At 62.5% G+C, this 42,393-nt stretch carries 38 protein-coding genes (2 of these 38 running past the window's edge); 23 read left to right on the forward strand and 15 right to left on the reverse strand.

Features of this window, described 5'->3' with window-relative positions:
- A protein-coding gene (locus ACIOVF_RS03790; protein WP_401287669.1) for an efflux RND transporter permease subunit crosses the window boundary here: on the forward strand, positions 1 to 25 show its 3' end. Its footprint begins 3,044 nt before the window's first position; only the last 25 of its 3,069 coding nucleotides appear in the window; the start codon falls outside the window, past its left edge; it ends in the stop codon at positions 23 to 25.
- Between the two features lie 76 nt (positions 26 to 101).
- On the opposite strand, the gene ACIOVF_RS03795 is transcribed toward ACIOVF_RS03790, so the two are convergent.
- The 3 genes from ACIOVF_RS03795 to plsB form a co-directional block, all read right to left on the reverse strand.
- On the reverse strand, positions 102 to 791 hold the full coding sequence (locus ACIOVF_RS03795; protein ID WP_195885816.1) for a DUF4197 domain-containing protein: 690 nt from the start codon (positions 789 to 791) through the stop codon (positions 102 to 104).
- A gap of 33 nt (positions 792 to 824) precedes the next feature.
- Positions 825 to 1,223, reverse strand: coding sequence for a YbaY family lipoprotein (locus tag ACIOVF_RS03800; RefSeq protein ID WP_038996762.1), 399 nt, complete (start codon positions 1,221 to 1,223; stop codon positions 825 to 827).
- A gap of 84 nt (positions 1,224 to 1,307) precedes the next feature.
- The gene (plsB, locus tag ACIOVF_RS03805; protein ID WP_045193647.1) at positions 1,308 to 3,794 is read right to left on the reverse strand and encodes a glycerol-3-phosphate 1-O-acyltransferase PlsB; all 2,487 of its coding nucleotides are present in this window, start codon (positions 3,792 to 3,794) and stop codon (positions 1,308 to 1,310) included.
- A 222-nt stretch (positions 3,795 to 4,016) separates the two neighbouring features.
- Here plsB and ACIOVF_RS03810 point away from each other — a divergent pair, with 222 nt between their 5' ends.
- Positions 4,017 to 4,226 carry a cold-shock protein gene (locus ACIOVF_RS03810; protein WP_038996759.1) on the forward strand — a complete coding sequence of 70 codons (210 nt, stop codon included), beginning with the start codon at positions 4,017 to 4,019 and terminating at the stop codon, positions 4,224 to 4,226.
- 87 nt (positions 4,227 to 4,313) lie between these two features.
- On the opposite strand, the gene ACIOVF_RS03815 is transcribed toward ACIOVF_RS03810, so the two are convergent.
- The 4 genes from ACIOVF_RS03815 to ACIOVF_RS03830 all read right to left on the reverse strand — a co-directional run bounded on the left by ACIOVF_RS03815 (position 4,314) and on the right by ACIOVF_RS03830 (position 9,372).
- Positions 4,314 to 4,691, reverse strand: coding sequence for a hypothetical protein (locus ACIOVF_RS03815; protein WP_045193646.1), 378 nt, complete (start codon positions 4,689 to 4,691; stop codon positions 4,314 to 4,316).
- A 17-nt stretch (positions 4,692 to 4,708) separates the two neighbouring features.
- Positions 4,709 to 5,521, reverse strand: a complete 813-nt coding sequence (locus ACIOVF_RS03820; protein ID WP_401287675.1) for a putative RNA methyltransferase — start codon at positions 5,519 to 5,521, stop codon at positions 4,709 to 4,711.
- Entirely contained in the window at positions 5,521 to 6,672 is a 1,152-nt protein-coding gene (dapE, locus tag ACIOVF_RS03825; RefSeq protein ID WP_010224867.1) for a succinyl-diaminopimelate desuccinylase, read from the reverse strand. Before dapE ends, ACIOVF_RS03820 begins: the two co-directional genes overlap by 1 nt.
- Before the next feature lie 108 nt (positions 6,673 to 6,780).
- Positions 6,781 to 9,372: a glycosyltransferase gene (locus ACIOVF_RS03830; RefSeq protein ID WP_401287678.1), complete on the reverse strand. Its 2,592-nt coding sequence runs from the start codon at positions 9,370 to 9,372 to the stop codon at positions 6,781 to 6,783.
- 289 nt (positions 9,373 to 9,661) lie between these two features.
- Here ACIOVF_RS03830 and tcdA point away from each other — a divergent pair, with 289 nt between their 5' ends.
- Positions 9,662 to 10,483, forward strand: coding sequence for a tRNA cyclic N6-threonylcarbamoyladenosine(37) synthase TcdA (tcdA, locus tag ACIOVF_RS03835; RefSeq protein WP_045193641.1), 822 nt, complete (start codon positions 9,662 to 9,664; stop codon positions 10,481 to 10,483).
- On the opposite strand, the gene ACIOVF_RS03840 is transcribed toward tcdA, so the two are convergent.
- Genes ACIOVF_RS03840 through ACIOVF_RS03855 form a run of 4 tightly spaced genes read right to left on the reverse strand, consistent with a single transcriptional unit; the run spans position 10,462 to position 13,568 of the window.
- Positions 10,462 to 10,872, reverse strand: a complete 411-nt coding sequence (locus tag ACIOVF_RS03840) for a SufE family protein (RefSeq protein WP_195885819.1) — start codon at positions 10,870 to 10,872, stop codon at positions 10,462 to 10,464. The genes tcdA and ACIOVF_RS03840 overlap by 22 nt on opposite strands.
- Positions 10,869 to 12,074 (reverse strand): aminotransferase class V-fold PLP-dependent enzyme, encoded by a 1,206-nt coding sequence (locus tag ACIOVF_RS03845; protein ID WP_401287683.1) that lies wholly within the window; start codon positions 12,072 to 12,074, stop codon positions 10,869 to 10,871. Before ACIOVF_RS03845 ends, ACIOVF_RS03840 begins: the two co-directional genes overlap by 4 nt.
- Before the next feature lie 54 nt (positions 12,075 to 12,128).
- Positions 12,129 to 13,163 (reverse strand): 2,3,4,5-tetrahydropyridine-2,6-dicarboxylate N-succinyltransferase, encoded by a 1,035-nt coding sequence (gene dapD, locus ACIOVF_RS03850; protein ID WP_045193637.1) that lies wholly within the window; start codon positions 13,161 to 13,163, stop codon positions 12,129 to 12,131.
- A 42-nt stretch (positions 13,164 to 13,205) separates the two neighbouring features.
- Positions 13,206 to 13,568: an ArsC family reductase gene (locus ACIOVF_RS03855; RefSeq protein WP_401287687.1), complete on the reverse strand. Its 363-nt coding sequence runs from the start codon at positions 13,566 to 13,568 to the stop codon at positions 13,206 to 13,208.
- Between the two features lie 230 nt (positions 13,569 to 13,798).
- On the opposite strand from ACIOVF_RS03855, the gene ACIOVF_RS03860 reads away from it, so the two are divergent.
- Complete coding sequence (locus tag ACIOVF_RS03860) at positions 13,799 to 15,445, forward strand: Na+/H+ antiporter (protein ID WP_045193634.1); 1,647 nt, start codon at positions 13,799 to 13,801, stop codon at positions 15,443 to 15,445.
- Here ACIOVF_RS03860 and ACIOVF_RS03865 read toward each other — a convergent pair.
- The 4 genes from ACIOVF_RS03865 to map all read right to left on the reverse strand — a co-directional run bounded on the left by ACIOVF_RS03865 (position 15,438) and on the right by map (position 21,038).
- Entirely contained in the window at positions 15,438 to 16,190 is a 753-nt protein-coding gene (locus ACIOVF_RS03865; RefSeq protein WP_045193633.1) for a M12 family metallopeptidase, read from the reverse strand. The genes ACIOVF_RS03860 and ACIOVF_RS03865 overlap by 8 nt on opposite strands.
- Positions 16,191 to 16,317: 127 nt before the next feature.
- The gene (gene dapC, locus ACIOVF_RS03870; RefSeq protein WP_093386680.1) at positions 16,318 to 17,511 is read right to left on the reverse strand and encodes a succinyldiaminopimelate transaminase; all 1,194 of its coding nucleotides are present in this window, start codon (positions 17,509 to 17,511) and stop codon (positions 16,318 to 16,320) included.
- Between the two features lie 23 nt (positions 17,512 to 17,534).
- A complete protein-coding gene (locus tag ACIOVF_RS03875; protein ID WP_401287691.1) occupies positions 17,535 to 20,234 on the reverse strand; it encodes a [protein-PII] uridylyltransferase in 2,700 nt (899 codons plus the stop codon).
- 21 nt (positions 20,235 to 20,255) lie between these two features.
- Positions 20,256 to 21,038, reverse strand: coding sequence for a type I methionyl aminopeptidase (gene map, locus ACIOVF_RS03880; protein ID WP_093386675.1), 783 nt, complete (start codon positions 21,036 to 21,038; stop codon positions 20,256 to 20,258).
- Positions 21,039 to 21,382: 344 nt separating this feature from the next.
- Here map and rpsB point away from each other — a divergent pair, with 344 nt between their 5' ends.
- From rpsB to ACIOVF_RS03975, 19 genes are all read left to right on the forward strand, one after another.
- Positions 21,383 to 22,123 (forward strand): 30S ribosomal protein S2, encoded by a 741-nt coding sequence (gene rpsB / locus ACIOVF_RS03885; protein ID WP_045193628.1) that lies wholly within the window; start codon positions 21,383 to 21,385, stop codon positions 22,121 to 22,123.
- A gap of 192 nt (positions 22,124 to 22,315) precedes the next feature.
- Positions 22,316 to 23,179: a translation elongation factor Ts gene (tsf, locus tag ACIOVF_RS03890; RefSeq protein WP_045193627.1), complete on the forward strand. Its 864-nt coding sequence runs from the start codon at positions 22,316 to 22,318 to the stop codon at positions 23,177 to 23,179.
- A 182-nt stretch (positions 23,180 to 23,361) separates the two neighbouring features.
- Positions 23,362 to 24,105 (forward strand): UMP kinase, encoded by a 744-nt coding sequence (gene pyrH, locus ACIOVF_RS03895; protein WP_010224848.1) that lies wholly within the window; start codon positions 23,362 to 23,364, stop codon positions 24,103 to 24,105.
- The gene (frr, locus tag ACIOVF_RS03900; RefSeq protein ID WP_045193626.1) at positions 24,102 to 24,659 is read left to right on the forward strand and encodes a ribosome recycling factor; all 558 of its coding nucleotides are present in this window, start codon (positions 24,102 to 24,104) and stop codon (positions 24,657 to 24,659) included. Before pyrH ends, frr begins: the two co-directional genes overlap by 4 nt.
- Before the next feature lie 18 nt (positions 24,660 to 24,677).
- A complete protein-coding gene (gene uppS, locus ACIOVF_RS03905) occupies positions 24,678 to 25,433 on the forward strand; it encodes a polyprenyl diphosphate synthase (RefSeq protein ID WP_010224846.1) in 756 nt (251 codons plus the stop codon).
- On the forward strand, positions 25,433 to 26,248 hold the full coding sequence (locus ACIOVF_RS03910; RefSeq protein WP_045193625.1) for a phosphatidate cytidylyltransferase: 816 nt from the start codon (positions 25,433 to 25,435) through the stop codon (positions 26,246 to 26,248). The genes uppS and ACIOVF_RS03910 overlap by 1 nt, the downstream gene beginning before the upstream one ends.
- A complete protein-coding gene (gene ispC, locus ACIOVF_RS03915) occupies positions 26,245 to 27,435 on the forward strand; it encodes a 1-deoxy-D-xylulose-5-phosphate reductoisomerase (RefSeq protein WP_093386673.1) in 1,191 nt (396 codons plus the stop codon). The genes ACIOVF_RS03910 and ispC overlap by 4 nt, the downstream gene beginning before the upstream one ends.
- Positions 27,436 to 27,492: 57 nt before the next feature.
- A complete protein-coding gene (gene rseP, locus ACIOVF_RS03920) occupies positions 27,493 to 28,845 on the forward strand; it encodes an RIP metalloprotease RseP (protein ID WP_195885827.1) in 1,353 nt (450 codons plus the stop codon).
- 74 nt (positions 28,846 to 28,919) lie between these two features.
- A complete protein-coding gene (bamA, locus tag ACIOVF_RS03925) occupies positions 28,920 to 31,280 on the forward strand; it encodes an outer membrane protein assembly factor BamA (RefSeq protein WP_045193621.1) in 2,361 nt (786 codons plus the stop codon).
- Positions 31,281 to 31,324: 44 nt separating this feature from the next.
- Positions 31,325 to 31,828: an OmpH family outer membrane protein gene (locus ACIOVF_RS03930; RefSeq protein ID WP_038996736.1), complete on the forward strand. Its 504-nt coding sequence runs from the start codon at positions 31,325 to 31,327 to the stop codon at positions 31,826 to 31,828.
- Between the two features lie 2 nt (positions 31,829 to 31,830).
- On the forward strand, positions 31,831 to 32,886 hold the full coding sequence (gene lpxD / locus ACIOVF_RS03935; RefSeq protein WP_401287702.1) for a UDP-3-O-(3-hydroxymyristoyl)glucosamine N-acyltransferase: 1,056 nt from the start codon (positions 31,831 to 31,833) through the stop codon (positions 32,884 to 32,886).
- Between the two features lie 110 nt (positions 32,887 to 32,996).
- Positions 32,997 to 33,437: a 3-hydroxyacyl-ACP dehydratase FabZ gene (gene fabZ, locus ACIOVF_RS03940; RefSeq protein WP_010224833.1), complete on the forward strand. Its 441-nt coding sequence runs from the start codon at positions 32,997 to 32,999 to the stop codon at positions 33,435 to 33,437.
- Positions 33,434 to 34,210, forward strand: coding sequence for an acyl-ACP--UDP-N-acetylglucosamine O-acyltransferase (lpxA, locus tag ACIOVF_RS03945; RefSeq protein ID WP_401287705.1), 777 nt, complete (start codon positions 33,434 to 33,436; stop codon positions 34,208 to 34,210). Before fabZ ends, lpxA begins: the two co-directional genes overlap by 4 nt.
- A gap of 1 nt (position 34,211) precedes the next feature.
- Positions 34,212 to 35,339 (forward strand): lipid-A-disaccharide synthase, encoded by a 1,128-nt coding sequence (lpxB, locus tag ACIOVF_RS03950; RefSeq protein ID WP_093386671.1) that lies wholly within the window; start codon positions 34,212 to 34,214, stop codon positions 35,337 to 35,339.
- The gene (rnhB, locus tag ACIOVF_RS03955) at positions 35,340 to 35,969 is read left to right on the forward strand and encodes a ribonuclease HII (RefSeq protein ID WP_401287708.1); all 630 of its coding nucleotides are present in this window, start codon (positions 35,340 to 35,342) and stop codon (positions 35,967 to 35,969) included.
- A 108-nt stretch (positions 35,970 to 36,077) separates the two neighbouring features.
- Positions 36,078 to 39,599 carry a DNA polymerase III subunit alpha gene (dnaE, locus tag ACIOVF_RS03960; RefSeq protein ID WP_045193616.1) on the forward strand — a complete coding sequence of 1,174 codons (3,522 nt, stop codon included), beginning with the start codon at positions 36,078 to 36,080 and terminating at the stop codon, positions 39,597 to 39,599.
- Positions 39,600 to 39,697: 98 nt separating this feature from the next.
- Positions 39,698 to 40,645, forward strand: coding sequence for an acetyl-CoA carboxylase carboxyltransferase subunit alpha (locus tag ACIOVF_RS03965; protein WP_045193615.1), 948 nt, complete (start codon positions 39,698 to 39,700; stop codon positions 40,643 to 40,645).
- A 106-nt stretch (positions 40,646 to 40,751) separates the two neighbouring features.
- Entirely contained in the window at positions 40,752 to 42,047 is a 1,296-nt protein-coding gene (gene tilS, locus ACIOVF_RS03970) for a tRNA lysidine(34) synthetase TilS (RefSeq protein WP_401287713.1), read from the forward strand.
- Positions 42,048 to 42,318: 271 nt separating this feature from the next.
- Positions 42,319 to 42,393, forward strand: partial view of a CTP synthase gene (locus ACIOVF_RS03975; protein WP_401287716.1) — the start only. 1,509 nt of this gene lie beyond the right edge of the window; 75 of the gene's 1,584 nt are visible here — the first part of the coding sequence; the start codon lies at positions 42,319 to 42,321; its stop codon lies beyond the right edge, outside the window.

The raw sequence follows: 42,393 nt of genomic DNA on the forward strand, positions 1-42,393 counted from the left end.
GTTCAGGGTCAGAAAGAGCAGTTGAGAGCTACAAGCGGCAAGCTGCAAGAGGTGCTGTTCACACTGCTTGTGGCTTGCCGCTTGAAGTTTGTAGCTGGCGCTTACAGCGCGCCAAACACCTTCTTGGCAATGCTGGTAGCTGCCGCCGCCGGGTTCTGGCGGATGGTTTCTTCCTGCTTGGCAATCATCTCGAACAGGCCGTTGAGCGCCTGCTCGGTCACGTAGCCTTCGACGTTGGCGTTCTTGGCATCGAGCACGCCCAGGGTCGCTGCTTGCCCGGCGAAGTTGTTGTACTGCTGGGCCAGGCCGACCTGGTCGGTGGCTTTCTTGACGATCGGCAGGAACTTGGCGCGGATCTGCTCGCGGCTGGTTTTGCTCAGGTATTGGGTAGCCGAGTCGTTGCCGCCGCTGAGGATGCCCTTGGCATCGTCCACGGTCATCTTCTTCACGGCATCCACCAGCAGCGCCTGGGCCTGCGGTACGGCGGCCTCGGCGGCCTTGTTCATGCTGGTTTCCAGTTGGTCGACCTGGGCGCCCATGCCGAAGGCTTTCATCTTCTTGGCGACTTTGCCCAGGTTGCCGGGCAGTTCGATGCGCACATCCGGGTTATTGCTGAAGCCACCCGGGGTACCCAGTTGTTTCACCGCTACCTGGGCACCCTGGGTCAGGGCGTCTTTGAGGCCGGTGGAGGCATCTTTTTGCGAGAGGTCGCCGAGCGACAGCGCCAGGGCGCTGGCCGACAGCAACAGGCCGGCGCACAGGCCGGTGAAGGTTAGAGCGGGGCGGAACATGGCAGCATCCTTATACGAAGGAAAAACAATCAATCAACGAACGGCATCGACCTTGATGCGTACCGGCTGCGGGTCGTTGCCATCAAGTTGCACGCCATGGTGCTCGGTGTTGATGAACAGCAGCTTGCCGTCCAGTTCGATCCGCGCGCTTACCGCATAGCGGTGGCCGGGCTTGACCTGGGCCGGGTCGTAGCTCAGGTGGAAGGGCAGCGGCACATTGCCTTTGACCGGGCCGCTCTGGCTGGCCAGGGTAACGGCGGGGGCGTCCATCAGCGACACGTCCTGCAGGGCCACGCTCAGGGTGGCGGCGGGCGGCAGGGCGATGCGTTGCAGGTAGAAGACCTCGCCGTCGAGGCTGGCCTTGGGGGCTTCAGGGGTGCTGCTGCACGCGGCCAGCAGGCTGCCAAGAAGGATCAGGGACAGTTTTTTCATCAGTAGCTCCTTAGCGCCGGCGCCGCGGTTGCGGTCGCCAGGCGGTTCGATTCGTGTTGCTCCAAAGGCACTGGCCAGTATGGCCTATACCGCAGTTTCGGTGGCTTCTTCGCTGCGCTGCAGGGCGACCTGGCGAATCGACAGGCGCACCTCAGCCGACAGCACGCGCTTGGCCGCGCCCTCGGCCAGTTCGCTGAGTTTTTCGTGGTAGCCAAGTTTGCCGTTGCTGTCCGGGCGCAATACGCCTTGTTCGATCTGGGTCTGGATGAAGTGGCGGAACAGGGTTTTGTCGAAGAACTCCGGGGCGTTCAGGCCATGCAGAATCGACAGGCGCTGGGCCATGATCACGCACAGGTCTTCCAGCTCTTCGGCGCTCAGGGTGTGCTGGCCGCTGTTGAGCAGCAACGCGGTAGCCATGTAGAAGCGCTGCAGGGTCTGGGTGATGGCCCGGGCCAGCAAGGTCAGCAGCACGAACTGCCGCGAACTCGGTGCCGGGCGCAGGTACACGCCGTTCTCGAAGCGCAGCAGGCCCTGTTCGACGAAGGCCTCCAGCCACTGGTCGACCACCGCGTCCAGCTCATCGAGCTCCCAGCGAATGAACAGCTCCGATTGCAGGTACGGGTACAAGGCCCGGGTGTACTGCAGGATCAGTTCGCGGCTCATCCGCGAGCTGCTCTGGAAGAAGCTCGCCAGCAAGGCTGGCAGGGCGAAGATGTGCAGCACGTTGTTGCGGTAGTAAGTCATCAGGACGGCGTTCTGCTCGTCCAGGTAGAGGATTTTGCCCAGCGCATCGCTTTGCTCGGCCAGCAGGTCCATGCCCTTGACGTGGCTGATCAGCGCCAGGCCATCGCCTTCAGGCAGGGTGGTGTGCGGCGAGTAGGGCACCTTGCGCAGCAGCGCCAGGTACAGGTCCAGCACCCGCGCCAGGGCGCGCTCGTCCAGGGCCAGGCGGCTGGTGGAGAGCAGCGCCAGGGCCACCAGGTTGACCGGGTTGATCGCCGCCGCCTCGTTCAGGTGCTGGGCGACTTTCTCGCCCAGGCGCGAGGTGGTTTCGTTGAGCCAGGCCGGGCGGAACTGCGGGCCGTGCTCCTGTTCGCGCCAGCCGGGTTGCTGCTGGTCGAGGAAGGCGCCGAGGCGGATCGGCTCGCCGAAGTTGACCGCCACCTGGCCGAAGCGCTGCTTGAGCGCGCCGATGACCTTGAAGATGTCGAAGATCGATTCTTTCTTCTTGCTCGCCCCGCGCAGCTCGCCCAGGTAGGTGCGGCCTTCGAGCACCCGTTCATAACCGATGTACACCGGGACGAAGACGATTGGCGTGCGCGAGGAGCGCAGGTAGCTGCGCAGGGTAATGGCGAGCATGCCGGTTTTCGGCTGGAGCATGCGCCCGGTGCGCGAGCGGCCGCCTTCGACGAAGTACTCGACCGGGAAGCCCTTGGTGAACAAGGTGTGCAGGTATTCGTTGAACACCGCGGTGTACAGCGGGTTGCCCTTGAACGTGCGGCGCATGAAGAACGCCCCGCCACGGCGCAGCAGGCCGCCGATCACCGGCATGTTGAGGTTGATGCCGGCGGCGATGTGCGGCGGGGTCAGGCCGTTGCGAAACAGCAGGTAGGACAGCAGCAGGTAGTCGATATGGCTGCGGTGGCACGGCACATAGATGACTTCGTGGCCCGGGGCGATGCCCTGCACCTGCTCGATGTGGTTGACCTTGATGCCGTCGTAGATCTTGTTCCAGAACCAGCTCAGCACCACTTCGAGGAAGCGGATGGCGGTGTAGGTGTAGTCCGAGGCGATCTCGTTGCCGTAGCGCAGGGCCTGGGCTTCGGCTTTGGCCAGCGGGATCTTCTCGCGTTCGGCTTCATCGGCGATGGCCTGGCGCACCAGCGGGTCGTGGACCAGGCCCTTGACCAGGTTGCGGCGGTGGGAGATGTCCGGGCCGATGACGGCGGTCTTGAGGTTGCGAAAGTGTACCCGCAGCAGGCGTTGGGCCATGCGCACGGTGCGCTCGTGGCCCTTGTTGTGCTGCACCAGCTCGCGCAGGTGGATCGGCGCCGAAAACTGCACGCGGGTCTTGCGCCCCAGGATCAGCACGGTGAGCAAGCGCCGCAGGCGCCCGGTAACCGCCCAGCTGTCGGCAAACAGCAGCTTCCACGGGCTGGATTCGCTGGCCGGCGACTGGCCCCAGAACACGCTGACCGGGATGATCTGCGCGTCTTCTTCGGCATGCTGGCTGATGGCGTTGACCAGTCGTGCCAGGGTCGGCGGGGCGCCGCGCTTGTCCTGGCGGCCGAGCCAGTCGGGCTCCGGGGTCAGGTAGAAGAACGCTGCCGGCTCGTGCAGGGTGCCGACGGCGACCGGCAGCACCGGGCGTGGCAGCCCGGCTTTGGTGCATTCGCGGTCGAGCACCGCAAGGTCGGTGAGCGACGGCGACTGCAGGGCGTAGAACACCGGCCGGCTGCGATCCAGGTTCAGGGTAAAGGATGACTGGTTGATGGTCTCGGAGCGAACCCACAGGTACAACAGGCGACGCAGGGCGCCGAAGATCAGGCGGCGCAAGGGGGAACGGGTCATACGGTGTGTGCTCTGGATGAGATTTTTGAGTATTTGCTCAGTCGACTAGTGTGCCGTATCTGCGCAAGTTCAGCAAAAAGCGCCCCGGTCATGAAAATTAATTTAAGTGTGTCATATACTCGGTCCGCCGCTTGCAAGAGATTTGTGCAAGCTGCGTCGGCAGGGGGCCGTGACCCCTCTGCATGCAAGGCGATTCCAAAATAAAAATCCGGAGTAGTGCAGATGTCGTCTCGTGAGACTGGAAGTGTAAAGTGGTTCAATGACGCAAAAGGTTACGGTTTCATTCAGCGTGAAGGTGGCGCGGACGTGTTCGTTCACTACCGTGCCATCCGCGGGGAGGGGCATCGCACCCTGCTCGAGGGGCAGCAGGTCGAATACAATCTGACTCAGGGCCAGAAAGGCTTGCAGGCAGAAGACGTAGTCGGTCTGTAAGCGCCGGGCCACAAGCCTCGAGCCTGGGCCCACCAGCGAAAAGGCCCGCCGCCGGACGACCGGGGCGGGCCTTTTCGAAGACAGTTTTCAGCTGGTCCGCCAGGTGATTTCCTCTTCACCGTCGGCACTGATGCGGATCCAGCGATCGGCATCTTCTTCACCTTCTTCCTCGACCCAACTGCCCGGTGCACAGCGCACTTCGACGTTCAGCGCGGCAAAGGCTGCGCGTGCGCAGGCAATGTCATCATCCCACGGGGTCTGGTCGCTCTCCAGGTAAAGACTGTTCCATTTGCCCACAGCCTTCGGTAACCAGGTAACTGGAATGTTACCGGCCCTGCACTTGTAGGTCTGGCCTTTCTGCTGCCAGTCGCTGCACGGGCCAAGCGCTTCGCCGAGCCAGGCAGCGATCTGCTTGTGGTCGACCTCGGCGTCTTTCAGGTAAATCTCGATATCGGGTTGGCGCATAGGGGCTCCGGGTGCGCTCAGTCTTGGCGCACAAAATAATCGTAACGCATCGATACCGTGACCTCGAAAGGCTCGGCCTGGTCGATGACGCGCGCGCGTTTCTCGGCGCTGGCACGCCAGCCATGAGGGGTCATGGCCAGCAGGTCGGCGCGGGCCTTGCCGTCGGCAAGGCTGAGGCGGAATTTCAGGGTTTCGCTATGGGCGTGGTGCATGCCCTCGGGGACCAGCGCCAGGTGCTTGTCGTCGCTGTAGTCGCGCACTTCATCGTAGAGCTTGTGGCGCAGTTCGATCAGGTGCTCGTTGGTCGGGCCGACGCGCATCAGGCCGCCGCCGGGGCTCAGCAGGCGCAGGGCCTCTTGCCAGTCCAGCGGGCTGAAGACACTGGCGAGGAACTGGCAACTGCCATCGGCCAGCGGTACCCGGGCCATGCTCGCCACCAGCCAGGTCAGCGCCGGGTTGCGTTTGCAGGCGCGCTTGACCGCCTCGCGGGAGATGTCCAGGGCATAACCGTCCGCCTCGGGTAACGCCTGGGCGATTTGCGCGGTGTAGTAACCCTCGCCACAGCCGATGTCCAGCCAGCGCGCGGGTGCGCGTTCGGCGGCAAGCTCAGCCAGGCGGCGGGCCACCGGGGCGTAATGGCCGGCGTTGAGAAAGTCGCGGCGGGCCTCGACCATGGCCTGGTTGTCGCCCGGGTCACGGCTGTTCTTGTGCTGCACCGGCAACAGGTTCAGGTAACCCTGGCGGGCACGGTCGAAACGGTGGCCGGCCGGGCAGGCCACGCCATTGTCGAGGGTGCTCAGCGCGGCGCTGCAGATCGGGCAGGTGAGCATCAGGCAAGCAACCGGGTCAGGGTCTGGTAGTAGATTTCGGTCAGCACATCGAGGTCGCTGGCCAGGATCCGCTCGTTAACCTGGTGAATGGTGGCGTTGACCGGGCCCAGCTCGACCACCTGGGTGCCGAGGGTGGCGATGAAGCGCCCGTCGGAGGTGCCGCCGCTGGTCGATGCCTTGGTCTCACGGCCGGTGACCGCCTTGATGCTGGCCGACACTGCGTCGAGCAAATCGCCCGGCTCGGTCAGGAACGGCAGGCCCGACAGCGCCCAGTCCACGTGCCAGTCGAGCTGGTGCTTGTCGAGGATGGCGGCAACCCGCTGCTGCAGGCCTTCGACCGTCGACTCGGTAGAGAAGCGGAAGTTGAACAGCGCGGTCAGCTCGCCCGGTACCACGTTGGTGGCGCCGGTGCCGGAATTGAGGTTGGAGATCTGGAAGCTGGTCGGCGGGAAGAACGCATTGCCTTCGTCCCAGTGTTCGGCAGCCAGCTCTGCAAGTGCCGGAGCGGCCAGGTGGATCGGGTTCTTGGCCAGGTGCGGATAGGCCACGTGGCCCTGTACGCCGCGCACCGTGAGCTTGGCGCCGAGCGAGCCGCGACGGCCGTTCTTGACCACGTCACCGACCAGGCTGGTGCTCGACGGCTCGCCGACGATGCACCAGTCCAGGCGCTCGTTGCGCGCGGCCAGGCGCTCGACCACGGCCTTGGTGCCGTGGTGGGCCGGGCCTTCTTCATCACTGGTGATCAGGAAGGCGACCTTGCCGCGATGGTTGGGGTAGTCGGCGACGAAGCGCTCGGTGGCCACTACCATGGCGGCCAGGCTGCCTTTCATGTCAGCCGCGCCACGCCCGCAGAGCATGCCGTCGGCATCGATCAGGGCATCGAACGGATCGTTCTGCCAGGCCTGCACCGGGCCGGTCGGGACCACATCGGTATGGCCGGCAAAGCACAGCACCGGGCCTTCCTGGGTGCCATGGGTGGCCCAGAAATTGTCGACGTCTTCGATGCGCATCGGCTCAAGCATGAAACCAGCATCGCCCAGGCGTTGCATCATCTGTTTCTGGCAGTCGAAGTCCAGCGGGGTAACCGACGGACGGCGAATCAGGTCGCAGGCCAGTTCAAGGGTAGGCGAGAGGTCGGCTGGGGCCGTCATGGGGAGCTCCGGGGCAAGGCAGGGCACGAATTCGAGGGGGGTTATCTTATAGCAATTCAGAGCCCTGTAGGAGCGCCGCACCGCCGCTCCTACAGGTTATCTCAAGGCTCAGGAAGCCTGGGCCGGCTGCGCGGCATCCACAGGCTTTGGCAGTGACGACAGCATGGCCATGATCAGCGCCGCCAGGTAGGGCAGCGACTGCACCAGCAGCATGGTCACCCAGAAGCGCATGTCGTTGCTCGGCAGGCCCTGGACCAGGTAGATCCCGGCCGCTGCGCCCCACAGCAGCAACATGATGAACAGCTCTTCACGGGCCTCTGACAGCGCCACCAGCAAGCCATGGCTGTCGGCGTTCTTCGGCGTGCGGAAGAACGGGATGCTGCTGGTGAAGAAGCCGTACAGCACCGCCTTGGCGATGGTGTGCGACAGCGCAAGGCCGGCCAGGGCCGCGGCGAAGGCGTCCTTGAGGTTCACGCCCACCGCGCGGCGGTAGAGGAACACGATCTTGCCGACCTTGAACACGAACAACGCCAGTGGCGGAATCGCGAAGATCAGCAGCGGCGGGTCGACCCGCTGCGGCACGATGATCATCGCCGCCGACCACAGCAGGGCGCCGACGGTGAAGAAGATGTTCATGCCATCGGCGATCCACGGCAGCCAGCCGGCGAGGAAGTGGTAGCGCTGGCCACGGGTCAGTTCCGAGTCCTTGCCGCGCAACAGGCTTGCGGCATGGCGCTTGATGATCTGGATGGCGCCATAGGCCCAGCGAAAGCGCTGCTTCTTGAAGTCGATGAAGGTGTCGGGCATCAGGCCTTTGCCATAGCTCTCGTGGGAATACGCCGCCGAGTAGCCTTTCTCGAACACCCGCAGGCCCAGTTCGGCGTCTTCGCAAATGCACCAGTCGGCCCAGCCCAGCTCTTCGAGCACCGAACGGCGGGTCATGGTCATGGTGCCGTGCTGGATGATCGCGTCACGGTCGTTGCGGGTGACCATGCCGATATGGAAGAAGCCTTTGTATTCGCTGTAGCAGAGCTTCTTGAAGGTGCTTTCGTTCTGGTCGCGGTAGTCCTGGGGCGATTGCACCACGGCGATCTTCGGATCGGCGAAGTGCGGCACCATGTGCTTGAGCCAGTTGCGGTCGACACAGTAGTCCGAGTCGATCACCGCGATCACTTCGGCGTCCTTGGCGGTATGCGGAATCAGGTAGTTCAGCGCGCCGCCCTTGAAGCCCGCCAGGGGCGCGACGTGGAAGAACTTGAAGCGCTCGCCGAGCATCTCGCAGTGCGCCTTGATCGGCTCCCAGACCGCCGGGTCCTTGGTGTTGTTGTCGATGATCAGGACTTCGTAGTCCGGGTAGTCCAGCGCGGCCAGGGCGTTGAGGGTTTGTTTGACCATCTCTGGCGGCTCGTTGTAGCACGGCACATGCACCGAGACTTTCGGTCGGTACGCGGCGTCGGCCTGCACCGGCAGGAACTCCCGGCGGCGCTTGTGAATCCACACCGCTTCGGCCAGTTCATGGGCCTCGGTGAGCAGCACGATAAACACGCCAAGGGCGCCGAGGGCGAGCAAAAAGCCCACGGTGAGGCTGAACCAGGTGCTGTATTGCTGGCTGTAGTCGTAGCCGATCCACACCAGCACCGAACCGCAGAGGAAGGCGATGAAGGTCAGGAAGGTGCGCCCGCGCTGGCGCAGGGCCGAGCCGTCGATCAGCAGCAGGGTCAGCGAAAGCATCGCCAATACCACCGAGCCGACCGCCAGCACACGCCATTGCGGAATGGCCACCACCGGGCCTTCGAAGCTGAATTTCTGCTGGCGGGCAGCGTTGAACACGCCCCAGTAGGCACCCACCGAGCCTTCGTCGCTAGCCTTCCACGGCTGGTCGTAGGCTTCGATGACAAAGTAGTTGTAGCCCTGGCGGTTGAGTTTGTTGACCAGGGTGCGCAGGTAGATGGCCTGGTCAGCCGGGGTGGCATCGGCACCGCCGCGCATGCGGCCGTTGCTCGGCCAACCGACTTCAGACAACAGCAGCGGTTTGCGTGGGAATTGCTGCTTCAGATCGCGGGCACGATCCAGTACGAACTGGCCGGCATCCTTCATCGGGATGAACTCCCAGTACGGCAGGATGTGCGCAGCTACCAGGTCGGCATGCTTGGCCAGCTCCGGGTGTTCTTTCCAGATGTGCCACTGTTCACTGGTGGTCACCGGGACTTTTACTGCCGCGCGCACGCGGTCCATGTACTGGATCAGTGCTTCGGGGGTGATTTCCTTGCGAAACAGCGCTTCGTTGCCGACCATCACCCGCACCACGCTGCGCGAGCTGTTGGCCAGTTCGATGGCTTTGTCGATTTCCCGTTCGTTGCGCTCAAGGTCCGGGCTGATCCACACCCCCAGGGTCACGCGCAGGCCGAACTCTTCGGCCAGGCGCGGAATCTCGGCCTGGGTACCTTCCACCGTATAGATGCGGATGCTGTCGGTCAGCTTGCTGAGCTGTTCGAGGTCCTGGCGCAGTTCGTCCTCGCTGGGGTACTGGCCCTTTTGCGGGCTTTCGCCCTGGCGGAACGGCGAATAGGAGAAACCGGAAATCTGCTCCGGCCAGTTGGGGGCGGAAACCGGGCGGTTGATCAGCGCCCAGAACCCGGTGAATAGCGCGGCGATAGCCATGACTATTACCAGGTTGATACCAAATTTACGCGATGACATAGATAGTTCGGGTTCCGAAAGGTGGAACGGGCGGGCGCCATGAGGCGCGAATCCTGCGTGCTTCCTGCTCAGCTTGTGTAAGAACAGGTCGGTGGCAGAAGATTGGATTGGCTTCAGGAGCTGAAGTTCTTAGCCCGTACTTTTGTCGTCCAAGTCTTTGGATTGCATAGGACATTAAAGCAGGATTACAACTGCCTTGACCAATGCATGACTCGGGTGGCGGCCACGGCAGGGTGTCATCGCACCCCAAGAGGCCTATAATACGCGCCGGTTTTTTCGGGGTTGGGCCATGAGTACAGAAGATCCACGCTTTGCCGGTGTCGCCCGGTTATACGGTGACAACGGCCTGCAGCGCCTGCGCGAGGCCCATGTGGCTATCGTCGGTATCGGCGGGGTCGGCTCCTGGGCGGCCGAAGCCATGGCCCGCAGCGGCGTGGGCGAAATATCGCTGTTCGACCTCGATGATGTCTGCGTCAGTAATACCAACCGCCAGCTGCATGCCCAGGAAGGCAATATCGGCCGGGCCAAGGCCGAGGTCATGGCCGAGCGCCTGCGGGCCATCAACCCGGCGTGCAAGGTGCATGCGGTGGTGGACTTCGTCACCAAGGAAACCCTGCCCGAGTACATCGGCGAACACATCGACTGTGTGATTGACTGCATCGACAGCGTCATGGCCAAGGCCGCGCTGATCGGCTGGTGCAAGCGCCACAAAGTCACCATCATCAGCACCGGGGGCGCCGGCGGGCAGATCGATCCAACCCAGATCCGCGTCGCCGACCTGAACAAGACCTTCAACGATCCGCTGGCCTCGCGGGTGCGTTCGACCTTGCGCCGCGACTACGGCTTTTCCCGCACGGTAACCCGCAACTACAGCGTGCCCTGTGTGTTTTCCACCGAACAGCTGCGCTACCCCAAGGGTGACGGCAGCGTCTGTCTGCAGAAGAGTTTTGTTGGCGAAGGGGTTAAGCTGGACTGCTCAGGCGGCTTCGGCGCGGTGATGATGGTCACCGCGACCTTCGGCATGGTCGCCGCCAGCAAAGCGGTGGAAAAGCTTGTGGCCGGCGCTCGGCGCCCGTCCGAGCGCCAGGCTCAGACACCTGCGGCAAGCTGAGCCATGCGTTGCAGCACGGCGTTCAGGCCGTTGCTGCGCGAGGGTGAGAGCTGGCGGCCCAGGCCTAGCTGGTTGAACCAGGCGGGCAGGTCCAGTTGCGCAAGCTCAGCGCTGGACAGGCCCTCGACCCGCACCAGCAGCAGCGCCAGCAAACCGCGGATGATCCGTGCATCGCTGGCGCCTTTGAAGCGCCACTGACCATCTTGCTGTGCCGCCACCAGCCAGACCTGGCTTTCGCAGCCATGGACTCGGTTGGCTTCGGACTTTTCTTCTTCGCTCAAGGGCACCAGGTGCTCGCCCCATTGCATCAGCAGGCGCGCGCGTTGTTCCCAGCCGGCTGCTTGTTCGAACGAATCAAGGGCTTGCTGCGCAGCGACAGGCAGGCTCATCGCAGCAGCTCCAGGGCCTGATCCAGGGCGTCGAAGAAGCGCTGCAGGTCGTCGGAGTCGTTGTACAAGCCCAGCGATACGCGGATGGCACCGTCCAGGCCGAGGCTTTTCAGCAACGGCATGGCGCAGTGATGGCCGGCGCGTACGGCGATGCCCTGCTCGGTGAGCATATGGGCCAGGTCAGCGTTGTGCACGCCCTCGACCACGAAACTGGCCAGGGCCACTTGCGGCTGACCGAGCAGGCGGATGCCTTCGCGGTCGTTGAGGCCACGCAGCAGGTGGCGGTGCAGGCCGGCTTCATGCTCGGCAACAGCATTGGCATCCAGGCCGGCCAGGTAATCGAGGCTGGCCCCGAGGCCGATGACGCTGGCAATCGGCGGCGTACCGGCTTCAAAACCCAGGGGCGCCGGGCGAAAGCTGGCGCTGTGGTAGTCGGCGACCTGGACCATCTCGCCGCCGAACTGCCAGTGTCGCAGGCGCGCCAGGGCTTCACTGCGGCCGTAGAGCACACCGACACCGTCCGGGCCATAGAGCTTGTGGCTGGAGAACACGTAGAAATCGCAGCCCAGTTGGCGAACGTCGTGACGGCCGTGGACCACGCCCTGGGCACCGTCGACCACGGTTAGTGCACCTTGGGCCTGGGCATGGGCCAGCAGGGGCTCCAGCGGCTGCCAGGCGCCGAGGACATTGGACAGCTGGCTGACCGCCAGCACCCGGGTACGCGGGCCAATCAGTTGCAGGGCAATGTTCAGATCGATCAGGCCGCGGCTGTCCAGTGGCAGCACCACCAGCTTGAGCCCACGACGCTGGGCCAGCTGTTGCCAGGGCAGCAGGTTGGCATGGTGTTCGAGGGCGCTGATGGCAATTTCGTCACCGGCCTCGAACAGCGGCTCAAGCCCGTAGGCGAGCAGGTTCAGGGCCGAGGTGGCGCCGTGGGTGAAGACAATCTGCTGGCTGTCGGCGGCGTTCAGCCAGCCGGCGACCTTGTCGCGGCTGCGTTCGAAGGCCTGGGTAGCCAGGGCGCCGGGCAGGTGTTGGGCACGGTGCACATTGGCAGCACCATGGCCGTAATAGTGGCTCAGGGCATCGAGCAGGAGTTGCGGTTTTTGCGTGGTAGCGGCGCTGTCCAGGTAGGTCTGGTGCTGGCGTTGCAGGGCGTCGATGGCTGGGAAGTCAGCGCGCCAGGGGGAGGGCTGGAACATGATGGTCGGACCTGAAAATCGGGCCTGGCGTTAGGCCAGACCCGATGGTACCACTTAGTTGTGGGCGTGCAGCGCTTCGTTCAGCTCGATGGCCGACTTGTGGGTCTTGCACTCCACCGCGCCGTTGAGCGAGTTGCGGCGGAACAGCAGGTCGGTCTGCCCTGCCAGGTCGCGGGCTTTGACCACCTTGACCAGCTGGTTGTTCTCGTCCAGCAGGTTCACCTTGGTGCCGGCGGTGATGTACAGGCCGGCTTCGACAGTGTTGCGGTCGCCCAGCGGGATGCCGATACCGGCGTTGGCGCCGATCAGGCAGCCTTCGCCAACCTTGATGACAATGTTGCCGCCGCCGGACAGGGTGCCCATGGTCGAGCAGCCGCCGCCCAGGTCCGAACCCTTGCCGACGAAGACGCCCGCGGAAACACGGCCTTCGATCATGCCCGGGCCTTCGGTGCCGGCGTTAAAGTTGACGAAGCCTTCGTGCATGATGGTGGTGCCTTCGCCGATGTAGGCGCCCAGGCGCACACGGGCGCTGTCGGCGATACGCACACCGGCAGGGACGACGTAGTCGGTCATTTTCGGGAACTTGTCTACCGAGAATACTTCCAGCAGCTCGCCCTTCAGGCGCGCTTCCAGTTGCTGCTCGGCAAGCTCGGCCAGGTCGACGGCGCCCTGGCTGGTCCAGGCAACGTTTGGCAGCAGCGGGAAGATCCCGGCCAGGTTCAGGCCATGTGGCTTGACCAGGCGGTGCGAGAGCAGGTGCAGCTTCAGGTAGGCTTCCGGGGTGGAAGTCAATGCGGCGTCTTCGGCCAGCAGGGTGACCACCAGCGGCTTGTTGCTTTCGGCCAGGCGGGTCAGCAGTGCGGCCTGGGCAGCATCGACACCCTTGAGGGCTTCGGCCAGTTGCGCGGCCTGGCTGGTGCTGAAGGCGATCGCCTGGTTGCCGCCTTCATAGCCCAGGACCGGGGCGATGGCCGCGACCAGCTCGGCAGCCGGGTTGATCAGCGGTTGGGCGTAGAAGACTTCCAGCCAGGCGCCTTGACGGTTCTGGGTGCCGACACCGAAGGCCAGGCTGAACAGGGTAGTGGACATGCAGTTACCTCTTGCGAAATTGAATGAAAGCTCGGCGCCGGGTTACTGAAGGGCGGCCGCGTACAAATCAGGCTTGAAGCCGACCAGGGTCCGCTTGCCGAGGTCGAGCACAGGGCGCTTGATCATCGACGGCTGGGCCAGCATCAGTTCGATGGCCTTGGCCTGGTCGAGATCGGTCTTCTGGGCGTCGTCGAGCTTGCGGAAGGTGGTGCCGGCGCGGTTGAGTACCGTTTGCCAGCCATGTTCATCGCACCAGCGCTCAAGGCTTGCACGGTCGATGCCCTGGGCCTTGTAGTCGTGGAAATCGTAGCCCAGGCCCTGCTCTTCGAGCCAGGTGCGGGCTTTCTTCATGGTGTCACAGGCCTTGATTCCATAAAGGTGCAATGGCGTGTCGCGTTTGGTCATGTCTTGCCCCCCTAGGAAAAAATGGTGAAGGATTATGCCATGGTCGGCGGCGTTGGGTTGGCGTTGCCATGGCTCTTTGTAGCATTGTGTTACAGGTTCTGGGCAGTTCTGCGACTTTTGTGCAGCGGTGCGCCGGCAGCCTAAGCGGCTAATATGTCGTTTCAATGGCAAAACCGTGCCCAGGCCCGCATAAGTTATTGAATGCGTTTGAATTGAACAGGACTCGCCGAATGCAATCAGCCTACACCGTTCTCATCCTGCTGATGCTGGTGAGTGTTTCCAAACTGGTCGGGCGGGTTATCCCGCTGCCGTTGCCACTGGTGCAGATCGGCGCTGGCGCCTTGCTGGCGTGGCCTACCCTGGGCCTGCACGTGGCCTTGGACCCAGAATTGTTTCTGTTCTTGTTTTTGCCGCCGCTGCTGTTTTCCGATGGCTGGCGGATGCCCAAGCGCGATCTGTGGAAGTTGCGCGGGCCGATCCTGACCCTGGCCGTTGGCCTGGTGCTGTTTACCGTGGTGGGTGCCGGTTATTTCATTCACTGGATTTTGCCGAGCATTCCCTTGCCGGTGGCCTTCGCCCTGGCTGCGGTTCTGTCGCCCACCGACGCCGTGGCGGTGTCGGCCATTTCCCAGGACCGGCTGCCGACGCCGTTGATGCACATGCTCCAGGGCGAGGCGCTGATGAACGACGCCTCGGGCCTGGTGACCTTCAAATTCGCCCTGGCCGCGGCAATCACCGGCGTGTTCTCGCTGGCCGAGGCCAGCCTGACCTTCGTGCTGGTGGCTGTCGGCGGCCTGGCCATCGGTGTCGCCCTGAGCTGGCTGGTCGGGCGCCTGCGTGCCTGGATGATCGCCCGTGGCTGGGATGACCCGGCCACCCACGTGGTGTTCATGTTGCTGCTGCCGTTTGCCGCCTACGTGCTGGCCGAGCGCCTGGGCGCCTCCGGCATTCTCTCGGCGGTAGCGGCTGGGATGATGCAAAGCTGGCTTGACCTGCTGCCCCGGCAGACCAGCACGCGCCTGCTCAACCGCAGCGTCTGGTCGCTGCTGGAGTTCGCCTTCAATGGTTTGATCTTCCTGTTGTTGGGCCTGCAGTTGCCCGACATCATCAAGGCGGTGACCAGCCACGAAGCCTCGCTGTGGCCGACCTTGCTGTGGCGCTGCCTGGATGTGGTGGCGATCTTCGCGGTACTGCTGGCCTTGCGCTTTATCTGGGTGCAGAGCATCTGGCGCCTGATCGGGGTGATCCGCCGCTGGCGTGGTAAAGAGGACCTGGTGCTGATGCCCAACGCGCGTTCCTGCTGGCTGTTGACGGTCGGCGGTGTGCGCGGGGCGGTGACCCTGGCCGGTGTCATGTCGGTGCCGCTGCTGATCAGCGCCGGCAAGGACTTCCCGGAGCGCGACTTGCTGATTTTCATCGCCGCCGGGGTGATTCTGCTGTCGCTGGTGTCGGCCTGTATTGCCCTGCCGCTGTTGTTGCGCGGGGTGACCAAGAGCCCGGATGACGCCCTGCGTCAGGAAGCCCAGGAGGCCTGGCGCCGCACGGCCGAAGCGGCGATTCATGCCCTTGAGGCAGAGGACCTGAGTGAGGCCGGCACCCCGCTGGACGCTTCGCAGGCGGCGCTGGCGGCCGAGCTCAAGGCGCGCTTGATGGCTGAATACCGGCATCAGCTTGATACCTTCAACGACAGCGCCGAAGCCCAGGCCCTGGCCGAACAGATGGACCAGCTGGAGCGGCGCTTGCGATTGCGGGCGCTGCGGGCCCAGCGCCTGGAGCTGTACAACCTGCACCGCCAGCACCAGATAGGTGATGATGTGGTGCGTCAGGTGCTGGGGGAGCTGGATATGAGTGAGGCGAATCTGGGGCAGGTCAGGTAGGTGTGTTGGCTAGGGGGTAGGCTCGGCGCATGAATGCCAGATCATATTCGCTCAACGTCTTGTTTGCCCCCACTTCCCAGTCACCCAGGGTCATCCACTGCGCAATTGGATAATGCATGATCGACTCGCGGTCGTAGGTTGTGAACAAGGTATTTGCTTCAGTTTGCTTCTCCAGAAACTGGCTGCGTACATCGGCCTCGCTCCATCCCCGCTGCTGGGTCATGACCTTCATGAGCTCGTCTTCATTCCAGGGAATGTCAGCTAACGGGTTTTGATGTTCGTGGGTGGCGCCAAAGACATGGCCGAACTCATGCAGGACGGTCGGCTCGAAGTATTCGCTGTCCGGCAGGACGTTCAGGGTCATTGTTTCGTTTGTTTTGATCAGCAGTGCATCAGTTCCCAGGGCAGACTCATTGTGCAGGGCCTTGGGGTCGAGCTTGATCCTGATATCGGCCTGCAGGTAGTTGTCGTGGTACAGGGCTATGCCGAGGTTGGCGCCTGACTGCGACACCCATTGGCTCCCTGTATTGAGAATTTTCAACTTCAGTTCGGTGCTGGGTGAGCCCAGAAACGAAAATTTCAGGGTGCGCCCTGGCTGCCAGAGACGGGTGGAACCATAAATCGCGCGTTTTTTGCGCGACCCTGAATGGCTGGGAGCATTGGCAGGGTTTTCCGCGATGGCTGCTTCGTAGGAAAGCTGCGGGTCGACGTTGTGGCGGTAACGGCAAAAGATCAAATCGCTCATGAGGGAGTCCTTCTCGTTCGTGAGCGTGAAGTGTCTCCAGTCAGGCGCCGGATCAAGTGGTAGATAAAGCTTTAGTTGTGGCTTTTTCAGGGCAGGCGGCACCGGCTGTTCCGATGCCGCCGATCCATCAGCGGGTGAGGAAGTCTCGAATCCGCCCGGCCGCCTCGACGCACTCGGCCAATGGCGCTACCAGCGCCATGCGCACGCGCCCGGCACCTGGGTTGACGCCATCCACTTCGCGCGACAGGTACGAACCCGGCACTACGGTCACGTGCTGGGCTTCGAACAGGTCACGGGTGAACGCTGCGTCGTCGCCTGGCACCTTGGCCCACAGGTAGAAGCCGCCGTCCGGGCGCTGCACATCCAGCACCGGGGCGAGGATTTCGAGCACTGCGTCGAACTTCTCGCGGTACAGGTCGCGGTTGGCCAGTACGTGTTGTTCGTCGTTCCAGGCGGCGATGCTCGCCAGTTGGGTTTGCACCGGCATGGCGCAGCCGTGGTAGGTGCGGTAGAGCAGGAACGGCTTGATGATCTCGGCATCACCTGCGACGAAGCCCGAACGCAGGCCCGGCAGGTTGGAGCGCTTGGACAGGCTGTGGAACACCACGCAACGCTTGAAGTCGCTGCGGTCAAGCTCGACGCAGGCGCTGAGCAGGCCTGGCGGCGGGCTTTGTTCGTCGAAGTACAGCTCGCTGTAGCACTCGTCGGCGGCAATCACGAAATCGTACTGGTCGGCCAGGGCGATCAGTTTTTTCAGGGTGTCCATCGGCACCAGGGCGCCGGTGGGGTTGCCCGGGGAGCAGAGGAAGAGGATCTGGCAGCGCTGCCAGGTCTCGGCCGACACCGCATCGAAGTCCGGGTTGAAACCGTTGCTGTCCAGGCATGGCAGGTAGTGCGGGGTGGCGCCGGCCAGCAAGGCTGCGCCTTCGTAGATCTGGTAGAACGGGTTGGGGCTGATCACCAGGCCGTCATCGGCGCGATTGACCACCGCCTGGGTGAAGGCGAACAGCGCTTCCCGGGTGCCATTGACCGGCAATACGTGTTTGTCGGCATCCAGCCAGCCGGCCGGTACGCCAAAGCGCTGTTCGCACCAGCGCACGATGGCCTGGCGCAGGGCGGGCAGGCCGGCGGTGGTGGGGTACACGGCCATTTGCTTGAGGCTGTCGGCCAGGGCCTGGGCGACGAACGCCGGCGACTCATGCTTCGGTTCACCGATCGACAGGGCAATGGCGCGTTTGTCCGCCGCAGGCGTCACGCTGCCGAGCAGCGCACGGAGTTTCTCGAACGGGTAGGGCTGAAGCTGGTTCAAAGCGTTGTTCATCGGCGCAAGGTCTCGTCAAACGGTCAAATGGTCAGGCGGGTCAAAGGCACCCCGGTCGCCTGGTCGACGCGCAGTTGCTCGACGATCGCATCCTGCAGGCGGCTGCACAGTTGCGGGTCGGACAGGGGCTGGTTGTCGGCGTCGGTAATGAAGAACACGTCTTCGACCCGTTCGCCGAGGGTGGCAATCTTGGCATTTTGCAGCGACAGGTCGAACTCCAGGAAGATCTTGCCGATCCGCGCCAGCAGGCCGGGGCGGTCGGGGGCGCTGAGTTCGAGGATGGTCACCGGGCGCTGGGCATCGTTGTGGATGGTCACCTGCGGGGCAAAGGTGAAGTGCTTGAGCTGGCGCGGTACCCGGCGCTGGATGATGGTCGGGTAGTCGTCGGGGTTACGCAGGGCGTCGGTCAGACCGTCGCGAATCTGTTTGACGCGCGCGGGATTGTCGCCGATCGAGCCGCCATCGTTGTCGAGCACGATGTAGGTGTCGAGGGTGAACTGGCTGCTCGAGGTAATGATGCGGGCGTCATGGATGTTCAGGTTGAGCTGGTCCATGGCCGCCACGGTCACGGCGAAAAAGTCGTGCTGGTCGGGGGCATAGATGAAGATCTGGGTACCGCCCTCGAACTCGCGCTGGGTGGTTTCCTTGATCAGCACCAGCGGCCCGCCGTCGGCCGGCTGCTGGAGGATGGCATCGCTGTGCCAGGCGACGTCAGCGGCGGTATGGCGCAGGAAGTAGTCATCGCCCAGTTGCGACCACAGTTGCTCGACGTCGTCCGGGTCGGTGCCTTCGCGAATGAGGATGTCCAGCGCCGCGCTCTGGGTCTGGCGGATCTGCTCTTCGCGGTCCAGCGGGTTCTCCAGGCCGCGGCGCAGGGCGCGCTTGGTCTCGGTGTAGAGCTGGCGCAGCAGGCTGGCGCGCCAGGAGTTCCACAGGCTGGGGTTGGTGGCGTTGATGTCGGCCACGGTCAGCACGTAGAGGTAGTCCAGGCGGGTTTCATCGCCCACCAGCAGGGCAAAATCGTAGATCACCTGCGGGTCGGAGAGGTCCTTGCGCTGGGCGGTGGTGGACATCACCAGGTGATGCTGTACCAGCCAGACGATCAGGCGGCTGTCCCAGCTTGGCAGCTGATGACGCGCGCAGAAGGCCTGGGCGTCTACCGCGCCGAGCTCGGAATGATCGCCCTGGCGGCCCTTGCCGATGTCGTGATAGAGCCCGGCGAGGTAAATCAGCTCCGGCTTGGGCAGGCGGCCCATGAGCTTGCTGGCCAGCGGGAATTTCTCCGAAACCGGGGTGTACTGCAGTTTGCGCAGGTGCTTGATCAGGTTCAGGGTGTGCGCATCGACCGTGTAGATGTGGAACAGGTCGTGCTGCATCTGCCCGACGATCAGACCGAACTCCGGCAAGTAACGGCCGAGAATGCCGTAGCGGTTCATCCGCCGCAGGTTGCGGTGGATGCCGATCTCGCACTTGAACAGCTCGATGAACAGGCTGGTATTGCGGATATCGTTACGAAACTCGTCGTCGATCAGGTGTCGGTGTTCGCGCAGCAGGCGGATGGTGTCGGCGCGCACGCCCTTGATTTCCGGGTGCTGGGCCATCAGCACGAAGATTTCCAGCATGGCGAACGGCGTGCGTTTGAATACGTTTGTGCGCACGGCCTCGATATAGCCGTCATGCAGCTGGAAGCGGGCATTGAGTGGCTGGGCGTTGCCACTGTCGTCGTCGAGGATGACCTCTTCGAAGTGCTGGATGATCAGGTCGCTGAGCTCGGCGATGCTCATCACCACCCGGTAATACTGCTGCATGAACTGCTCGATGGCACGCTTGGGGTTCTCGTCGCCAAACCCCAGCAGCGCGGCGATGCTGCGCTGGTGGTCGAACAGCAGGCGGTCTTCAGCGCGCCCGGCCAGCATGTGCAGGGCGTAACGCACTTTCCAGAGAAACTCCTGGGACGAGGCCAGCAGGTTGTTCTCGCTTTCCAGCAGGAAACCTTCGCCGGCCAGGGCGTGCAGGTTGAGGGTGCCGTACTGGCGGCGGGCGATCCACAGCACCGTCTGGATGTCGCGCAGCCCGCCCGGCGAGCCCTTGACGTTGGGCTCAAGGTTGTACTCGGTGTCGTTGTACTTGTGGTGCCGGGCCTTTTGCTCGGCCCGCTTGGCCAGGAAGAATTCCTTGCTTGGCCACATGTGCGCGGTGCTGGTCACTTCGAGCATGCGCTGGCGCAGGTGCTCGGGCCCAGCAATGGTGCGGCTTTCCATGAGGTTGGTGACAACCGTCAGGTCGGCACGGGCCTGTTCTGCGCATTCATCGACCGAGCGCACGCTCTGGCCCACTTCCAGGCCGATGTCCCACAGCAGGGTCAGAAAGCGTTCGATCGAGTCGCGAAAGACTTCATGATCGGCGCTGTCGAGCAGAATCAACAGGTCGATGTCGGAATAGGGGTGCAGCTCGCCGCGCCCATAACCGCCGGTGGCGATCAGGGCGATATCGGCATCTTCGCTCCAGGTAAACTGGTTCCACGCCTGTTGCAGGATATTGTCGACGAACCAGGCGCGGTCCTCGATCAGCCGGCGGATCTCGCGACCGCTGCGAAAACGGTTGTCGAGCACCTCGCCGGCCTGGCGGATGGCTTTCTTGAAGGCAGCGATGGGGCTTGCCTTGAGGGCCAGTTCCGCCTGGAACTGGCCGCGATCGAACAGCTCGGGATCCACCTGGGGCATCGAGAGGCTTTCCTGTAAGAATCAGGCCGATGTGCGAGGAATGGTGTCGTCTTTGCGCAGGGTGAAGATCTCGTAACCGGTCGCGGTCACCACCAGGGTGTGTTCCCATTGGGCCGAGAGCTTGCGGTCCTTGGTGATGGCGGTCCAGCCGTCGCCCAGCACCTTGGTGTCGGCCTTGCCCTGGTTGATCATCGGCTCGATGGTGAAAGTCATGCCTTCTTTCAGTTCCATGCCGGTGCCGGCGCGGCCATAGTGCAGGATCTGCGGCTCTTCGTGGAACACCTTGCCGATGCCGTGGCCGCAGAATTCGCGGACCACCGAGAAACCGTTCTTTTCAGCGTGCTTCTGGATTACTTCGCCGATGTCGCCCAGGCGGCAGCCCGGCTTGACCAGCTCGATGGCCTTGTACATGCATTCCTGGGTGATCTGCGAGAGGCGTTCGGCCCAGACGGGCACGTTGCCGACGTGGAACATGCGGCTGGTGTCGCCGTGGTAGCCGTCCTTGATCACCGTGACGTCGATGTTCAGGGTGTCGCCATCCTTGAGCGGCTTGTCACCGGGGATGCCGTGGCAGACCACGTGGTTGACCGAGGTGCAGATCGACTTGGGGAAGCCTTTGTAGTTGAGCGGCGCCGGGATAGCCTGCTGGACGTTGACGATGTAGTCGTGGCACAGGCGGTCGAGCTCCTCGGTGGTGACACCGGGCTTGACGTGCTCTTCGATCATCTCCAGGACTTCGGCGGCCAGGCGGCCGGCGATGCGCATCTTTTCGATGTCTTCGGCGGTTTTGATGGTAACGGTCATTACAGGCTCTCTACGGCGCAGCAAGGCGCGAATAATCTGGGGAAAGGCCGGATTCTAACAGAGCGAAGCCCGATTCAGGCGGCTATGGCGCTGATACAGCCTTTATATAGGGGCCATTCTGGCGCTAATGGGCGGTGTGTGCAAAAGCCGGTGACGTTCTATGGTAATTCGGGTTTCGCTCGGCGAGCTTGTGTGGTATAAAATGCGCCGCTTTCCGGGGATAGCTCCGGAAGCACTAAACCCACACACGTGTCGACACGATGACCTGGGTGCCTTTGATCTGCGGATCACGGGTTGGTCATTGGGATACGTGGAGGCCCAACCCGACTTATCAAGGAACTATCATGTCCCAAGTCAACATGCGCGATATGCTGAAGGCCGGTGTGCACTTCGGTCACCAAACCCGTTACTGGAACCCGAAAATGGGCAAGTACATTTTCGGCGCGCGCAACAAGATCCACATCATCAACCTTGAAAAAACCCTGCCAATGTTCAACGACGCACTGACTTTCGTCGAGCGTCTGGCCCAGGGCAAAAACAAGATTCTGTTCGTTGGCACCAAGCGTTCCGCTGGCAAGATCGTTGCTGAAGAAGCAGCACGTTGCGGTTCGCCGTACGTCGATCACCGCTGGTTGGGCGGCATGCTGACCAACTACAAGACCATCCGCGCTTCGATCAAGCGTCTGCGCGACCTGGAAACCCAGGCCGAAGACGGCACTTTCGCCAAGCTGACCAAGAAAGAAGCCCTGATGCGCTCCCGTGATCTGGAAAAACTGGATCGCAGCCTGGGCGGTATCAAGGACATGGGCGGCCTGCCTGATGCCCTGTTCGTGATCGACGTTGACCACGAGCGCATCGCTATCACCGAAGCCAACAAGCTGGGCATCCCGGTCATCGGCGTTGTCGATACCAACTCCAGCCCAGAAGGCGTTGACTACATCATCCCAGGTAACGATGACGCCATCCGCGCTATCCAGCTGTACATGGGTTCGATGGCTGACGCCGTGATCCGTGGCCGCAACAACGTTGCTGGCGGTACCGAAGTGTACGCCGAAGAAGCAGCAGCACCGGCTGCCGAAGCCTGAGTAACTGACGCTTAGCGTCTACTCGGCACGCGAAAAGGGGGCTTTGCCCCCTTTTTGCCACCTTGAAATCCTCCTGTCAGCATCGCCGTTGCAACCTTGTTACTGCATGAGTGCTGGCAAGTGGATTTACAGAATTGAACGCCCGTCAGTATCGGGTGGAATGGTTGAAAACCTATCCAAGAGGATTTTGAAATGGCAGAGATTACTGCAGCGCTGGTCAAAGAACTGCGCGAGCGTACCGGCGAAGGCATGATGGACTGCAAGAAGGCCCTGACCAAGGCCGGCGGCGACATCGAAAAAGCCATCGACGACATGCGTGCTTCGGGCGCCATCAAGGCCGCCAAAAAGGCTGGCAACGTTGCTGCTGAAGGCGCTATCGCCATCAAGGCCGACGACAAGTCCGCCGTCCTGCTGGAAGTGAACTCGCAGACCGACTTCCTGGCCCTGCAAGACGACTTCAAAAACTTCGTCGCTGAAAGCGTTGAACAGGCTTTCGCTGAAAAACTGACCGACGCCGCTCCGCTGATCGCTTCGCGTGAAGCTGCTCGTGAAGCGCTGGTTGCCAAGGTTGGTGAGAACGTCAACATCCGTCGCCTGGTGCGCGTTGAAGGTGACGTTGTCGGTACCTACCTGCACGGTAACAAGATCGGTGTTGCTGTTGTCCTGAAGGGCGGCGACGTCCAGCTGGCCAAAGAAATCGCCATGCACGTGGCTGCCAGCAACCCAGAGTTCCTGAATCCTTCGGAAGTCTCCGCTGAAGCAATCGAGCGCGAGAAGGCTGTATTCATGCAGCTGAACGAAGAGAAGATGAAGGGCAAGCCTGAGAACATCGTCGCCAACATGATCGACGGTCGCATCAAGAAGTTCCTGGCCGAAGCTTCGCTGGTCGAGCAAGCCTTCGTCATGAACCCGGAAGTCAAGGTCGGCGAGCTGGCCAAGAAAGCCGGTGCTGAAATCGTTTCGTTCACCTACTTCAAAGTAGGCGAAGGCATCGAGAAGCCGGTCGACAACTTCGCTGAAGAAGTTGCTGCCCAGCTGGCTGCTGCCAAGCAATAAGACAGATTCACCTCTGTCGCCCCGAAGAGGCTGCCCGCTCACGCGCGCAGCCTCTTTGTCAAAGCGGGAGCGGTTTACGAGACCGCCTTTCGCTGGCGCAGTAGCTGCGCCACGCTAGAGTTACGCGCAGGCTGAAAACAGCCCGCCAGATTTTTTTACAAACGCCGCAGGAGAGATTCGCAATGGCTCAGCAGGGCAGTGGTTATCAAGCTCGCTATAAACGCATTCTACTCAAGCTTAGCGGCGAGGCCCTGATGGGCTCGGAAGAGTTCGGGATCGACCCCAAGGTCCTGGATCGCATGGCGCTGGAAGTCGGCCAGTTGGTCGGCATCGGTGTTCAGGTAGGTTTGGTGATCGGTGGTGGCAACCTGTTCCGTGGTGCGGCGCTCAGTGCAGCCGGCATGGACCGCGTCACTGGCGACCACATGGGCATGCTGGCGACCGTGATGAATGGCCTGGCCATGCGCGATGCGCTTGAGCGCGCCAACATTACCGCGATCGTCATGTCGGCCATCTCCATGGTTGGCGTTACCGATCACTATGATCGTCGCAAAGCCATGCGCCACCTGAACTCCAAAGAAGTGGTCATCTTCGCTGCCGGTACCGGCAACCCGTTCTTCACCACCGACTCCGCCGCTTGCCTGCGCGCCATCGAAATCGATGCCGACGTGGTATTGAAGGCAACCAAGGTCGATGGTGTATACACTGCAGATCCATTCAAAGACCCGCATGCCGAGAAGTTCGATCATCTGACCTACGATGAAGTGCTGGATCGCAAGCTGGGCGTGATGGACCTGACGGCAATCTGCCTTTGCCGCGATCACAAGATGCCGCTGCGCGTCTTCAACATGAACAAGCCCGGCGCCCTGCTGAACATCGTGCATGGCGGCGCTGAAGGAACTCTGATCGAGGAAGTTCAAAAATGATCAACGAAATCAAGAAAGACGCTCAAGCGCGTATGCAGAAATCCCTGGAGTCTCTGGCTTATGCGTTTGGCCAGATTCGCACCGGCAAGGCACACCCAAGCATCCTGGCAAGCGTGATGGTGCCTTACTACGGTACCGACACCCCGATCAGCGGCGTCGCCAACGTCACCGTTAAAGATTCGCGCACCCTGCAGGTCGTGGCTTTCGAGCGCAACATGCTCGCTGCCGTTGACAAGGCCATCCAGAGCGCCGGTTTGAACCTCAACCCGACCAACCTGGGTGAGTTGCTGCTGATCACCATGCCAGCCCTGACTGAAGAAACCCGCAAGGGCTTCACCAAGCAGGCGCGCAGTGCGGCCGAAGACGCTCGCGTGGCTGTGCGCAACATTCGCCGCGATGCTCTGGGTGAACTGAAGAAGCTGGTCAAAGACAAGGAAATCAGCGAAGACGAAGAACGTCGCGCCATCGCTGATATCGACAAGCTGACGAAAGATACCGAGGCCCAGATCACCAAGGCCACCGAAGAGAAAGAAAAGGACCTGATGGCCGTTTAAGGGTCGGGACTTTTTTTAATGGAAAAGACCAAGCAAGGTGTGTCCCCATCGGTGCCGCGCCATGTCGCGATCATCATGGATGGGAATAATCGCTGGGCGAAGAAGCGCCTGTTGCCCGGTGTCGCCGGGCACAAGGCCGGTGTCGATGCGGTGCGCGCGGTCATCGAGGTGTGCGCCGAGGCCAAGGTCGAGGTGCTGACCCTGTTCGCCTTTTCCAGCGAGAACTGGCAGCGCCCGGCCGAAGAGGTCGGAGCGTTGATGGAGTTGTTCTTCTCGGCCTTGCGCCGGGAAGCCAAGCGCCTCAACGACAACAATATCAGCCTGCGCATCATCGGTGACCGCTCGCGCTTTCACCCTGAGCTGCAGGCTGCCATGCGTGAGGCCGAAGCGGCGACCGCCGGCGCCAATCGATTCATCCTGCAGATCGCCGCCAACTACGGTGGTCAGTGGGATATCGCCCAGGCCGCCCAGCGCCTGGCGCGGGAAGTCCAGGCCGGTCACCTGCGCCCGGACGACATCACCCCCGAGCTGCTGCAGACCTGCCTGGCGACAGGCGACCTGCCGCTGCCCGACCTGTGCATCCGTACCGGTGGTGAGCACCGCATCAGCAATTTCTTGCTGTGGCAGCTGGCCTATGCCGAGTTGTACTTTTCCGACCTGTTCTGGCCGGACTTCAAACACGAGGCCATGCGTACTGCGCTGGCCGATTTCGCTTCGCGCCAGCGCCGCTTCGGGAAAACCAGCGAGCAGGTCGAAGCTGGAGCCCGTGCTTAATGCTTAAACAACGCATCATTACTGCGCTGATCCTGTTGCCGATCGCCCTGTGTGGCTTCTTCCTGCTGAACGGCGGCGACTTTGCCCTGTTCATCGGCGTGGTGGTGACCCTTGGCGCCTGGGAATGGGCGCGCCTGGCCGGCCTGGTCGGCCAGGCCCTGCGGGTGGCGTACGCGGCTGTAGTTGCAGGGCTGCTGATGCTGCTCTACCTGATGCCGGAACTGGCGCCCTGGGTATTGGGCGCGTCGGTGTTGTGGTGGGGCCTGGCGACCTGGCTGGTATTGACCTACCCGCGCAGCAGCGAGCTGTGGGCCAGCGTGGCCTGCCGCTTGCTGATCGGTTTGCTTATCCTGCTGCCGGCCTGGCAAGGCCTGGTGTTGCTCAAGCAATGGCCGCTGGGCAACTGGCTGATCATGGCGGTCATGGTGCTGGTCTGGGGGGCGGATATCGGTGCGTATTTCTCCGGCCGTGCCTTCGGCAAGCGCAAGCTGGCCCCGCAGGTCAGCCCGGGCAAGAGCTGGGAAGGCGTCTATGGCGGCCTGGCCCTGAGCCTGGTGATTACCGCGGCGGTGGGTATCTACCGTGACTGGAGCATCGGCGAGCTGTTGCTGGGCTTGTTGGGCGCAGGCGTGGTGGTGCTGGTATCGGTGGTGGGTGACCTGACCGAAAGCATGTTCAAGCGCCGCTCCGGGATCAAGGACAGCAGCAACCTGCTGCCCGGTCACGGCGGTGTGCTGGACCGTATCGACAGCCTCACTGCGGCGATCCCGGTGTTTGCGGTGCTGCTCTGGGCAGCCAATTGGGGCGTGATGTGAGCGGCGTGCAGCGTATTACCGTACTGGGTGCGACCGGCTCCATTGGTCTTAGCACCCTCGATGTGATTGCCCGTCACCCGGATCGTTACCAGGTGTTTGCCCTGAGCGGCTATTCGCGCTTGCAGGAGTTGCTGGCCCTGTGCCTGCGTCACACCCCGGTATTTGCCGTGGTGCCTTCGGCCGAGGCTGCACAGCAACTGCGTGAAGGTCTGGCAACTGCAGGTTCGAGCACCGAGGTGCTGGTCGGCGAGCAGGGCTTGTGCCAGGTGGCTGCGGCTGCCGAGGTCGATGCCGTGATGGCGGCGATTGTCGGCGCCGCCGGCCTGCGTCCGACCCTGGCGGCGGTCGAGGCGGGCAAGAAGGTGCTGCTGGCCAACAAGGAAGCGCTGGTGATGTCCGGCGCCTTGTTCATGCAGGCAGTGCGGCGCAGTGGCGCTGTACTGCTGCCGATCGACAGTGAGCACAACGCGATCTTCCAGTGCCTGCCGGGTGATTATTCCCGCGGCCTGGCCCAGGTAGGCGTGCGCCGTATACTGTTGACCGCCTCCGGTGGGCCGTTTCGTGAAACGCCGATGGCCGAGCTCATGGATGTCAGCCCCGAGCAGGCCTGTGCCCACCCGAACTGGTCGATGGGCCGCAAGATTTCGGTCGACTCGGCAAGCATGATGAACAAGGGCCTGGAGTTGATCGAGGCTTGCTGGCTGTTCGATGCCCGGCCCGGCCAGGTCGAGGTGGTGGTGCACCCGCAAAGTGTGATCCACTCGCTGGTCGATTATGTCGATGGGTCGGTGCTGGCCCAGTTGGGCAACCCGGACATGCGCACGCCGATCGCCAATGCCCTGGCCTGGCCGGAGCGGATCGATTCGGGGGTGGCACCACTGGACCTGTTCGCGGTTGCCCGCCTGGACTTCAAGGCCCCGGACGAGCAGCGTTTCCCGTGCTTGCGCCTGGCCCGCGAGGCGGCGGAGGCAGGCAACAGTGCGCCGGCGATGCTCAACGCGGCCAATGAAGTGGCGGTGGAGGCATTTCTCCAGCGGCGCATCCGCTTCCCCGAGATCGCGAGTATGATCGAACAAGTGCTCGATCAGGAGCCGGTGGTTGCGGTCGAGTCGCTCGATGCGGTGTTTGCCGCCGATCAGCGCGCGCGGCAACTGGCCGGACAATGGTTGGCTCATCACGGCCGCTGAGGTCTGGCGCAGTAATGCGTCAGGCCCGGTGCCGCTGAACGTCATTCGGAGAGAGACATGAGTGCGCTCTACATGATTATCGGCACCCTGGTGGCATTGGGTGTGCTGGTCACCTTTCACGAATTCGGTCACTTCTGGGTGGCCCGGCGTTGCGGCGTCAAGGTTTTGCGTTTCTCCGTGGGTTTTGGCATGCCGCTGTTGCGCTGGCACGACCGCCATGGCACCGAGTTCGTGGTTGCGGCGATCCCGCTGGGCGGCTACGTGAAAATGCTCGATGAGCGCGAAGGCGAAGTGCCACGCGACCAGGTCGAGCAGTCGTTCAATCGCAAGTCGGTGCGTCAGCGTATCGCAATTGTGGCGGCGGGCCCGGTGGCCAACTTTCTGTTGGCGATTTTCTTCTTCTGGATCCTGGCCATGGTTGGCACCCAGCAGGAGCGCCCGGTCATTGGTGCGGTCGAGGCCGGGAGTATTGCCGAGGTGGCCGGGCTCAAGGCAGGCCAGGAAATTGTTTCCATTGATGGCAAACCGACCAGTGGCTGGGCTGCGGTCAACCTGCAACTGATCCGTCGCCTGGGCGAGAGTGGCCAGTTGCACATCAGCGTGCGGGAAGAGGGTGCGAGCGTCGACAGCCCCCACGTGCTGACCCTGAACAACTGGCTCAAGGGCGCCGACGAGCCCGACCCGATCCGCTCCCTGGGCCTGCGCCTGTGGCGCCCGGCGTTGCCGCCAGTGCTGGCTGAACTCGACCCCAAGGGCCCGGCGCAGGCCGCCGGGCTGAAAACCGGCGACCGTCTGCTGGCCCTCGATGGCCAGGTGCTGAACGACTGGCAACAAGTGGTTGATACCGTGCGTGGCCGCGCCGGCAGCAAGATTGTCCTGCGCATCGAGCGTGACGGCGCGCCGCTGGAGCTGCCGGTAACCCTGGCCAGCCGTGGCGAAGGCCAATCGGCCACGGGGTACCTCGGGGCGGGGGTCAAGGCGGTGAAGTGGCCGGATGCCATGCTTCGCGAGGTCAGCTATGGGCCGCTCGAGGCTGTGGGGGAGGGGCTTTCACGCACCTGGAACATGAGCGTGCTGACCCTCGAATCGCTGAAGAAAATGCTGTTCGGCGAGCTCTCGGTAAAAAACTTGAGCGGACCGATAACCATTGCTAAAGTGGCGGGCGCTTCGGCCCAGTCCGGCGTTGGAGATTTCCTGAATTTCCTCGCCTACCTGAGCATTAGCCTGGGGGTTCTTAATTTGCTGCCCATTCCTGTACTGGATGGGGGGCATTTGCTGTTCTACCTGATCGAGTGGGCGCGTGGTCGTCCGCTCTCGGATCGGGTGCAAGGTTGGGGGATCCAGATCGGTATCAGTTTGGTAGTCGGGGTGATGTTGCTTGCCCTGATCAACGATTTGGGTCGACTGTAAAGCTTCGCTCAATTGCGAACCTGCCGCGTCCCGCGGCGGGTCGTTTATTGCCAGTTGGAATAAGAAAGGACTTCATGAAACGTCTGCTGCTAACTGCGGTTCTCGCCGTACTGATGATCGCTGAAGTTCACGCCGAGTCCTTCACCATCTCCGATATTCGTGTCAATGGTCTGCAGCGGGTTTCCGCGGGCAGCGTTTTTGGTGCCTTGCCATTGAACGTCGGCGATGAGGCCGATGACCGGCGCCTGGTGGAATCCACCCGGTCCCTGTTCAAGACCGGTTTCTTCCAGGACATCCAACTGAGCCGGGACGGCAACGTCCTGATCATTACCGTGGTCGAGCGTCCTTCGGTGTCGAGCATCGAGATCGAAGGCAACAAGGCGATCAGCACTGAAGACCTGATGAAGGGTCTGAAGCAGTCCGGTCTGTCCGAAGGCGAGATCTTCCAGCGTGCCACCCTTGAAGGCGTGCGCAACGAACTGCAACGCCAGTACGTTGCCCAGGGCCGCTACTCGGCCGAGGTCGACACCGAAGTGGTGCCGCAGCCGCGCAACCGCGTGGGCCTGAAGATCAAGATCAACGAAGGCACCGTTGCTGCCATCCAGCACATCAACGTGGTCGGCAACACCGTCTTCGCCGATGAAGACCTGATCGGCCTGTTCGAGCTCAAGACCACCAACTGGCTGTCGTTCTTCAAGAACGATGACAAGTACGCCCGCGAAAAACTCTCCGGTGACCTGGAGCGTCTGCGTTCCTACTACCTGGACCGCGGCTACATCAACATGGACATCGCTTCCACCCAGGTGTCGATCACCCCGGACAAGAAGCACGTCTACATCACCGTCAACGTCAACGAAGGCGAGAAGTACACCGTTCGTGACGTCAAGCTTTCCGGCGACCTCAAGGTGCCTGAAGACCAGGTCAAGTCGCTGCTGCTGGTACAGCCTGGCCAGGTATTCTCGCGCAAGGTGATGACCACCACCTCCGAGCTGATCACCCGCCGCCTGGGTAACGAGGGCTACACCTTCGCCAACGTCAACGGCGTGCCGCAGCCGCACGATGAAGACCACACCGTCGACATCATGTTTGTGGTCGACCCGGGCAAGCGTGCCTACGTCAACCGCATCAACTTCCGTGGCAACACCAAGTCCGAGGACGAAGTGCTGCGCCGTGAGATGCGCCAGATGGAAGGCGGCTGGGCGTCGACCTACCTGATCGACCAGTCCAAGACCCGTCTGGAGCGCCTGGGCTTCTTCAAGGAAGTCAACGTCGAGACCCCGGCCGTTCCGGGCACCGACGACCAGGTCGACGTCAACTACAGCGTTGAAGAGCAAGCCTCCGGTTCGATCACCGCCAGCGTCGGTTTCGCCCAGAGCGCAGGTCTGATCCTCGGTGGTTCGATCAGCCAGAACAACTTCCTCGGTACCGGTAACAAGGTTTCCCTGGGCCTGACCCGCAGTGAATACCAGAGCCGTTACAACTTCGGCTATGTCGACCCCTACTGGACTGCCGACGGCGTCAGCCTGGGCTACAACGCCTTCTATCGCACCACCGACTACGATGACCTCGACGTCGACGTGGCCAGCTATGCGGTCGACAGCCTGGGTGCCGGTGTCAGCGTCGGTTACCCGATCAGCGAAACCTCGCGCCTGACCTTCGGCCTGACCGTACAGCAGGACGAGATCAAGACCGGTAAGTACACCGTTGACGAGATCTTCAAGTTCGTTAACGAAGAAGGCGACAAGTACCTGAACTTCAAGGCCTCGGCCGGTTGGTCCGAGTCGACCCTGAACAAGGGCGTACTGGCTACTCGCGGTCACTCGCAAAGCCTGGTGCTGGAAGCCACTACCCCGGGTAGCGACCTGTCGTTCTTCAAGCTGGATTACCGTGGCCAGCTGTTCAAGCCGATCAATAATGACTACACCCTGCGCCTGCACACCGAACTGGGCTATGGTGACGGTTTCGGCGGTACCTCGGGCCTGCCGTTCTACGAGAACTACTACGCCGGTGGTTTCAACTCGGTTCGTGGCTTCAAGGACAGCAGTCTCGGTCCACGCAGTACCCCGAGCCGTGGCGCGGATGTCACCGGTAACCAGGGCACCATCGCCGACCCGGATCAGGACCCGCTGCCATTTGGTGGTAACGTTCTCGTCCAGGGTGGTGTAGAGCTGCTGTTCCCGCTGCCGTTCGTCAAGGACCAACGCTCGCTGCGCACCTCGGTCTTCTGGGATGTGGGTAACGTTTTCGACACCAACTGCGGTTCCAAGCCGGACTGCGAGAAGGTCGGCCTGTCGGGCCTGGCCAGCTCCGTCGGCCTGGGCGTGACCTGGATTACCGCACTCGGTCCGTTGAGCTTCAGCCTGGCAATGCCGGTGAAGAAGCCGGACGAAGCCGATACCCAGGTGTTCCAATTCTCTCTGGGCCAGACCTTCTAAGGTCTGCCCCTTGCTAACGACAACGGATTCTGTAGGAGTGCATCGTGCGTAAGTTGACTCAACTGGCAGTACTGGCTGCGACCCTGATCGCAACCCCGGCTTTCGCCGAAATGAAGGTTGCTGTGCTGAACTATCAAATGGCCCTGCTCGAATCGGACGCGGCGAAGAAGTACGCCGTCGATGCCGAGAAGAAATTCGGCCCGCAGCTGACCAAGCTGAAGAACCTGGAAAGCAGCGCCAAGGGCATTGCCGACCGCATCCGTGCCGGTGGCGACAAGATGGCCCAGCCAGAGCGCGAGCGCCTGGAGCTTGAATACAAGCAAAAGGCCCGTGATTTCCAGTTCCAGTCCAAGGAGCTGAACGAGTCCAAGGCCGTGGCCGACCGCGAAATGCTCAAACAACTGAAGCCCAAGCTGGATGGCGCAGTTGAAGAAGTGATCAAGAAAGGCGGTTTCGACCTGGTTCTCGAGCGTGGCGCGGTCATTGATGTCAAACCTCAGTACGACATCACCCGCCAGGTCATCGAGCGCATGAACCAGTCCCGTTGATCATGACCGTGACCATGAAACTCGGTCAGCTGGCCGAGTTCCTCGGAGCCACCCTGAGTGGCCCCGAGGAGCTGGAAATCACTGGCCTGGCAACCCTTCAGGAAGCTGGGTCTGGGCAGTTGAGCTTCCTCGCCAACCCACAGTACCGCAAGTACCTGGGTGAAACCCAGGCGGCGGCGATCCTGCTCAAGCCGGCCGACGCCGAAGGTTTTGCCGGCAACGCCCTGATCGTTCCCGACCCGTACCTCGCCTACGCGCGCATCTCCCACCTGTTCGATCCAAAGCCCAGGGCTGTAGCGGGAATTCATCCCAGCGCCGTGGTTGCCGCCGATGCCCAGGTCGATGCCAGCGCCAGCATTGGTGCCTGCGCGGTGATCGAGAGCGGTGCGCAGATCGGCCCGGGTGTGACTATCGGTGCCCAGTGCTTCATCGGCGCGCGCTGCGTGATCGGTGAGGGCGGCTGGCTGGCCCCGCGGGTGACCCTGTACCACGACGTGCGTATCGGCAAGCGTGTGGTCATTCAGTCAGGCGCAGTGATCGGCGGCGAAGGCTTCGGCTTTGCCAACGAGAAGGGCGTGTGGCAGAAGATCGCCCAGATCGGCGGCGTGAGCATCGGCGATGATGTCGAGATCGGCGTCAACACTGCGGTCGACCGCGGTGCACTGGCCGACACCCGCATCGGTGACGGGGTCAAGCTCGACAACCAGATCCAGATCGCCCATAACGTGCAGATCGGCGATCATACGGCGATGGCGGCGTGTGTCGGGATTTCCGGCAGCACCAAGATCGGCAAGCATTGCACCATTGCCGGCGGTGTCGGCATGGTTGGACACATCGATGTCTGCGACAACGTTTTCGTATCCGGGATGACCATGGTGACGCGCTCGATTACCGAGCCAGGCGCTTATTCTTCCGGTACGGCGATGCAGCCGCTGGCCGAGTGGCGCAAAAGCGCCGCGCGAATTCGCCAGCTGGATGAGATGTCAAAACGCCTTCAACAACTGGAAAAGCGTCTCGCCGCCGTGACCTCTGGCGATAAAGCTTCATCAGAAGGCTGATACCATTTCCTGATCAAGAGCGAACAGCCCTAGACTGACTCTTTGATTTGCTAAAGGAGCGCCGTGTGAAAACCGGCGCTCCCTATCTTTACTACAGGCTTCCCCCCGAAATGATGGACATCAACGAGATTCGCGAATACCTGCCTCACCGTTACCCGTTCCTGCTGGTGGACCGGGTGGTGGAACTGGACGTCGAGGCCCAGCGCATTCGTGCCTACAAGAATGTCAGCATCAACGAACCTTTCTTCAATGGTCACTTCCCGGCGCACCCGATCATGCCGGGCGTGCTGATCATCGAAGCCATGGCCCAGGCGGCCGGTATCCTCGGCTTCAAGATGCTCGACGTCAAACCTGCGGACGGTACCCTGTACTACTTCGTCGGTTCCGACAAGCTGCGCTTCCGTCAGCCGGTGCTGCCGGGTGACCAGCTGATCCTCGAGGCCAAGTTCATCAGCTGCAAGCGCCAGATCTGGAAGTTCGAGTGCCAGGCGTCGGTTGACGGCAAGCCGGTATGCTCGGCCGAGATCATCTGCGCGGAACGCAAACTATGAGTTTGATTGACCCTCGGGCAATCATCGATCCATCGGCGAAGCTCGCCGACGGTGTCGAGGTAGGCCCTTGGTCGATCATCGGTGCCGGGGTCGAGATCGGCGAGGGGACCGTGATCGGTCCGCACGTGATTCTCAAAGGGCCGACCCGCATCGGTCGGCACAACCGCATCTACCAGTTTTCTTCGGTAGGCGAAGACACCCCTGACCTCAAGTACAAGGGTGAAGCCACGCGCCTGGTGATCGGTGATCACAATGTGATCCGCGAAGGCGTGACCATCCACCGTGGCACCGTGCAGGACCGCTCGGAAACCACCCTGGGTGATCACAACCTGATCATGGCCTATGCCCACATCGGTCACGACAGCGTCATCGGCAACCACTGCATCCTGGTCAACAACACCGCGCTGGCTGGCCATGTGCATGTCGATGACTGGGCGATCCTTTCCGGGTTCACCCTGGTGCATCAGTTCTGCCACATCGGCGCCCACAGCTTTTCCGGCATGGGTACGGCGATCGGCAAGGATGTGCCGGCCTACGTCACCGTGTTCGGCAACCCGGCCGAAGCGCGCAGCATGAACTTTGAGGGCATGCGCCGTCGTGGTTTCAGCGAAGACGCCATTCACGCCCTGCGCCGCGCCTACAAGGTGGTCTACCGCCAGGGCCTGACCGTCGAGCAGGCGATTGCCGAGCTGGCCGAGCCGGCTAGCCAGTTCCCTGAAGTCGACGTGTTCCTCAAGTCGATCCAGAACTCCACCCGCGGCATCACCCGCTGACATGGCCGAGCTTTGTGTAGCGCTGGTGGCAGGTGAGGCCAGCGGCGATATTCTCGGCGCCGGGTTGATGCGCGCGCTCAAGGCGCGTCATCCGCAGGTACGCTTCATTGGCGTGGGTGGGCCGTTGATGCAGGCTGAAGGCCTGACTTCGTACTTCCCCATGGAACGCCTGGCGGTGATGGGCCTGGTCGAGGTGCTAGGGCGCCTGCGCGAGCTGCTCAAGCGCCGCAAGGAGCTGATCCAGACCCTGATCGCCGAGCGCCCGGATGTGTTCATCGGCATCGATGCCCCGGATTTTACCCTCAACATCGAACTGAACCTGCGCAAGGCCGGGATCAAGACCGTGCATTACGTCAGCCCGTCGGTCTGGGCCTGGCGGCAGAAGCGCGTGCTGAAGATTCGCGAAGGTTGCGACCTGATGCTCACGCTGTTTCCGTTCGAAGCCAAATTCTATGAAGAGAAGGGCGTGCCGGTGCGCTTCGTCGGCCACCCGTTGGCCGACAGCATTCCGCTGGACGCCGATCGGGCTGGTGCCCGTGAACAGCTGGGCCTGGCCGACGGGCCGCTGGTTGCCCTGATGCCCGGCAGCCGTGGCGGTGAAGTAGGGCGCCTGGGGGCGCTGTTCCTTGATACCGCCCAGCGTTTGCGCGAGCTGGTGCCGGGGGTACGTTTTATATCCCCGTGTGCCAATGCCGAGCGCCGTGCCCAGCTTGAGCAGATGCTCCAGGGCCGCGACCTGCCGGTGACCCTGCTCGACGGTCGCTCGCACCAGGCCCTGGCCGCCTGCGACGCGGTGCTGATCGCCTCCGGCACCGCCACCCTCGAAGCGCTGCTGTTCAAGCGGCCGATGGTGGTTGCCTACCGCTTGGCGCCGCTGACCTACTGGATTTTGAAACGCCTGGTAAAAAGCCCCTACGTGTCGCTGCCCAACCTGCTGGCCCAGCGCATGCTGGTGCCCGAGTTGCTGCAGGAAGCTGCCACTGCTGAGGCCCTGGCCCAGACCCTGGCGCCACTGGTGCACGGCGGTGTGCAGCAGACCGAAGGCTTTGACCAGATTCACCGTACCCTGCGCCGCGATGCCTCGAACCAGGCAGCTGACGCGGTGCTGGCCCTGCTGGAAAACCGATAGATGCAAATGGGATTGGACTTCAACCTGGTCGAGGACCTGGTCGCCGGTGTCGACGAAGTGGGCCGTGGCCCGCTGTGCGGCGCAGTGGTGACGGCGGCGGTGATTCTCGACCCGCAGCGGCCGATTCTGGGGCTCAACGACTCGAAGAAGCTCACCGAAGCCAAGCGTGAAAAGCTTTTTGACGAAATTTGTGAGAAGGCCCTGAGCTTCTGCATCGCCCGCGCCGAGGTCGAGGAAATCGACCAGCTCAACATCCTTCACGCCACCATGCTGGCCATGCAGCGTGCCGTCGAAGGCCTGAGCATCACCCCGAAACTGGCGCTGATCGATGGTAATCGCTGCCCGCAGCTGTCGGTACCGGCGGCGCCGGTGGTCAAGGGCGATAGCCAGGTGCCGGCGATTGCCGCGGCATCGATCCTGGCCAAGGTCACCCGTGACCGCGAGATGGCGGCGTTCGAGCTGATCTACCCCGGCTACGGCATTGGCGGGCACAAGGGCTACCCGACGCCGGTGCACCTCGAAGCCCTGGCGCGCCTGGGGCCGACGCCGATTCACCGGCGCTCGTTCGCACCGGTACGCGCCGCCTACGAAGCCCGCGACGCCATCAGCAGCGGATTTGCCGAGGTCTGACCGGGCGCGGCAGGCGTCAGTAGTCAGGATCGCCCCGCACTGGCTGTTGTTTTGATCAAGGCCCGGTACAATCCGGGCCTTGTTGTTTTGTGCTGCTATAGGATCATCATGTCGGCTTCTTTCGTTCATCTTCGCCTGCACACCGAATACTCGCTGGTCGATGGCCTGGTGCGGATCAAGCCGCTGGCCAAGGCATTGGCGGCGATGAACATGCCGGCGGTCGCGGTTACCGACCAGAGCAACATGTGCTCGCTGGTCAAGTTCTACAAGAACGCCATGGGCGCCGGGATCAAGCCGATCTGCGGCGCCGACCTGTGGCTGGCCAATAGCGACCCGGATGCGCCGCTGTCGCGCATCTGCCTGCTGGCCATGGATGCCAAGGGCTACCGCAACCTCACCGAGTTGATTTCCCGTGGCTGGGTCGATGGTCAGCGCAATGGCCTGGTGATCATTGAGCGCCAGTGGATCGCCGAAGCCAGCGAGGGCGTGATCGCCCTGTCCGCGGCCAAGGAAGGCGACATCGGCATGGCCTTGCTCAATGGCAACCCGGACGAAGCCGAAGCCTTGCTGCGCGACTGGATGCAGATGTTCCCGGAGCGCTTCTACGTCGAAGTGCAGCGCACCAACCGCGCCGGTGACGAAGAATACCTGCACGCCGCCGTGGCCCTGGCCGACAAGCTGGACGCGCCGCTGGTAGCCACCAACGATGTGCGCTTTATCAAGCAGTCCGACTACGACGCCCACGAAACCCGCGTGTGCATCGGTGAAGGCCGGGCGCTGGATGACCCGCGCCGCTCGCGCAACTACAGCGACCAGCAATACCTGAAAAGCCCGGAAGAAATGGCCGAGCTGTTCAGCGACCTGCCCGAAGCGATTGCCAACACCGTCGAGATCGCCAAGCGCTGCAACATCCAGGTGCAGTTGGGCAAGCACTTCCTGCCGGACTTTCCGACGCCCAACGGCATGGGTATCGACGACTACCTGCGTCACGTTTCCCACGAGGGCCTGGAAGAGCGTCTGGCGGTGTTGTGGCCGAAAGAGACCACGCCGAATTACCAAGAGAAGCGCCAGGTCTATCTGGACCGGCTGAAGTTCGAGCTGGATATCATCATCCAGATGGGCTTCCCCGGTTACTTCCTGATCGTTATGGACTTCATCAAGTGGGCCAAGAACAACGGCGTGCCGGTTGGCCCGGGCCGGGGTTCGGGTGCCGGTTCGCTGGTAGCCTACGTACTGAAGATTACCGACCTCGACCCGCTGGCCTATGACCTGCTGTTCGAACGTTTCCTCAACCCGGAACGGGTATCGATGCCCGACTTCGACGTCGACTTCTGCATGGATGGCCGCGACCGGGTAATCGAATACGTGGCTGACGCCTACGGGCGCAATGCCGTGAGCCAGATCATCACCTTCGGCACCATGGCGGCCAAGGCGGTGGTGCGCGACGTGGCGCGGGTCCAGGGCAAGTCCTACGGCCTGGCTGACCGCCTGTCGAAGATGATCCCCTTCGAAGTCGGCATGACCCTGGAAAAAGCCTACGAGCAGGAAGAGATCCTGCGCGATTTCCTCAAGAGCGATGAAGACGCCAAGGAAATCTGGGACATGGCCCTCAAGCTCGAGGGCGTCTGCCGGGGTACCGGTAAACACGCCGGTGGCGTGGTTATCGCGCCGACCAAGCTTACCGATTTCTCGCCGATTGCCTGTGATGAAGAGGGCGGCGGCCTGGTCACCCAGTTCGACAAGGATGACGTCGAGGCCGCAGGCCTGGTGAAGTTCGACTTCCTCGGCCTGCGTACCCTGACGATCATCAAGTGGGCGATGGAAACCATCAACCGCGAACAGGCCAAGAAAGGCCTGGATGACCTGAACATCGACTTCATCCCGCTGGATGACAAGAAGACCTACGACCTGCTGCAAAAGGCCGAAACCACGGCGGTGTTCCAGCTTGAATCGCGGGGCATGAAGGAGCTGATCAAGAAGCTCAAGCCCGACTGCCTGGAAGACCTCATCGCACTGGTGGCGCTGTTCCGTCCCGGCCCGCTGCAATCGGGCATGGTTGACGACTTCATCAACCGCAAGCACGGTCGCGCGGAACTTGCCTACCCGCACTCCGATTACCAGTACGAAGGCCTGAAACCCGTTCTGGCACCGACCTACGGCATCATCCTGTACCAGGAACAGGTGATGCAGATTGCCCAGGTCATGGCCGGTTACACCCTCGGTGGTGCGGACATGCTGCGCCGGGCCATGGGTAAGAAAAAGCCCGAGGAAATGGCCAAGCAGCGCGGCGGTTTCATTGAAGGTTGCGCCAGCAACAACATTGATCCGGACCTCGCCGGCAACATCTTCGACCTGGTAGAGAAATTCGCCGGCTACGGCTTCAACAAATCCCACTCCGCCGCCTACGGCCTGGTCTCGTACCAGACTGCCTGGCTCAAGACCCACTACCCGGCGCCGTTCATGGCCGCGGTGCTGTCGGCGGATATGCACAACACCGACAAGGTCGTGACCTTGATCGAGGAAGTGCGCAGCATGAAGCTGCGCCTCGATGCGCCGGACGTGAACACCTCCGACTTCAAGTTCACGGTCAACGACGATGGCCGCATCGTCTATGGCCTGGGGGCGATCAAGGGCGTGGGCGAGGGGCCGGTCGAGGCCATCGTCGAAGCCCGCGCCGGCGGCCCGTTCAAGGACCTGTTCGACTTCTGCGAGCGGGTCGACCTCAAGCGCATCAACAAGCGCACCCTCGATGCCTTGATCCGCAGTGGCGCGCTGGACCGCCTGGGCCCGTACTTCCATGACGAGCTCAAGGCCTACCAGGCCAACATCGACCGCAACCGTGCAGTGCTGCTGGCGGCGATGGAAGAGGCGATCAAGGCGGCCGAGCAGACCGCGCGCACCGCCGACAGTGGCCACGCCGACCTGTTCGGCGGGCTGTTTGTCGAAGAGGATGCCGACGTTTATGCCAACCACCGCAAGGCCCGCGAGCTGACCCTCAAGGAGCGCCTGCGTGGTGAAAAAGACACCCTGGGCCTGTACCTGACCGGTCACCCGATCGACGAGTACGAAGGCGAGATCCGCCGTTTTGCCCGCCAGCGCATCATTGACCTCAAGCCTGCGCGCGACACCCAGACCGTCGCCGGGATGATCATTGCCCTGCGTGTGATGAAGAACAAGAAGGGCGACAAGATGGGCTTTGTCACCCTCGACGACCGCTCCGGGCGCATCGAGGCCTCGCTGTTTGCCGATGCCTTCATGGCCAACCAGGCGCTGCTGCAGACCGATGCTATGGTGGTGGTTGAAGGCGAGGTCAGCAACGATGACTTCTCCGGCGGCCTGCGCCTGCGGGTCAAGCGCGTGATGAGCATGGAAGATGCCCGCACCAACCTGGCCGAAAGCCTGCGCCTTAAAGTGCACGCCGATGCCCTCAAGGGCGACCGGCTGAACTGGCTGGGCGAGCTGTTCAAGCGCCATCGCGGCGCCTGCCCGATCACCATGGAATACACCGGCAGCGATGCCAAGGCCATGCTGCAGTTCGGCGAAAGCTGGCGCATCGACCCGGCCGATGGCTTGATTCAGGCCCTGCGTGACCAGTTCGGACGTGAGAACGTCTTTTTGCAATATCGATGAATTTTTAATCTCGACCTGAATGCGCCTGATCCCTTAAGGTAGGGCGCCAAACGGATCAACCGGCCGGCCGCCTGGCCGTAGACCCAAGACGGATGCCTATGAACCCGAATTTTCTGGATTTCGAACAGCCGATTGCTGACCTGCAAGCCAAGATCGAAGAGCTGCGCCTGGTTGGCAATGACAACTCGCTGAACATCGGCGATGAGATCGCCCGTCTGCAAGACAAGAGCAGCACCCTGACCGAAAGCATTTTCGGCAACCTGACCAGCTGGCAGATCGCCCGCCTGGCCCGTCACCCGCGCCGTCCGTACACCCTGGACTACATCGAGCACATCTTCACCGAGTTCGACGAGCTGCACGGTGACCGTCACTTCTCCGACGACGCCGCGATTGTCGGTGGTATCGCCCGCCTGGACGACAAGCCGGTGATGGTCATCGGTCATCAGAAAGGCCGCGAAGTGCGCGAAAAGGTTCGCCGCAACTTCGGCATGCCGCGTCCTGAAGGCTACCGCAAGGCTTGCCGCCTGATGGAAATGGCCGAGCGTTTCAAGATGCCGATCCTGACCTTCATCGACACCCCGGGCGCTTACCCTGGCATCGACGCCGAAGAGCGCAACCAGAGCGAAGCCATTGCCTGGAACCTGCGGGTCATGGCCCGCCTGAAAACCCCGATCATCGCCACCGTAATCGGTGAAGGTGGTTCCGGCGGTGCACTGGCCATCGGTGTCTGCGACCAGCTGAACATGCTGCAGTATTCGACCTACTCGGTGATCTCGCCGGAAGGTTGCGCCTCGATCCTGTGGAAGACCGCCGAAAAGGCCTCCGACGCAGCCGAAGCCATGGGCATCACCGCCGAGCGCCTGAAAGGCCTGGGCATCGTCGACAAGGTTATCGCCGAGCCCCTGGGCGGCGCGCACCGTGATCCGGCAAAAATGTCCGCCACCGTTCGCGGCGAGCTGATCGAGCAACTGGACATGCTCAAGAAGTTCGACAACGACGCGCTGCTCAAGCGCCGCTATGACCGTCTGATGAGCTACGGGCTCTGATCTGACAATCGCGGGTCAAGCCCGCTCCCACAGGGCTCCAGGCAAACTGTGGGAGCGGGCTTGACCCGCGATCGAGCGCAAAGCGCTCGCAACCGGGTCGACGCTGATGATTGATCTTCACACCAAGCTGTCCCCCTGGCTCACCGCCCCCTCCTGGTGCATCGCCCTCTCCGGCGGCCTGGATTCCAGTGTCCTCCTGCACCTGCTGGCAAGCCTGTCCCGCCAGCAGCCAATACCGCCCATCCGCGCGATTCACATCCACCACGGCCTGCAGGCTGCGGCCGACGCCTGGCCGGCGCATTGTCAGCGCCTGTGCGACGCCCTGGGCGTTGAACTGCAGATCATTCGCGTCAAGGTCGCCCCTGGTGCCAGCATTGAGCAGGGCGCCCGTGACGCGCGTTACGCCGCCTTTACCGCTGCCTTGCATCCTGGCGAAATCCTGTTGACCGGCCAGCACCGCGAAGACCAGGCCGAAACCTTGCTGTTTCGCCTGTTGCGCGGCGCCGGCCTGCGCGGCCTGGGCGCCATGCCCGGGCAGCGGCCGCTAGGGCAGGGCATGTTGCTGCGGCCGTTGCTGGGTGTTTCGCGTAACGACCTGCAGGCGTACGCCAAGGCTCAGCAGTTGAGCTGGATCGAAGACCCGTCCAACACCGATACGCAATTCTCGCGCAACTACCTGCGCCACCAGGTGTTCCCGGCACTGCTGCAGCGCTGGCCGCAGGCCGCGCAAAACCTCGCGCGCAGCGCCGAGCACTTGAGCGAAGCCCAGGGCCTGCTCGATGAACTGGCGCAGGACCACCTAGCCCGGGCCGCGACCCCGGCAGCGTTCGACTGGCTTGGCCTGGACTCGCTCGACCTCGAGGTGCTGCGCGAGTTATCCCCGGCGCGCCAGCGCAACGCCCTGCAATATTGGCTGGCGCCGCGCACGCGCTTGCCCGACAGCCGCCACTGGGCAGGCTGGGAGGCCCTGCGCGATGCGGCATCCGACGGACGGCCACTGTGGCAACTGACCGACGGCCAATTGCACCGCGCCGCTGGCCGTATCTGGTGGCTGGCCGGTGACTGGTTGATGCCTGCAGGTGGCCGGCAGGTCTGGGCTGACCCGCACAAAGCACTGACCTTGAGCCACAACGGCAGTGTCAGCCTCAGCGGCACGTTGCCGCAGGGCCCCTTGCACATTGCCTACCGCCAGGGCGGCGAAACCCTGGCAATTGCCGGCCGCGGCCAGCGCGACTTGAAGCGCCTGCTCAACGAGGCGCAACTGCCGTCATTCGCCCGTTCGCGCCTGCCGTTGCTGTATTGCGCCGGGCAATTGCTGGCGGTCGCTAACCTGCCGGGGCTGAGCCAGGGCGACTGGCAATTGCATTGGCATGCGCCGACGAGCGAGCAAGGTTTGAGATGAAAGGCACATTCGGGTAGACTACGCTCCCTTCTTGATACAGCTTCTGTGGCTTCCCCGAAATCACAGCAGTTGCCGATTACCAAGCAGTTTTTTGCTGGGCGATTCTAAAAATGTTTAGCGAGCTCCTAACCGGGTATCCAACCCCCGGTGTGACCAGACGCGGCAGTTTTTTAAGATGCACTGTGATTGACGCAGGTGATCGGGGGCTTCGGCCTTCCTTCGCTTTCCCCGGCGGCACTGACCGCTTTAACGCAGACTTCTAGGGTTTTTCATGACGCGCTACATATTCGTCACGGGCGGTGTTGTTTCTTCATTGGGGAAAGGCATTGCCTCGGCTTCATTGGCG

It is taken from the genome of Pseudomonas sp. NPDC087612, from assembly GCF_044743505.1.
In the GTDB taxonomy this organism is placed as follows: domain Bacteria; phylum Pseudomonadota; class Gammaproteobacteria; order Pseudomonadales; family Pseudomonadaceae; genus Aquipseudomonas.

Bases quoted from the DNA above. Each gene is read 5' to 3' on its own strand.
- lpxB (WP_093386671.1), top strand. From the start codon at position 34,212: ATGGCCGAGCTTTGTGTAGCGCTGGTGGCAGGTGAGGCCAGCGGCGAT.
- rpsB (WP_045193628.1), top strand. From the start codon at position 21,383: ATGTCCCAAGTCAACATGCGCGATATGCTGAAGGCCGGTGTGCACTTC.
- ACIOVF_RS03965 (WP_045193615.1), top strand. From the start codon at position 39,698: ATGAACCCGAATTTTCTGGATTTCGAACAGCCGATTGCTGACCTGCAA.
- ACIOVF_RS03840 (WP_195885819.1), bottom strand. From the start codon at position 10,872: ATGAGCCTGCCTGTCGCTGCGCAGCAAGCCCTTGATTCGTTCGAACAA.
- ACIOVF_RS03820 (WP_401287675.1), bottom strand. From the start codon at position 5,521: ATGCTCACCTGCCCGATCTGCAGCGCCGCGCTGAGCACCCTCGACAAT.
- frr (WP_045193626.1), top strand. From the start codon at position 24,102: ATGATCAACGAAATCAAGAAAGACGCTCAAGCGCGTATGCAGAAATCC.
- lpxD (WP_401287702.1), top strand. From the start codon at position 31,831: ATGACCGTGACCATGAAACTCGGTCAGCTGGCCGAGTTCCTCGGAGCC.
- dnaE (WP_045193616.1), top strand. From the start codon at position 36,078: ATGTCGGCTTCTTTCGTTCATCTTCGCCTGCACACCGAATACTCGCTG.
- lpxA (WP_401287705.1), top strand. From the start codon at position 33,434: ATGAGTTTGATTGACCCTCGGGCAATCATCGATCCATCGGCGAAGCTC.
- ACIOVF_RS03910 (WP_045193625.1), top strand. From the start codon at position 25,433: ATGCTTAAACAACGCATCATTACTGCGCTGATCCTGTTGCCGATCGCC.
- pyrH (WP_010224848.1), top strand. From the start codon at position 23,362: ATGGCTCAGCAGGGCAGTGGTTATCAAGCTCGCTATAAACGCATTCTA.
- dapC (WP_093386680.1), bottom strand. From the start codon at position 17,511: ATGAACAACGCTTTGAACCAGCTTCAGCCCTACCCGTTCGAGAAACTC.
- ACIOVF_RS03855 (WP_401287687.1), bottom strand. From the start codon at position 13,568: ATGACCAAACGCGACACGCCATTGCACCTTTATGGAATCAAGGCCTGT.
- tcdA (WP_045193641.1), top strand. From the start codon at position 9,662: ATGAGTACAGAAGATCCACGCTTTGCCGGTGTCGCCCGGTTATACGGT.
- tilS (WP_401287713.1), top strand. From the start codon at position 40,752: ATGATTGATCTTCACACCAAGCTGTCCCCCTGGCTCACCGCCCCCTCC.
- plsB (WP_045193647.1), bottom strand. From the start codon at position 3,794: ATGACCCGTTCCCCCTTGCGCCGCCTGATCTTCGGCGCCCTGCGTCGC.
- bamA (WP_045193621.1), top strand. From the start codon at position 28,920: ATGAAACGTCTGCTGCTAACTGCGGTTCTCGCCGTACTGATGATCGCT.
- rnhB (WP_401287708.1), top strand. From the start codon at position 35,340: ATGCAAATGGGATTGGACTTCAACCTGGTCGAGGACCTGGTCGCCGGT.
- map (WP_093386675.1), bottom strand. From the start codon at position 21,038: ATGACCGTTACCATCAAAACCGCCGAAGACATCGAAAAGATGCGCATC.
- uppS (WP_010224846.1), top strand. From the start codon at position 24,678: ATGGAAAAGACCAAGCAAGGTGTGTCCCCATCGGTGCCGCGCCATGTC.
- dapE (WP_010224867.1), bottom strand. From the start codon at position 6,672: ATGACGGCCCCAGCCGACCTCTCGCCTACCCTTGAACTGGCCTGCGAC.
- ACIOVF_RS03845 (WP_401287683.1), bottom strand. From the start codon at position 12,074: ATGTTCCAGCCCTCCCCCTGGCGCGCTGACTTCCCAGCCATCGACGCC.
- ACIOVF_RS03865 (WP_045193633.1), bottom strand. From the start codon at position 16,190: ATGAGCGATTTGATCTTTTGCCGTTACCGCCACAACGTCGACCCGCAG.
- ACIOVF_RS03830 (WP_401287678.1), bottom strand. From the start codon at position 9,372: ATGTCATCGCGTAAATTTGGTATCAACCTGGTAATAGTCATGGCTATC.
- ACIOVF_RS03815 (WP_045193646.1), bottom strand. From the start codon at position 4,691: ATGCGCCAACCCGATATCGAGATTTACCTGAAAGACGCCGAGGTCGAC.
- ACIOVF_RS03875 (WP_401287691.1), bottom strand. From the start codon at position 20,234: ATGCCCCAGGTGGATCCCGAGCTGTTCGATCGCGGCCAGTTCCAGGCG.
- fabZ (WP_010224833.1), top strand. From the start codon at position 32,997: ATGATGGACATCAACGAGATTCGCGAATACCTGCCTCACCGTTACCCG.
- ACIOVF_RS03795 (WP_195885816.1), bottom strand. From the start codon at position 791: ATGTTCCGCCCCGCTCTAACCTTCACCGGCCTGTGCGCCGGCCTGTTG.
- ACIOVF_RS03810 (WP_038996759.1), top strand. From the start codon at position 4,017: ATGTCGTCTCGTGAGACTGGAAGTGTAAAGTGGTTCAATGACGCAAAA.
- rseP (WP_195885827.1), top strand. From the start codon at position 27,493: ATGAGTGCGCTCTACATGATTATCGGCACCCTGGTGGCATTGGGTGTG.
- tsf (WP_045193627.1), top strand. From the start codon at position 22,316: ATGGCAGAGATTACTGCAGCGCTGGTCAAAGAACTGCGCGAGCGTACC.
- ACIOVF_RS03860 (WP_045193634.1), top strand. From the start codon at position 13,799: ATGCAATCAGCCTACACCGTTCTCATCCTGCTGATGCTGGTGAGTGTT.
- ACIOVF_RS03800 (WP_038996762.1), bottom strand. From the start codon at position 1,223: ATGAAAAAACTGTCCCTGATCCTTCTTGGCAGCCTGCTGGCCGCGTGC.
- dapD (WP_045193637.1), bottom strand. From the start codon at position 13,163: ATGTCCACTACCCTGTTCAGCCTGGCCTTCGGTGTCGGCACCCAGAAC.